The 57,671-nt window shown below is 44.9% G+C and carries 40 protein-coding genes and 3 pseudogenes (1 of these 43 only partly in view); 24 read left to right on the forward strand and 19 right to left on the reverse strand.

The window, feature by feature from the left end:
* Positions 1-96: 96 nt before the first annotated feature.
* A pseudogene (locus tag AB5443_RS16225) lies at positions 97-237 on the forward strand (DUF5009 domain-containing protein); the annotation flags it as partial.
* Positions 238-383: 146 nt separating this feature from the next.
* Here the strand turns inward: AB5443_RS16225 and AB5443_RS16230 are convergent.
* Positions 384-2,063: a SulP family inorganic anion transporter gene (locus tag AB5443_RS16230; protein WP_195407719.1), complete on the reverse strand. Its 1,680-nt coding sequence runs from the start codon at positions 2,061-2,063 to the stop codon at positions 384-386.
* 247 nt (positions 2,064-2,310) lie between these two features.
* Here AB5443_RS16230 and rbr point away from each other — a divergent pair, with 247 nt between their 5' ends.
* On the forward strand, positions 2,311-2,889 hold the full coding sequence (gene rbr, locus AB5443_RS16235; protein ID WP_022138411.1) for a rubrerythrin: 579 nt from the start codon (positions 2,311-2,313) through the stop codon (positions 2,887-2,889).
* A 69-nt stretch (positions 2,890-2,958) separates the two neighbouring features.
* On the opposite strand, the gene nadB is transcribed toward rbr, so the two are convergent.
* Complete coding sequence (gene nadB, locus AB5443_RS16240) at positions 2,959-4,530, reverse strand: L-aspartate oxidase (protein ID WP_277130012.1); 1,572 nt, start codon at positions 4,528-4,530, stop codon at positions 2,959-2,961.
* A 106-nt stretch (positions 4,531-4,636) separates the two neighbouring features.
* Here nadB and AB5443_RS16245 point away from each other — a divergent pair, with 106 nt between their 5' ends.
* Entirely contained in the window at positions 4,637-5,053 is a 417-nt protein-coding gene (locus AB5443_RS16245; protein ID WP_195662049.1) for a PH domain-containing protein, read from the forward strand.
* A gap of 28 nt (positions 5,054-5,081) precedes the next feature.
* Positions 5,082-6,425 carry a dihydrolipoyl dehydrogenase gene (lpdA, locus tag AB5443_RS16250; protein WP_277130011.1) on the forward strand — a complete coding sequence of 448 codons (1,344 nt, stop codon included), beginning with the start codon at positions 5,082-5,084 and terminating at the stop codon, positions 6,423-6,425.
* Positions 6,426-6,611: 186 nt separating this feature from the next.
* Here lpdA and AB5443_RS16255 read toward each other — a convergent pair whose 3' ends face one another.
* The 6 genes from AB5443_RS16255 to AB5443_RS16280 form a co-directional block, all read right to left on the reverse strand.
* Positions 6,612-9,218: a M60 family metallopeptidase gene (locus AB5443_RS16255; RefSeq protein WP_022138407.1), complete on the reverse strand. Its 2,607-nt coding sequence runs from the start codon at positions 9,216-9,218 to the stop codon at positions 6,612-6,614.
* A gap of 68 nt (positions 9,219-9,286) precedes the next feature.
* A complete protein-coding gene (locus AB5443_RS16260) occupies positions 9,287-11,815 on the reverse strand; it encodes a TlpA family protein disulfide reductase (RefSeq protein ID WP_368119623.1) in 2,529 nt (842 codons plus the stop codon).
* Between the two features lie 38 nt (positions 11,816-11,853).
* The gene (locus AB5443_RS16265; RefSeq protein ID WP_195662045.1) at positions 11,854-13,329 is read right to left on the reverse strand and encodes a RagB/SusD family nutrient uptake outer membrane protein; all 1,476 of its coding nucleotides are present in this window, start codon (positions 13,327-13,329) and stop codon (positions 11,854-11,856) included.
* 11 nt (positions 13,330-13,340) lie between these two features.
* Entirely contained in the window at positions 13,341-16,817 is a 3,477-nt protein-coding gene (locus AB5443_RS16270) for a SusC/RagA family TonB-linked outer membrane protein (RefSeq protein WP_368113694.1), read from the reverse strand.
* A 31-nt stretch (positions 16,818-16,848) separates the two neighbouring features.
* A complete protein-coding gene (locus tag AB5443_RS16275) occupies positions 16,849-18,009 on the reverse strand; it encodes a FecR family protein (protein WP_368113695.1) in 1,161 nt (386 codons plus the stop codon).
* 76 nt (positions 18,010-18,085) lie between these two features.
* Positions 18,086-18,649, reverse strand: coding sequence for an RNA polymerase sigma-70 factor (locus AB5443_RS16280; protein WP_022138402.1), 564 nt, complete (start codon positions 18,647-18,649; stop codon positions 18,086-18,088).
* Between the two features lie 88 nt (positions 18,650-18,737).
* Between AB5443_RS16280 and AB5443_RS16285 the strand changes: the two are divergent.
* Positions 18,738-18,881: pseudogene (locus tag AB5443_RS16285) on the forward strand (peptidase M15); the annotation flags it as partial.
* A 67-nt stretch (positions 18,882-18,948) separates the two neighbouring features.
* On the opposite strand, the gene AB5443_RS16290 reads toward AB5443_RS16285, so the two are convergent.
* The 8 genes from AB5443_RS16290 to AB5443_RS16325 all read right to left on the reverse strand — a co-directional run bounded on the left by AB5443_RS16290 (position 18,949) and on the right by AB5443_RS16325 (position 30,904).
* Positions 18,949-20,133: a thioredoxin family protein gene (locus AB5443_RS16290; RefSeq protein ID WP_195407726.1), complete on the reverse strand. Its 1,185-nt coding sequence runs from the start codon at positions 20,131-20,133 to the stop codon at positions 18,949-18,951.
* Complete coding sequence (locus AB5443_RS16295) at positions 20,130-21,770, reverse strand: PKD-like family lipoprotein (protein WP_022138400.1); 1,641 nt, start codon at positions 21,768-21,770, stop codon at positions 20,130-20,132. Before AB5443_RS16295 ends, AB5443_RS16290 begins: the two co-directional genes overlap by 4 nt.
* Positions 21,771-21,783: 13 nt before the next feature.
* Positions 21,784-22,635, reverse strand: coding sequence for a DUF4843 domain-containing protein (locus AB5443_RS16300; RefSeq protein WP_217938293.1), 852 nt, complete (start codon positions 22,633-22,635; stop codon positions 21,784-21,786).
* A 22-nt stretch (positions 22,636-22,657) separates the two neighbouring features.
* Positions 22,658-24,274: a RagB/SusD family nutrient uptake outer membrane protein gene (locus AB5443_RS16305; RefSeq protein WP_368113697.1), complete on the reverse strand. Its 1,617-nt coding sequence runs from the start codon at positions 24,272-24,274 to the stop codon at positions 22,658-22,660.
* Positions 24,275-24,286: 12 nt separating this feature from the next.
* Positions 24,287-27,604 (reverse strand): SusC/RagA family TonB-linked outer membrane protein, encoded by a 3,318-nt coding sequence (locus tag AB5443_RS16310; protein ID WP_277129994.1) that lies wholly within the window; start codon positions 27,602-27,604, stop codon positions 24,287-24,289.
* Positions 27,605-27,637: 33 nt separating this feature from the next.
* On the reverse strand, positions 27,638-28,783 hold the full coding sequence (locus tag AB5443_RS16315) for a FecR family protein (protein WP_277129992.1): 1,146 nt from the start codon (positions 28,781-28,783) through the stop codon (positions 27,638-27,640).
* A gap of 77 nt (positions 28,784-28,860) precedes the next feature.
* The gene (locus AB5443_RS16320; RefSeq protein WP_022138395.1) at positions 28,861-29,424 is read right to left on the reverse strand and encodes an RNA polymerase sigma-70 factor; all 564 of its coding nucleotides are present in this window, start codon (positions 29,422-29,424) and stop codon (positions 28,861-28,863) included.
* A 106-nt stretch (positions 29,425-29,530) separates the two neighbouring features.
* Positions 29,531-30,904 (reverse strand): hypothetical protein, encoded by a 1,374-nt coding sequence (locus tag AB5443_RS16325; protein ID WP_277130526.1) that lies wholly within the window; start codon positions 30,902-30,904, stop codon positions 29,531-29,533.
* A gap of 259 nt (positions 30,905-31,163) precedes the next feature.
* Here AB5443_RS16325 and dacB point away from each other — a divergent pair, with 259 nt between their 5' ends.
* The gene (dacB, locus tag AB5443_RS16330; RefSeq protein WP_368113699.1) at positions 31,164-32,570 is read left to right on the forward strand and encodes a D-alanyl-D-alanine carboxypeptidase/D-alanyl-D-alanine-endopeptidase; all 1,407 of its coding nucleotides are present in this window, start codon (positions 31,164-31,166) and stop codon (positions 32,568-32,570) included.
* Between the two features lie 140 nt (positions 32,571-32,710).
* On the opposite strand, the gene AB5443_RS16335 is transcribed toward dacB, so the two are convergent.
* Positions 32,711-34,210 (reverse strand): acetyl-CoA hydrolase/transferase family protein, encoded by a 1,500-nt coding sequence (locus AB5443_RS16335; protein WP_368113701.1) that lies wholly within the window; start codon positions 34,208-34,210, stop codon positions 32,711-32,713.
* Between the two features lie 95 nt (positions 34,211-34,305).
* Positions 34,306-34,761, reverse strand: a complete 456-nt coding sequence (locus AB5443_RS16340) for a ferrichrome ABC transporter substrate-binding protein (RefSeq protein ID WP_368113703.1) — start codon at positions 34,759-34,761, stop codon at positions 34,306-34,308.
* A gap of 336 nt (positions 34,762-35,097) precedes the next feature.
* Here AB5443_RS16340 and miaB point away from each other — a divergent pair, with 336 nt between their 5' ends.
* Entirely contained in the window at positions 35,098-36,471 is a 1,374-nt protein-coding gene (miaB, locus tag AB5443_RS16345; protein ID WP_368113704.1) for a tRNA (N6-isopentenyl adenosine(37)-C2)-methylthiotransferase MiaB, read from the forward strand.
* A gap of 188 nt (positions 36,472-36,659) precedes the next feature.
* Here miaB and AB5443_RS16350 read toward each other — a convergent pair whose 3' ends face one another.
* The gene (locus AB5443_RS16350; protein ID WP_022138389.1) at positions 36,660-37,373 is read right to left on the reverse strand and encodes a helix-turn-helix domain-containing protein; all 714 of its coding nucleotides are present in this window, start codon (positions 37,371-37,373) and stop codon (positions 36,660-36,662) included.
* A gap of 442 nt (positions 37,374-37,815) precedes the next feature.
* Here AB5443_RS16350 and AB5443_RS16355 point away from each other — a divergent pair, with 442 nt between their 5' ends.
* The 17 genes and pseudogenes from AB5443_RS16355 to AB5443_RS16435 form a co-directional block, all read left to right on the forward strand.
* A complete protein-coding gene (locus tag AB5443_RS16355; RefSeq protein ID WP_044657212.1) occupies positions 37,816-38,136 on the forward strand; it encodes a hypothetical protein in 321 nt (106 codons plus the stop codon).
* Positions 38,124-39,014, forward strand: coding sequence for a DUF4373 domain-containing protein (locus tag AB5443_RS16360; RefSeq protein ID WP_022138387.1), 891 nt, complete (start codon positions 38,124-38,126; stop codon positions 39,012-39,014). The genes AB5443_RS16355 and AB5443_RS16360 overlap by 13 nt, the downstream gene beginning before the upstream one ends.
* Positions 39,015-39,135: 121 nt before the next feature.
* Positions 39,136-39,645, forward strand: coding sequence for an HU family DNA-binding protein (locus AB5443_RS16365; RefSeq protein WP_073347018.1), 510 nt, complete (start codon positions 39,136-39,138; stop codon positions 39,643-39,645).
* Positions 39,646-39,728: 83 nt separating this feature from the next.
* Positions 39,729-40,266 (forward strand): annotated as a pseudogene (locus tag AB5443_RS16370) (N-acetylmuramoyl-L-alanine amidase).
* Positions 40,263-40,358, forward strand: coding sequence for a smalltalk protein (locus tag AB5443_RS16375; protein WP_005681936.1), 96 nt, complete (start codon positions 40,263-40,265; stop codon positions 40,356-40,358). Before AB5443_RS16370 ends, AB5443_RS16375 begins: the two are co-directional and overlap by 4 nt.
* Before the next feature lie 140 nt (positions 40,359-40,498).
* Complete coding sequence (locus tag AB5443_RS16380) at positions 40,499-43,606, forward strand: hypothetical protein (protein WP_277129938.1); 3,108 nt, start codon at positions 40,499-40,501, stop codon at positions 43,604-43,606.
* A gap of 5 nt (positions 43,607-43,611) precedes the next feature.
* The gene (locus AB5443_RS16385; protein ID WP_277129936.1) at positions 43,612-48,081 is read left to right on the forward strand and encodes a DUF6443 domain-containing protein; all 4,470 of its coding nucleotides are present in this window, start codon (positions 43,612-43,614) and stop codon (positions 48,079-48,081) included.
* Positions 48,082-48,087: 6 nt separating this feature from the next.
* The gene (locus tag AB5443_RS16390) at positions 48,088-48,768 is read left to right on the forward strand and encodes a hypothetical protein (protein WP_277129933.1); all 681 of its coding nucleotides are present in this window, start codon (positions 48,088-48,090) and stop codon (positions 48,766-48,768) included.
* Positions 48,769-49,129: 361 nt separating this feature from the next.
* Entirely contained in the window at positions 49,130-52,030 is a 2,901-nt protein-coding gene (locus AB5443_RS16395) for a TonB-dependent receptor plug domain-containing protein (protein WP_277129930.1), read from the forward strand.
* A 121-nt stretch (positions 52,031-52,151) separates the two neighbouring features.
* Complete coding sequence (locus AB5443_RS16400; protein ID WP_277129927.1) at positions 52,152-53,051, forward strand: methyltransferase domain-containing protein; 900 nt, start codon at positions 52,152-52,154, stop codon at positions 53,049-53,051.
* Positions 53,052-53,054: 3 nt separating this feature from the next.
* A complete protein-coding gene (locus AB5443_RS16405; protein WP_044653530.1) occupies positions 53,055-53,936 on the forward strand; it encodes an ABC transporter permease in 882 nt (293 codons plus the stop codon).
* A gap of 20 nt (positions 53,937-53,956) precedes the next feature.
* Positions 53,957-54,211 carry a DUF3098 domain-containing protein gene (locus tag AB5443_RS16410; RefSeq protein WP_277129925.1) on the forward strand — a complete coding sequence of 85 codons (255 nt, stop codon included), beginning with the start codon at positions 53,957-53,959 and terminating at the stop codon, positions 54,209-54,211.
* 9 nt (positions 54,212-54,220) lie between these two features.
* Positions 54,221-55,012, forward strand: coding sequence for an undecaprenyl-diphosphate phosphatase (locus AB5443_RS16415; protein WP_022139148.1), 792 nt, complete (start codon positions 54,221-54,223; stop codon positions 55,010-55,012).
* Positions 55,012-55,734 carry a tRNA pseudouridine(55) synthase TruB gene (gene truB, locus AB5443_RS16420; RefSeq protein ID WP_022139149.1) on the forward strand — a complete coding sequence of 241 codons (723 nt, stop codon included), beginning with the start codon at positions 55,012-55,014 and terminating at the stop codon, positions 55,732-55,734. Before AB5443_RS16415 ends, truB begins: the two co-directional genes overlap by 1 nt.
* A gap of 17 nt (positions 55,735-55,751) precedes the next feature.
* Positions 55,752-56,810, forward strand: a complete 1,059-nt coding sequence (queA, locus tag AB5443_RS16425) for a tRNA preQ1(34) S-adenosylmethionine ribosyltransferase-isomerase QueA (protein ID WP_022139150.1) — start codon at positions 55,752-55,754, stop codon at positions 56,808-56,810.
* The gene (folK, locus tag AB5443_RS16430; RefSeq protein WP_277129907.1) at positions 56,810-57,301 is read left to right on the forward strand and encodes a 2-amino-4-hydroxy-6-hydroxymethyldihydropteridine diphosphokinase; all 492 of its coding nucleotides are present in this window, start codon (positions 56,810-56,812) and stop codon (positions 57,299-57,301) included. Before queA ends, folK begins: the two co-directional genes overlap by 1 nt.
* A 103-nt stretch (positions 57,302-57,404) precedes the next feature.
* Positions 57,405-57,671: the beginning of a sigma-70 family RNA polymerase sigma factor gene (locus tag AB5443_RS16435; RefSeq protein ID WP_022139152.1), read on the forward strand. 276 nt of this gene lie beyond the right edge of the window; 267 of the gene's 543 nt are visible here — the first part of the coding sequence; its start codon is at positions 57,405-57,407; its stop codon lies beyond the right edge, outside the window.

A 57,671-nucleotide genomic window follows, 5' to 3' on the forward strand; every position in this document is an offset into this window, starting at 1 on the left:
TCTTCTTTTCTGCTCCGATAATTGGCCGGTGATGTTCCCAAATGTAAGCGTGCGGGAATTTCGCCGAGTGCGGTGCTCGATGCGGTGGGCAGTTATTGCGTTGCCGCTTCGGTCAGTTACGGGCTCGAACAATATCTGGGTGGCTATTACTCCGTATGGCTTACCTTCGCCAATTTTCTGATTGTCTTTCTCCTGTTGAGGGCGATGTATAAGTGCGGATTATTTTTAAAGGTCTGATGAAATGGTGATTGGTTAAGTAGGCTATATATAGCGTGCGTGTTGGATCTATATGTCCAACACGCAGTTCATATATGCCGTACACGTTGGATCTATATGTCCAATATGTACGGCATATATCTATTGTAAATAGCTGATAAACAGTGCTATTCTATGATGTTTTTCGCCCTTTCCAACGCTACATTGATATTCGGACAAATATTATCTTTACCCAATAGCTCATAAAAACCGGATTTCTCCAGTACTTGGTGTACCTTGTCGTTTACTCCGGAAAGGATGACAGTCGTCTTTTCTTTCTGTGACATTTCACAAAGTACGGTCAAGTTATGAATACCTGTGGAGTCAATAAACGGAACTTTCCGCATACGGATGATACGTACCTTCGGACGGTCACCCAGTTGCGCCATGGTTTCTTCAAACTTGGTAGCGATACCGAAGAAATAAGGGCCGTTGATTTCGTACACCTCTACCCCTTTAGGGACAATGAGATTTTCTTCGTGTACGGCAATGTCTGATTCCTTGTTCGGGTCAATCTCGTCGGTAATCACCGAAATCTCGGTAGTTTCCATTACACGTTTCATAAAGAGCACGCAGGCAATGACTAATCCTACTTCGATGGCAACGGTCAAATCGAAGATAACCGTAAGGAAGAAAGTGATAAGCAGGACGGTGACGTCTGATTTCGGGTTTTTCAATAAAGCCTTGAATACACGCCAGCCACTCATATTATAGGATACAATGACTAGCACCCCGGCAAGACATGCCATCGGGATATATTGTGCCAACGGCATCAGGAAAAGCAGAATCAGAAGCAGTACGATTGCATGGATAATTCCGGCTATCGGCGTCTTGCCACCGTTGTTGATATTCGTCATGGTACGGGCGATGGCTCCGGTAGCGGGAATACCGCCGAACAAGGGAGCTACGATATTTGCCGCGCCTTGTGCAATAAGTTCCGTGTTGGAGTCGTGACGGTCGCCAATCACACCATCGGCTACGGTAGCGGACAGTAATGATTCGATAGCGCCCAACACGGCAATAGTGATAGCCACCGGAAACAATTCCCTGATAGCTTCCCAGTCCAAAGCAGGCACGACAGCATCGGGCAGTTCGGATTTAATCGTAAAACGGTCGCCTATCGTCTGGATGCAGTCGATTCCACCGAAAGTTTTCATCAGATAAACGGCAGCGGTGACAACGACAATCGCTATCAGTGAACCGGGAATTTTCTTTGAAAACTTCGGGGTAATGGCGATGATAATAATGCTGACAATACTTACAATGGTGTTCCACCAGTTGATGGTGTCGAAATGACGGAAATAAATCATCCACTTCCCGACAAAATCTCCCGGAACTTTCTCGTCTCCGAAAGACAAGCCGAAGATATCAGCAATCTGGGTAGTGAAAATGGTGACGGCGATACCGCTGGTAAATCCGACAATAATAGGATAAGGGATGAACTTGATGACTGCCCCGAGTTTGAATACTCCTAATAGTACAAGAAGCACACCTGCCATAAGCGTTGCTACAATCAGTCCGGCTTCGCCATACTGCTGTATGATGCCGTAGATGATGACGATGAACGCTCCGGTCGGCCCGCCGATCTGGACTTTGCTGCCCCCCATCAGGGAGATGATAAATCCGGCAATGATAGCGGTGATAATACCTTTCTCGGGTGATACCCCCGAAGCGATACCGAAAGCGATAGCCAATGGAAGTGCCACGATACCTACGATGATACCGGCCATCAGATCCGCCATAAACGTTTCTTTCGAATAATTCTTTAGACAAGAAACCAGTTTGGGTTTAAATTCAAATAGCTTCATTTTTATAAGTTGTTATACGTGTTATCCGTCTTTTTTGCAAAGTAGAGGTTGCAAAATTATATAAAATAATCGAAATAAGTATGTTATCCAGCATATTATTTGTCTGTTGATAGATTTCATCAATGATCCGATAGTTTTTATTCATAAAGAAAAGGTGGTTTATTGTGAACAATTCGCTTATATTTGCGTTGTAAATAGTACGACAAGTTACGTTTGGTATCACCAATTTTAAAAATATATATAGATTATGGCTAAGAGCATTAAAGGAACTCAGACAGAGAAGAATCTGCTGACTTCATTCGCAGGAGAATCACAGGCAAGAATGCGTTACACTTATTTCGCAAGTGTGGCTAAAAAAGAAGGTTACGAACAAATTTCCGCCATTTTCACTGAAACGGCCGATCAGGAAAAAGAACATGCAAAACGTATGTTCAAGTTCCTCGAAGGCGGTATGGTAGAAATTACTGCAAGCTATCCCGCTGGTGTAATCGGCACTACACTCGAAAATCTTCGCGCTGCCGCAGCAGGTGAACATGAAGAATGGTCACTGGATTATCCTCATTTCGCAGATGTGGCAGAACAGGAAGGTTTCCCGATGATCGCTGCTATGTACCGCAATATCTCCATCGCTGAAAAAGGCCACGAAGAAAGATATCTGGCTTTCGTGAACAACATCGAAAATATGACTGTATTCGCTAAGGAAGGCGAAGTGGTATGGCAATGCCGTAACTGCGGTTATATTGAAATCGGTAAGGAAGCTCCTGAAGTTTGTCCGGCATGTCTGCATCCGCAAGCATACTTCGAGGTGAAGAAAGAAAACTATTAATCCACGTCCACGGATTAATCAGATAAAGAAAATGCCGCTTGCAATCATTTGCAGGCGGCATTTCCTTTTTTATTTCTTTGCGTGCGGATAATCAATCGTATAATGCAATCCGCGGCTTTCCTTGCGTTCCATTGCCTGACGCATAATCAGATAGCCTACATTGACCATATTACGCAATTCGCAGATTTCTTTGGAAGCGACACTGCGTTTGAACAGGCTTTCAGTCTCTTCGTAGATAATATCCAGTCTGTCCCAGGCACGTTTCAGACGGAGGTCGCTGCGGACAATACCCACATAGCTACTCATAATCTGATTTACTTCCTTCATACTCTGTGTAATAAGTATCATTTCTTCCGGAGAACGAGTCCCTTCGTCATTCCATTCGGGAATATCTTCGTTGTAGGTATATTGTTCAACGGTTTCCAGACAGTGCTTGGCGGCGGCATCGGCATAGACCACTGCTTCAATCAATGAGTTCGAAGCCAGGCGGTTACCACCGTGCAGTCCGGTGCAGGAGCACTCTCCTACTGCGTAAAGGCGTTCGATGGACGACTGTCCGTTCAGGTCTACGAGGATACCGCCACAGAGATAGTGGGCAGCCGGAGCTACCGGGATATATTCTTTGGTGATGTCAATACCCAGACTTAGGCATTTCTCGTAGATATTCGGGAAATGTTTCTTTGTTTCTTCCGGGTCTTTGTGGGTAACGTCCAGATATACATGGTCGTCTCCACGGTTCTTCATCTCATTGTCGATGGCACGTGCTACGATGTCACGCGGAGCGAGTGAAAGACGCGGGTCGTATTTCTGCATGAACTCCTTGCCGTCCATGGTGCGGAGTACGCCGCCGTAACCGCGCATCGCTTCCGTTATCAGGAAAGAAGGGCGGTCGCCCGGATGATACAGTGCGGTAGGGTGGAACTGGACAAACTCCATATCCTTCACCGTACCTTTGGCACGGTAAACCATGGCGATACCGTCTCCTGTAGCCACTAACGGATTGGTAGTCGTCTGATAGACAGCCCCTACTCCGCCGGTGGCCATCAGAGTCACTTTAGCGAGATAGGTATCTACCTTTCCGGTTTTCGGGTCGAGGATATAAGCACCATAACATTTGATGTCCGGTGTCTGACGGGTAACGGTTACCCCCAGATGATGTTGTGTAAGGATTTCAACGGCAAACTGGTTTTCAATCACCGTGATATTGGGATGCCGTTGTACGGCTTTAATCAGGCTGTCCTGGATTTCCGCTCCCGTATTGTCTTTGTGATGAAGGATGCGGAACTCAGAGTGTCCCCCTTCGCGGTGCAGGTCAAATTCGCCTTTCTCATTCTTGTCGAAGTCTACGCCCCACTTAATCAGTTCTTCAATCTGTGCGGGAGCTTCGCGCACTACCTTTTCCACTGCGGCACGGTCACTGATCCAGTCTCCGGCAATCATCGTGTCTTCAATGTGTTTGTCGAAATTGTCTACCAGCAGGTTGGTGACGGACGCCACTCCCCCTTGTGCGAAGTACGTATTGGCCTCTTCCAGCCCGCTTTTACAGATAAGAGCAACTTTACCTTTGTGCGCCACTTTCAGCGCAAAACTCATACCGGCAATTCCGGAGCCGATGACGAGGAAATCGAATTTTCTTACCATAGTTTTGTTATTTCTCACCGCAAAGCTACAAAATAAGTTACTTCGTTGTACTTTTCGTTGTCACTAATTCATAAAATTGCTACCTTGCAGGCAAAAATCTGACAAAATGAATCGAATTTTCCATGCCCGTATTGCCTGGTACCAGTATTTCCTGCTGGTGGTGCTTACCGTGAATGTCGCCGGCGCCCTGTGGTGTAAATATATCTTGCCGGCAGTATTGCTGATACTTATGCTGATTATTGTAATCGAACAGATTATCCATACGGTCTATACGATTACTCCCGATGGAATTCTGGAAATATCCACCGGACGCTTTATCCGTAAGAAAGTAATTCCTGTTTCCGGGATTACTGCTATAAAAAAGTGCCATTCCATGAAGTTCGGCCGCTTCTCGGTGACCGAATATGTGTTGATAGAATACGGAAAAGGTAAATTTGTATCTGTGATGCCTGTCAAAGAACGGGAATTTGTCGGACTGCTCGAAAAGAGAATCAAGGCAATATCCCTCGAAGAGAACAAATAACAACGAAAATACTAACTGATTACATACTATGAAACATCAAGTAATTATTATTGGCGGCGGCCCTGCAGGATATACAGCCGCCGAAGCTGCCGGCAAAGCCGGTTTGAGCGTATTGCTTATCGAGAAAAACAATTTGGGTGGCGTATGCCTGAACGAAGGGTGTATTCCGACAAAGACATTGTTGTATTCGGCAAAGACTTATGATAGCGCCAGACATGCATCGAAATATGCCGTGAATATATCCGAAGTCTCCTTTGACTTATCTAAGATTATAGCCCGCAAAAGTAAAGTAGTGCGCAAACTGGTATTGGGAGTAAAAGCCAAACTGACTTCCAACAATGTCGTGATCGTGTCGGGAGAAGCGCAAATCATAGATAAAAATACAGTCCGCTGCGGTGAAGAAACTTATGAAGGCGAAAACCTGATACTCTGCACCGGTTCGGAAACTTTTATTCCGCCTATTCCGGGAGTAGAAACGGTGAATTACTGGACACACCGGGATGCGTTGGATAATAAGGAACTGCCTGCCTCTCTGGCGATTGTCGGCGGTGGAGTGATAGGGATGGAATTCGCTTCTTTCTTCAATAGTTTGGGAGTGCAGGTGACGGTAATCGAAATGCTGGATGAGATTCTGGGTGGAATGGATAAGGAACTTTCAGCCCAGTTGCGTGCGGATTATGCCAAACGGGGTATTAGATTCCTGCTTGGTACGAAAGTTGTTGGCCTGTCGCAAACGGAAGAGGGAGCTGTCGTCTCTTATGAGAATGCGGAAGGAAGTGCCAGTGTTGTTACGGAGAAGTTGCTGATGAGTGTCGGCCGTCGTCCGGTAACGAAAGGTTTCGGACTCGAAAACCTGAATTTGGAAAGGACAGAGCGTGGCACTATCAAAGTGAACGGGAAAATGCAGACTTCCATCCCCAATGTCTACGTTTGCGGTGACCTGACAGGTTTCTCCCTGCTGGCTCATACAGCCGTCCGCGAAGCGGAAGTTGCCGTACATTCTATTCTCGGAAAGGAAGACGCAATGAGTTATCGTGCCATTCCGGGCGTTGTCTATACCAATCCGGAGATTGCGGGAGTGGGCGAAACGGAAGAGTCGGCCTCAGCAAAAGGTATTGATTATAAGGTAATAAAGCTCCCGATGGCTTATTCCGGCCGTTTTGTGGCGGAGAATGAAGGAGTGAACGGCGTCTGCAAGGTTTTGCTGGACGAACAGGAACGGGTGATTGGTGCACATGTGTTGGGCAATCCGGCTTCGGAGATAATAACCCTCGCGGGAACTGCCATTGAGCTCGGATTGACGGCGACGCAATGGAAGAAGATTGTTTTCCCTCATCCTACGGTGGGTGAGATATTCCGGGAAGCGTTATAGGAACAGGATGACTGAACTGTTGTTTCTGAAAATGGGATTTTTACTAAACGGAGGCGCAGTGAGCGATGGCGCAGTTGTCTGAAACATAATTTTAATTGATTTTTAGATATGGGAAAGGACTGCTTCGAATAATGAGGCAGTCCTTTCAGTTTTATATAAGGAAATGATATTTTCTTATCAAGTAACTTATTCCTTTTTCATTTCAATCCTCTTTCCATCCGCCTGTACGGCATAGAATTTAGTTGTTCCGTCAATAACAACTGTTGAAGGAATTGAGTAAGAAAGGAAGTTGAAGAAATATAGCAGTTCTCCGTTTTCATTATCTTTCCGTATTTCGAATGCTACGGCTTGTGTACCATTATTTACAGTAATATTGTTTCCCGACAGGCTATAAGTCGGAGTGCCTGTAATCTTCACGTTGTCTTTGAATTGTGAATAATGTCCGACATCGCCTACTTGATAACTCTCAATGCCGACATCACCGTTCTTGCGGTCTTCCAGATAACAGATAGGCGGTACTTTCTTAGGGAAGGTTGCCATATACTCTTTAGTTTGGTTTATCAATGGTTGGCTAACCATATACATAGTTTTCCCATATTGTTCATATTCTGGAATAAAGACCTCTCTGAAGAATCCCCACCTTTCAAAAAACTCCGTCATATCCATATTGGCCACTGTGCAAACCGCTTTGGCATATTGCATTTGTGCAGTTCCGGGGGCAGTGGCAGCAAGAGGATTGGCACGTAAATATTTGAAAAGTTTAGGGAAGAAATCCGGCATATTACCTAGACGGTGGAAATAGTTCCATAGTTGCCACTGCATGCGCATATGAAGTTCAGTATCTTCATTCTGGTGAGTTGCAGTCCCTAATAATGCCCAAGGTTGCTTCTGAAGATAAGACTCTGCCAGTTTGCTTATTTCCAATCCGCGTGAACAGTACTTGCCGAGCTTGTACAATACATAATTGGAAAATATATTATTACTTGACTCCGTGCAGCTTGGCCAGTTGATAGCACCTTGGTGAATATGCCCTATCTCATGAGCAGGGCCCCAAACGTTATCTTTTTTATCCATAACATTCTCTTTCAGTAGAATATCCCCCAATTTTGTATATACAAAAGCTATACGGTCTTCCGAGGCCCACATATAAGCTCCTTCGGGTGAGATAGCAAATATATGATTATTGAAGAAGTTGGGACGTACATCTTCGATTCCCATGAGTTCCTGTTCCCAGCCGATAATATCGTTCCAGAGGTGGATAGCTGATAATATTTTATTTTTCACTACTTCCTGCAGTTTCTCACGATGGAAGTAGAGGATAATCTTATCTCCGCGTATCCCGAAATATTTGTCGGTTGCCTTGGAGAGCAGTTCTGCGTATTTCATGTCCGTTTTATGTTCTGCGAGGTCGAAAAAACCGGAGACTTTTCCACTGCCTATCGGGATATGTATTTTGATAGGTTCGGGGTGAGAAGTAAGGTCACAGTTATACATGACAAACAGTTGCCCCCTGTTTTTCATCTTTAGTTTGTTGATTCCGGACTTGAGGATATAATAATCTCCCGAAGCGGCAGTCTGCGGATATTCATGATCTTCTAGAAAGCTGGTTTTCTCTTCTCCTATACATTGTATAGAAATGTCGTGTCCGTGAGTGTCTCCGACAAGGACAACTACTTCATCATCCTTTTCCACTGCGATTCCCGTCAGGTTGTCAAGGTTGCTGTAACGTTTGGTCATCAGTTTTTCCGCCCATTTGGCAGGTTCGCTGTACGCTTCGTATTCACGAATCCGGAAATCTTTTTCCCATTCACTGTACGCATTATGTTGTATGGCACGGGCAAGGTCGATAAAAAAGTTATCTCCCAATGCCTGAATATCCTGTTCGGTGACGCCTTCTTTCACTTCCGTGCAGGTGATGTCCTTGAATACTTTCAGCAATTTGTCCTCTTGCGTGTTGTTGGTATTTCCCTGGAAAAAATGCATCTCATCGCAGCTTGCAAAACCACCTCTACCGTTATGGACAACGAATTTGACAGCCGTCGCCTTTATTGCTTCATTGAAAGTCACTTTTGAAGGATTGTTTTGCTCTTTGAAGTCGTAACTTCCTTGCAGAGTATAATCACTTTCTTGGGGATTATTGGTGATAGCAGTGTAAATGTCTACTTTCCCGAAGTTTCCGTTTCCACTGCGGGTATAGTAGATGAGATAGTTGATTGGTTCATCTTCTGTGAAAAAGTACTCTAGTATGACAGGAAATTTAGTATTTCCTGTTCCAAAAGGACTGTGGTAATTGGAAGATTCTTCATAGCTTGTTCCAGTAGTAAATTTGCCATCCATGGATTTATCAATGTCGTATCCCGGTTGGTATTGGTTGGCTTTCCCGCTGGCAGGATGTATCTGTATGTCTCCTTCCACTGTGATGTCATACAGTCCGAACTGGCGTACTGTAATTACATAATCTTGAACGGAAGAAGTTACCTTTATCTGTGCGGTACGTGCCTCATCGGCGGTATTTTCTTCTATGTTGATACTGATGAATGGTTCACCGGTAACCAAAGCCTTTTCGGCTTTCAACCATTTTTCTGTCGATTCTACCTGCCACTTTGATTCAGTGAGTGTGGTGTTGACAGGGATTTCAATCGTATTGACGCCTTTATCCACGACTTTTTCTATATCTTCGGCAGCAATTTCAAAAATGGAGAATGTTTTTTCTTCGTTGTCTTTACAGGATACTAGCAGACAGGCGGTAATGAAGCCGAATATGATGGGTAATATAATTTGTTTTGTTTTCATAATTATTGGATTATTAGATTGACAAATGGCAATATGCCATTATGTCAATCAATATATAAAGATAAATATTATAACAATGCTTTTATCATTGCCGACAGTTCTTCCACTGTCTCTTCATTGGAACCGGAGAAACCGACAGGTTTGAACCGTATATTTCCTTCCTTGTCTATAATGAACTTAGCCGGGATTCCTTTGGCCTTATAGCTCTCTATAACAGGAAATTTATTAGTGTTCGGGTCTTTCACGTCAAATACTACATTGAAAGTAAATCCTTTATCATTCATATATTTACGTACGGTTTCCAGAGGATTCTTTTTACTTTCGAGTGTATTGATGAAAAGGAATACCACCTCTTTATTGTCTGCAAAACGGTTGATTGTCTCCTGCATGGCGGGGAAAGATGCTTTGCAGGGACCGCACCATGTAGCCCAAAAGTCAAGTACTACCACCTTCCCTTTCAGGCTTGCCAGTGAGACTTCCTTTCCGTCCATATTGTGAAGCGTAAAGAGCGGAGCAGGTTCGTTCACCATATTCTGCACGAGCTTTTCCTGTAAAGCATTGTGGAATTCCGATTTCAATTCATCCAAATATTGCTCGAATCCTTTTTCCTTACCGTTTTTCCGGGTATATGCCTGCTTCAGCCAGTCTATTTGTTGCGGAGTAGCTTTTCCCATGCGGACAAAGGTTTCCAGTATAGGGGTTGCTTCACTGAATTTCTTTTCAAAGACGAGCGTTGTGGCGTAGCAATTATTGATAGTATAATCCTGCTTATTACTGGATTCGTATATTTGTTTGGCGTAAGGAACCGCTTCTTGTATACGATTGTCTTTTACCAATGCTTCTACATAAGCAGTGAGAATTTGATTGAGTTTGTGCTTCTCCTCTTTGGGAAGCGTATCTTCATCTTTTCCTTCGGTGGTCATCTTGATAGCTCTATTCAGCAATTCTGCTGCCATTTCAAAACTGCCATTCTCTAAACGATTGAATCCGGAGATAGCCAATACATCACGTTTGAATGGCGAATCCGGAATATTAGCCATATAACCTTCGGCTTTTTCCCGATTGCCTTCCGCATAAAATGCCTCTATGGTAAATGACATCATCATATTCACCATCGGGTAAGCAAAGTCCGCTTTTTCTTTCTTCACTTGTGCCATGAACTTCTTCAGCATTTCTTCTTTTTGTGCTGCGGTATCAGCGTTTCTTAGTGCCATCATAGCGGCTGTCGCTTCTTCTTTTGTCAGTGTGCCGGATTCCTCTTTATTCAACAATTTCAGTAGTTGCTGATATAGTTTGGGATCTGAAGGACGTTTGGCGAAAGCATCCACAATCTTTCCCTGTTGGTCGATAATGACGATGCGGGGAACGGAACGGATTCCGTAATGTTTCGCTATTTCAGACTTGAATCCGTTGGGTACGTTGAGTTGCAAAGTCGCTCCGTTTTTGTCTTTCACAAGTTCTTTCCACGCTTTGAGCAACTGTTCTCCGGTGTCGAGTGACAAAGTGAAGAACTGAATGTTCTCCCCTTTCATCTTCTCCGCCAGTTTCTCCATATAGGGCATTTCAGCTTTGCAAGGGATGCAGCCGCTGAACCAGAAATCGAGCACTGACACTTTTCCTGCATAGTCGGCGGAAGAGTAAGTCTTTCCGTCAATGTCATTGGCGGTAAATACAGGTGCCGTATTTCCACGGGTGATGTTGCTGTATCGTGCTTTTATTTCGTTATACTGTTTTTCCAGTTGGGCCAGTTCCTGAAGGAATGTTTTGCTATGCGTAGGTACGGATGATTTTGCGACAGACAGATATGTCGGAAAATCATCGGAATAACCTGCTTTCAAGATTTGTCTCAGATAACGAATCAGGAAAGCGGTTTTCACTTCATTATTGGATATTCTTGCTGTATATTGGGCGAGAAAGTTTGTCGGGTCGGGTTGCCATTCGCCCTTCTTTTCTAATATTTCCATTGATTCGCGCATCACAGTAAACCATTTGGGATAATATAGCAATGCAGCATCTTCATATCGGTTCTTTCTTACGTCATCGTAATAATTTGCCGGTAAATTCACTTCCTTTTTCATAAACATGCGCATCAGGTCCGGTCCCTTCAGCAGTTGATTGAGAAATGAATATTGATAATAGTACCCGTGTATGTGCTTGAATTCATCAGGTAAATCCGATGCTTTCAGTGCGTCAATTGACTCTGCAAGCATTTTATGCTGGAATTCCAGCCACTCGGTGGAGTATGTGGCTATATTTTCAGGGATTTTGAAAATGGAAGAATGCTGTTGAATGAACTGATTGATTGCGGCATTGTCCCCTTCGAAAGATATTTCCCCGTTTTTCTCCTTGATACGGCTTGTTGAACCGGGAGTGACGAATACAGTTGCCATATTGCTATTGGAGCCCATATAATAGTAATAGGCAGGTTCATCCAGTTGTAGGGTTATCGTCTCCCCCGGCTTCACTTCCTGATAGCCGTAGAGCGTATCACTTTCGCTCTGGAAATAGATTTTCTTTCCGTTGGTTTCTGCTTTGAAAGTGATATGTGCTGCTTTATTGTCGGAAGATAAAGCGAACCCCTCTGTATATGTGAACATACAGAGAAGTGTTGCTATGAATAGAGTGAATGTTTTCATTATTTGCTGTTTTGTATTAAGTTACTGTTTTGCATGGCAGATACAGGGAACGGGAATGTCAACAGGTGCGAATCTGGTTTGAGAGTATATGTCTTTCCGTCCACTTCCCGTGTCAATGTCTCGTTGAATTCCGTACAGAAACGGCGCATGTCAAAGAAACTGTTGCTGGTGAACAATAGTTCGCGTTTACGCTCTTCACGAACAATTCTCATGGCATCGTCTGCATCAGTAGCGGTGAGATCGGTATAATATTTGGTGATAATCCGGTTTTTGCGCACGTCGTTTACGTACTCCATGGCGTTCTCCTTGTCACCTTTGCGGGCATAACATTCTGCTGCCATCAGATATGCTTCGGAAAGCTTGATTCCGGCAGGATTCCAGTGGTAGAATGCGCCGAAATTCAACATAATACTTCCGGGTTCGGCAGTGGGTCTGGTGGGGGTTGATCCTAAATTGAAGGTATATCGTAAGTCGCTCTTTGGTATATATAGGTCCATGACCGGCTTGCGTACCATACTGGGAGAAGGGTCAAACTGAGTTTGTCCATTCTGGGAAAAAAGATTTTCAGGATCTTCATACGGATGGGTGAAATACATTGCCTGGACGGACATACGGAACATGGAAAACATGGGCATTCCATATTCTATCATCGTTTCCGGCAATTTGAGAGTTTGTACCGCATAATTGACCGCTGCCTGATATTCCGTATTCATGTTCCATAATTTGTGGCGTCCTTCACTTTCCGCTTCCTTGATACAGTCCAGTGAAGCTTGAAGTGCTTCATCGAATTCTCTTTTAAAGAGATGTACTTTGGCTTTCAGTGCATAACCGAACGACTTGTCGGGACGGAATGTATTCAAGGCTATGTGCGGAAGATCGGGCAAAGCTTCTTCAATGTCGCGTTGAATCAGGGCATAAGCGTCAGCTACAGTAGATTGCACTCCTTCTGCTTCCATATCAAAGTCTTCGCGAAGGATGATTCCCCGGTCTTGGGCTGCTGTTTCCGGATTGTAGGGTTTTGCGAATGTATTGATGAGGTAGAAATAAGAATAAGCACGCATAATCTTAGCCTGTGCCATGCCATAGCGCTTTTCGTCATCACTTCCTTCAGATTTGTTGATATTCTGGATAATAATATTGAAATTTGATATCTTTCTATAACATACGGTGTACATATCGTTACTTCCGGTGGCTGTCATGTAGGAAGCGCGGTCAAAATCTTCATTCCAGTAGAATGCGGCTGAAGTGAGCGGTGAGGAATAATTCTCAAGTAGCTCCATATTATAAGAAGTGGCCTCCCCACATAGATACCATTCTGCCTGAATGGGATATCCGTAAATGTCTTCGATTAATCCTAGATAGTCGCTGGTCTGGTTGAGCACGGACTCTCCTTTAGGGACGATGTCCAGATAGTTGTCACAGGCACTTAGGCTGACTGCTGCGGCTATACAGCCTATAATAATATTTTGTTTCATACTGAGTCGTTTTAGAAATTGATGTTGATACCTAATATGTAACTGGTCGCTTTTTCGTCATTCCGTGTACCGGAATTAGCATTGAAAGCTTCGGGATCGATATTCCGTTTGTTGGCAGCCCAGTAACAAGGGTTGTTCACTTGAGCACGCAGGCTGATTCCCTTGAATCCTGCTTTACTTATCCATTCTTGGGGTAGTGTGTAGCTCACTCCGATATTACGTATCTTTATGAATGCGGCACTTGCTGTATTATAGTCAGCATATTTCCATTGGTATCCACGGTCGGTACTTATTCCGTAAGCAGTCATTGACGGGATATCCGTATTGGTATGTTCCGGTGTCCAGCGGTTGACGATGTCTTCATGAATGGCCCCTTTGTAGGTTTCAGGGCGAAGTCCGTTGTAGAGGGGAGTGGCGTCCACCCGTAATGAATGTCCTGCATAGTAGACAATCTTAGTGAAGAAGTTGAGTTGCTTCCAGCGCAGACTGATGTCAAGTGCTCCGTTCCATTTCGGATCGAGCTGTCCTACACATGTCAGGGCGTCAATTTCGTCCACAGGTTTCAGAGAGACCACGTTTCCTTCAGCGTCATATACCGAGGGATTTCCTTCGTCTGTCAGTCCTGCGTAGCGGTAGGCATAAAGCGAGTTGTAGGTATCTCCTTGGAGATAGAAACTACCCGGGCTAGTCAGCATACTCTTGGCGGAAGTAGGGATATAACCTACTTTTTTTATCTTGTTACTGTTGTAGGCGGCGGTAAAGGTAGTATTGAATGACCAGTCCCGGCTGTTAAGCCAATCATACGAAAGAGAAAGCTCTATACCTCTGTTTCGCATGGCTCCGTTGTTTACTCTTGCCGTTTGGAAGCCTGTAGAAGGATCAAGATTGGTATTGGCAAGCAAGTCCGAACTATAACGCTGATAAAAGTCAAAGCTACCGCTTAGTCTTCTGAGAAGAGAAAAGTCCAGTCCGAGATTGAAAGTTGAAGTCTTTTCCCAGCGGAGCAATTTGTTAGGTGGAGAGATGATAGTCGTCAGGTTGGCCTGGCTGTAAGGAGAGACAGAGTAATTGCCTAATAAATAGGGTGATGTATTTTGGTCTACGTTACCTGTGATACCGTAGGTAGCACGAAGCTTGAGCATATCTACCCAAGTGATATCCTTCATGAATTCTTCATTGGAAATGTTCCAGCTGGCACCTACCGACCATAACGGGCGATAGCGGTATTTGGGATCAGTGCCAAAAAGATCGGCCTGTTCTATACGGACGCTACCATTGAGGGCATAGCGTGTATCGTATGAATAACCGGCATTGAAGTAGGCAGAGACATAACGGTGATGTGAGTCACCTACATGTAGTTGCTCTTGCTTTTGAAAAGGACTGTTGCTTAGTTGTCCTATGACACCTTCGTTCAATACCGCCCAGTCTACTTGCTTGTAAATCAGCTTCTGTCCGTTGTAGCCATAGCGCTCGCTTATTGTCTTGCGATATTTGTCTTCACGGATTTCTCCACCTAGCAAGGCGGTAATCTCATGTTTGTCGTTGATAGTCGTTTGATAGTCAAATTGTGCACGTAGGTTCATATACGACCAGCGTGCGTGAGACTCTTCCATTCTTCCGCCTTCGGGGATATAGTAGGTAAATCCGCCTTGCGGATTGGTGGCTGCATATCCATTAATCATGTTTCTCATATAGTATGAGTCTTCTTCATCTTGACGTTCAGTATTTTGATCCCGTCTCTCATACTGGAATTTCACACCGAAGTTCAATCCTTTGAGCAGTTTGAAATCGGCATGTGTGAAGAGTTTCCAATAGATGTCGTCGGTATCTTGCATATTCTTGGTCGATTCTTCCACGGCGTTGTATCCCATAGGTTTCAGACCATCTGTCTGGCTCACTCTCTGGGAGTTGTAGTAGTTGTGCGGGTAGATATAGGCATAACTGCCGTCTTCGTTGTAGAGAGTTTCGTATGGCATAGGTACCGTTGTCCCTTGATAGCCTGCTTGCGAATAACTGCTGTTGCCGATACCCACATTTGTCCCTACGGTGAGTTTAAACCACTTGGTCAGGTCGAGTTCGTTTTTCATGTAGAAAGTGAACTTGTCATAGCTGTTATTCTTGTTGTAGGTGCTTTCGTTTTCGTAACGGGCAGAAAAGAAGAAGTTGGATTTGTCGCCCGCTTTGGAAAGAGAGAGATTATAGTCCTGTACGAAGTTCATTTGTTGCAGTTCGTCACGATAAGCTTTTCTATAATCATTCTTCCGCAAAAGGTCGAGTGAGTTGTTCAACTGGCTTTCTGTGATTTCTCCTTTGGCGAGACGATAATAGAGACGGTCTACTGTTGATATGTAACTGGGGGCTTTCATATCGTTCAGCGATTCGAAATAATCCAACGGATTATCTTGGTAATTAGGATTATTGGTCAGATAGTCTCTTTCGTAATCAATGATGTCACTGGTAGATGCATAATGGCGGTAGTCGAGTGATGGCAACGGATTCAGATAAAAGTTGGCAGACACATTGATGTTCGGTTTCTTGCCCGTTCCGCGTTTGGTGGATACGACAATGACACCGTTCGAAGCCCGTACACCATATAGAGAGGTGGCTGCGGCATCTTTCAGCACGGTTATTGTTTCAATGTCTTCTGGATTAAGTTCGTTAATGCTTACTCCGGTGACAGGTTGTCCGTCCAATACCAATAGTGGAGTAGAGTTGATGGAAAATGAAGAAGTACCGCGAATACTCATTTTTCCGTTATAGTTGCTCAGTCCGGGAGTGGCACCTTCCAGTTTACTGCCCAAATCCGGTGCTTGGATTTTGTCGAGATAGTTGCTCTTCACAATCGTGGCTGCTCCGGTTGCCCGTTCGCGTGAGATCGTCTGGAAACCGGTGACGATTACTGCATCCAGTTGTTTCACATCCTCTACCATGACTACTTGCAGCAGTTGTTCGCCACTGTAAACTACGTCATGCGATTTCATTCCTACAGAGGTAAAGTGAAGTACAGTACCGTATGGCAGTGGTTTGGAGAATGTGAAGCGTCCGTCAATATCGGTAACGGCTGCCTGACTTTTGTCTTGCGCAATAATGGTAACGCCCGGAATCACATTCTTGTCACTGTCAATTACGCGTCCGCTCAATAGTGTTTTGGTTGTCGCCTCCTTGGGGATGGCGGTAATGACAATCGTTCTTCCTTTAATAGAGTATTGTAGTCCGGTTCCTGTCAGAAGCGTTTTCATTACGTTGTTGATTTCGGCTTCCTGTAGAGATACGGACACATTGACCCCTTTCAACAGAGAGGCGTTATAGAAAAACTGGTAGCCATACTGCTTACTCAGTTTCTCCAACACGTTTTCCAACGGTTTTTTACTTACCGTAACAGTGATCTTCTCCGGTTGGCTTGTTTGGGCATATGCCAACGGGGCGGTACAGGACAGGATGAGGGAAATTGCCAACATGAGTCCTTTGGAAATAAGCTTTTCTGTCATAACTATGTGAGATTTATAATATTAGATGCTATTATTCATTCTTTTTCTCTATGGCGTCTATTTTCCTGTCCTGATGGATTTTGAAGTCAAGTTCATTTGTCAGGTGCAGGATATTGAGTATTTCTACGAGCGGCTGTTTGCGTGATAGTATGCCGCTGTAACGTATATCTTGTATATCTTCGCTTACATTGATGTCTACATTATACCAGCGTGAAAGTTCCGCCATGATAGTACCGATAGGTTCATTGCGGAAAACGAATTTGTCCTCTGTCCAGCCGGTGATGGCTGATATATTGGCTTGTGTAATGTTGTATTCGCCTGTCGTCTTTTGGTAGGTGAACTGTTCGCCGGGGGATAGTGTGGCAAGCACTTTTTGTCCTTCACGCACATTGACCGAGCCTTCGACAAGGGTGATACGTATATTCTTTTCCGCTTCATAGGCTCTGATATTAAAGGTCGTTCCCGTTACTTGTACATTCAGTGTGCCTAACAATACGTTGAACGGACTCTGAGGATTGGATTTTACTCTGAAATATCCTTCTCCCTGCAGTCTGACCTGGCGTAAATGCTTCTTGAAGTGGGTGGGAAAGGATAGTTCTGAAGCGGCATTGACTTGAACGACTGTCCCGTCTTCCAGTGTCAGTTGATAACTCCCGCCTGTGGGGACAGACAGTTTATTGAATTGGTTGTCAGGATTCAGTTTTATGGAGATGTTCTGCTTGCCGTCCAGTGTACTTCCAAGCAGTTGGTTACCTTTGACGGTCAGGTTGTTCTCCGGCAGAACCACCGGCTCGTTGTTTTGTGCGATGATGGATGTGTTCGAAGTAACGGGGGCGGTAGTTGCCCATTCGGGGATAACTTCTTTCTTGTTTTCTGTCCACAACCATAGTGTGGCTGTACTTACAATTAAAAGGAAAGAGGCGGCGATACTGCTTATCACACGGATGTTGAGTTTCCTTGGGGGGAGAATGATGTGTTTGTTTACCTGTTGTAGTGCCTCGTCTATGTTGATAGAATCGTGGAAAGCAATCTCCTCAGGGAGTTGTTCCTGTTTCCGTAACTCTTCATATAGTACGGGTGACTCTTTTTTCCATTCTTCGGCAAGTGAGGAAGTCGAAGTTTTTCCTGTACAAATTTCTCCAGCCAATTCCTCGGCTATCTGAATGCTTTCTTTGATTTTATCTTCTGTCATATATATAAATGGAATCTATGGCGTTTATAAGTAAAACGACATACTTAACAAGTAGTATGATATAAAAATTGATTTTTTATAAAATAAGCAGTAGAAATCTTAATTCCTCCAGTTCTGTGCGCAGGCGGGCATAGGCGTGCATCTTGTGTGATTTCACTGTGGGGACTGACAATGAAAGCATGTCGGCTATCTCCTGATTGGATTTATTCTGGAGTGAAAGGATGATGATTTCCTGCTCGCGTGGAGTGAGGAGCTTGATTTTTTTTCGCACGATGAACGAGACTTCTTCCCGGATAATGTTTTCCTGAATAAATTCTTCGCTCTGCATCGTCTCCAGTTGGCTTTCGGCATAGCGGTTTTTCACGTCTTCATGTTTCAGATAGTCGAGACAACGGTTGGCTATGGAACGGTAGAAGAAAGCTTTGATGGCAATGATAGAAGTGAAATGCTCATGTTGTTCCCAAAAGGCAATGAAAACGTCCTGAACAATATCACGCGCTTCTTCTGTACCCAGATGATAGCGGCAGGCAAAGGAAAGGAACAGCGTATAGTATTTTTTGAAAAAGATATCGAATTCTTTCTTACTGCTTGTTCCCTGCATTCTTATATTGTCAATATTGTTATTTGGGAGTGTTACCATCTGGCTATGTTATGTACGCAAAAGTACGTATTTTCTTTTACTACCAAAATTTTTCGGGGAAAAACTCTATATTTCTGTCTATGACTTGACAACTATCAATGTGTTTGCAGGTTATCTGAAGATGAAGAATGGCCACAAAGCAGCATTTGCCATAATGAACCGGAACGTGCTTTCGGTTACTAAGGCAAGGGCGTTTCAGGATAAATTTTGTGAGATGATTATCGGGCGGTAGATTCATATTTCTGTTTGGTGGACTGCTAATGTCCACCAAACAGGAAAGGAATATGTAATGGAAGTTGTTATTTCATCTTTTCCGCTTCCTCTTTCAGTGCTTTTTCCGTTTCACTGTCTCCTTTGGCAGCGTATAATGCTGATTTCATTAATAGCCAGCTTCGCTTCATGGCAGGAGTAGAGAGATAAGGTTTCAGTTTTTCCGCCCATGCCAACCCGCGGTTGATGATAACCGGATCTTTGCATTCAGATAGATAATTGAGATTGACCCAAGTAAAATAAAACCGCTTGTCATCTGAAAAAGCCGGATCTTTTTCTGTTCCGTCCAGTGCGTCCATCACTCCTTTGTAGTCTCCTTTTTGTACCAGATCTACAAGATTGAGTTCCGCACGGTAAAAAGAAGCGTTCTTACCGTTATATTCTTTCAGCAGGGATACAAGCCTGTCAAACATTGGTTGTGGAAATTGCTCCGCGGGAATACGTTTTCTCCGGATAAATCTGGAAACAGCGTATTTGTAGACAGTTTCTATTTTCTCATTCACTTTCTCCTCTCCTATGGACTGGCGGTAACCGGGAGCATACTTCAGAAGGTACTCAAATCCGGTGGAGTATGGTTCGTTGACTTGACTTTCAATGATCTGCCAGTTGTCTTCCGAGTATCTGTTTTCATCGGACAGGCTACTTAAATATAAATGCAGGACGCTATCCCTTTCATGCATCATGGAAGCAGCGCCAAGACCGTTCAGATATCTAAGTACTGTCGGGGCATCTTGTTTGTTTTCGGTATAACGGGCGGAAAGTCCCGGCAAATTCTGATTGGGGTCAACGGCTTTTTGTGCTTCACCCACCAGCCACTGGACGTTGGGATGTGCCCCGCATACGCGGTACACTATTTCCTGATTTTCCGGATTGATAAAAAGTAAAGTGGGATAACCTGTGATCCGGAATGTTTTACTTAGTGTTTTTCCTTCCCCTTTTTCCATGTCCATTTTCAGGTTGATGAAATGTTTGTTGAAGAAAGCTCCTGCGGTATCGTTGGGAAATACCATTTTACTCAGCATCTTGCACGGACCGCACCAGGTAGTGTAGCAGTCTATGAAAAGCAGCTTTTTTTGCTGTCCGGCTTTTGCCAGCGCCTCATTGAAAGTTGATTCTTCAAATTGGATACCTTGCGCGTTACCGGCAGGAATAATAGTGCCTGATACTATTATTGTAGTAATGATACATTTTAAGAGTAAGTTTATTCTCATCATGGTTTGACTTCTTTATATTTAACGTCTATAATTTTTGCGTATCCGGTGTATTCCCATCCGGGCTTCAATGTCAAGTCCGTTCCCGGCGAACTTGTTTGGTAAAAGCGAAGAATCCCACCGTTATTGTCGGTAGATGTCGTATCATAAGAACCGACAATCAACTCATATTGGCGGGCTGTAAAGGCGGCTGCCGTTTCTTCATCCATTTTTGCGGTAAGCTGGGTCACTCCTCCGGGATTATCATACATGCAAAACTTGATTGTGGTTACTTCCTCATTCGGATTGAGTGTGATAGCCTCTTTACTTGCTCCTGTAGAAAGGTTGTAAGAATACACTTTGTTTTTATAGGCATAATATAAGGTTTGATATTGGGAGTGGGCACAGAACAAGGTTGCTTTGTCAAAGTCTGTTAGTTGTATGTCTTCCCAGCATCCCTCTTGTTTGAAATCGCTGTTGGATAGATTAATAGAATATATATGACGCTTATTCCCGTCTTGCATGATTGCGTAAACCGCCCCGTTGGAGAAAGCTGTATTTGCCATTGAAACCAGCTCCATAGAACCGGTGTTGAAGCTGAATAACTTTTCGGTACTGTCCGGGTCTTTCAGCGGATAGCAGGTCTGGCGTCTGGCCTGTTCTTCTCTTTCCCCATCCCAACCTATAAAGCGATGGTTGTCAATGTCATACAGCAAGGCGGCACCCCCGTCGCTTAATCCGGTGGTACTTCTTTGGGTGCTCACACCGACAAAGGGAGACACTCTATATTCTGGTGCTCCTCCCCGTTCGGAAGTATTGGCGGGATCTTCAAAAGCTGTACCGCTTTGCAGCAGGTCCCAGACAAATGCATTGCCTTCTTTGGAGACGGCGATGATAGCTGCATGATTTGTAAAGTCGTTGTTGGGTACACATGCGAAATTGACAATATGGTCTTCCGGTGATGAAGCGAACAGTGATGCTTTCATTTCATACGCATTCCCGTCAATGGTAAGGTATGTGTTATTGAGCAGATAGCTTTCCGTTTCGGCCATCAGCGTAATTTTATCTCCGATGGTTCCCCTCCTGTTAGAAAAGAATCCCAGGCTTCTGGCGTGGTACATTTCGGGAATGTCCGGATTTTTTGCTATATCGTAGGCGGGGATAATACGGTCTTTCGACAATTGGGAAAGCATGTCCAGCCGCACTCTCTCTTCGCTGCCTTCATTACAGAGAAGCATCCATCCTTCGGAGGTAGAGACTATAATGTTGATATCAAATCCTTTGACGCTCTTTATGCCGGTACGTTTATCAGTCACACTATAGCGGCAGGTATGTTTTCCGATTCCCAGATCAGCTATCCTGTAAAGGTCTTTTTTGTTTTCGGAACTCAGGATGACCCAGTCTCCGTCAGAGTTGACCCGTTCATACAGAAATTCGTAATTGGCATTGCCGTCTTCGATAGCTCCTTCCTTATTGGAAGTGATTACCGGTTTGATATCTATATATTCAGCATTGGCCACTACGGAAAGTGTTGTTGGCATATCAATTGTAATGATATCCTTTTCTCCATATGTATAGTTGCCTTTATCGTCCAGACAGGAGACAAATAAGAGCAGGGAGAGCAAACCGATTATATGGGTATGTTTCATTATCTTGTTCATAAACGTTGTGTTTTTATTGTTGTACATTCGAATAATCTACTTGATAAGGTTCCGGCAGTTGCATATACGAGCCGTCTTCATCCAGTACGGGAGATAATTCGGGATCGTCCGCCCTTCTCTGTAACTCTTTTTGTAGTTGGAGGGCATAGTAAGGCATACGTCCTGCGGTAATCTTGGAACCTGCTCCATTGATATAGCTCCAGTCGTCCAGTGAGAATCCGAAGAAATTGTTGATAAAGGTATACTTGACGGCATTCCATGCACCGAAATAGTTTACAGCTTTCAGCGTAGCCCAACTTCCCGGTTCGCTGTAAATCTCGTCAATGATGAATGTATAACGGCTGCCGTCCAGATAATCCGCCGTAGTGTTCGACCAAGTATTGACCGACTTATATTTCTCCAGGACGGTAAAGTTCTCATTCGGTTCCAGTTTTAATACGAGCTTTTCTTTTTGTGTCCTGAAACTGGCGTTCCTTAGAAAACGTACTCCTATTTTTGCCTGATTTTCACCGGCTTTGATAACTACCGTATCCAAGTCGATTTCATAATCTTCCCCTTCGGTCATGGTGGTGTTCTCCCGGTCGATAATTATCCTTACTTTCCGTTCGTAGTTTTCAACCTTTCCTAATAGTTGGATGGTTCCTTTAAAGATGACGTTGGTAAAGCTCTCTTTTGCCCCTACAAAAGAGTAGGATGTCTGCGTGGTGTATCCTACCGTTCCGCTGGAAGTAGCATAGTTTTGTACTTGGAAGTACACTTTACTTTCATTTGAATCATAGGTTACCACTTCTTCTTTTTGGCAGGCAGTAAATAAAAACAGGGCGGCCATGATAGTGGAGGTGAGCCATTTATAATTTAGTTTCATATTGTTACATGTCTTTAGGAGTTCAACGATTATCCAGTTCATTGGTTGGCAGAGGTGCTATAAAGCGCTTCTCTTTGGCTTCTTCGGTGACGTTTTCCTTATCATCATAAAAAGGAAGTCCCGGTATGATTTCAATCTGAATAGCTTGCCGTCCGTTGTAAGCGTTGTCAAATGCTTTGTTCAGGCGCTTGAAATAGAAGAAGACCTGTCCTTCACCGATAAATTCGCGGATATATTCTTTTGTCAGGAGATCCCGGAAATTGTTGCTTGACCGCACTGCGCCCCTGCTGTCGAATATTTGTTGCAGATAGTTCCATGCTGCTGTCATGTCGTAAACTTCCGATCCTTCCGTAGCCATGGCTTCCGCCGCGATATAATATGCTTCGCTCAATTTCATAAGTGAGCAGAATGTACCGTGGAATTTTTGTACTTGCAGAATCTGGTTTTCGTCACTGGTGCTTCCTGACATTTCATCTTTGGCTGTATCCGTGATTTCGCGGAATTTGACCAGCCGCTTGGAGCTGTTGCCGTCCAGTGTGCTTCCGTTTTCCCATTGTGACTGGTAACGGTAATCTCCGGGATTGTTGGCAAACAACTGTCCGTCTACATATCCGGCACGTGGTACCAACAGTTTGTTGCCCGTGTTTGAACCGCCGAATGTATAATCATAAATCAGCCCTCTGTCTTTGTTGTAATATCCGAAGAGGCACTCGGTAGAAAACATGAGGTCAGGGTTGACGGAATTGCCCAGCAGCGTTCCGGAATCTACTGCCGGAAAGAACCCTCTCACTTTAGGATCATCCGTCAGTTTGCGGGCTTCTGCCAGGGCATTGCCCATATCTCCACCCCATAAATAAGTACGGGCGGTGAGCAGGACAGTGGCGTAGTAGTTTAAGCGTAACTGGCGGTAACGCATGGAGTTGTCCATTGTTATCTGGTCGTATTCGGCTCTCGGGCCTTCGGTAAGCACCGGATCCGATTCGAGCAGTAGCGCTTCGGCTGCTTTCAGGTCGCGGATGATATAGTCTTTCAGTACAGTTTCAGTAGGAAGGATATCCAGAATTTTTGTTTCAGTACTTTCGTTGTAGGGAATACCTCTTCCTTCCGGATTACGGAAATATACCGGACCGAACAGGCGCAGCAGGTCGAAATGGATCATGGCTCTTGCCGCCAGCATCTCTCCTTTCAGCATCTTATATTCTCTTTCGGGAAGTACTCCGGCACCTTCACCATTCATGTCTTTCTCCAGATTATTCAGTATCACGTTGGTGTTCATGATGGTAGAGTAGCCTTCTCCCCAAATGCTGCTGAGGGCGGAAAGTACAGTTTCGTTGCTGTAATCCCAGTTGATTAATGCTTGTAGGTACTTGGAGTAACTGTCGTCACCGGTCAGGTTGACAGTGTAGCGTTGTGCCAGTACATCAATCATTTCATAAGACAGGTACTTTCCGTACAATGAATTTCCCGCCATGCGGTTGTAGATTCCGTTTACGGCAGCATAGAAACCATCCTTGGTGCTGAACTGCTGTTCTTCGCTTTGTTTATCCTTGGGTTTGTAATCCAACCAGTCCGTACATCCGCACAGGCAGCCTGTCAGTAGGAATATAGATAATGATATGATAATGTTTCTCAGTTTCATAATGGATACGTTTTATAGAGTTAATGAAAGATTGAAAGATACGCTACGTGAAAACGGATAAGAAGTACCGCGTTCCTGCTTGATACTGGAAATGCGGAATATGTCATTCATGTAAGCATTCAGCCTCAGTGAACTGACTCCCACTTTACGGGCAATTTCCGGCTTGAATTCGTATCCTACACGCAATGATTCCAGTGTCAGTGTATTGTCCTTTTGCACGAAGCGTGAAGACATTGGAGTAGATTGTGAGTCGGCGATATTCTTGAACTTGGCAATGTCTCCCGGTTTCTGCCATCTGTCATAGAGTGCCCGTTTGTCTTGATTATACTTTAGTTGGCTTGTCGTGATGTTCTCCACCTTGTTGTATAATACGGAATTGAAAGAGTATCCCCCCATGCGATACCGGAAATCGAAATTCATGGAGAATCCTTTCCATGAGAAACTGCTGCCGAGAACACCTTCTACTTTAGGGCGGCTACTGCCGATGATCACTTCATCGTCATATGAAAAGTCGTAGGTGAGTTCGCCGTTCTTTTTGATAAAGATTTCGCGTCCGGTTGCCGGGTCGATACCGGCGGAACGGACTGCCCAGATGGCGTCAGGGTCGGCTCCGTCAAAGTAACGCTTGGTAGATTTGTTTTGCCCGTTCTGATCTCCTTCCCTGCCTGATGTGTTAAAGGATTCCAGCCGGTTGCCTATCCCGTTGAGTTCGCTTGAACCGTGGCGGAGCGTTCCCCTGACTGACCACCAGAAGCGTTTGTCCATCTGCCGGATGATGTAATAGGTGGCTTGCGCGTTGAAACCTTTGGTCGTTTGTTTACCGAAGTTCTTATAGATGACATTGCCGGTTGCTCCGGTAGAGGCAGGCATGTCGATACCGATTAGCAGCGGGTCGGTGGTCTTGTAATAATAATCGCCGGTCAAAGTCAGGCGGTCGTTCAGTATTGTGATGTCGAAACCGATGTTCCGGTCGATAGTGGTCTGCCATTCCAAATCCGGATTGCCTAACTGTGCGAGTGACGTAGTCATTCCGAAATAATTGAATGAATTGAAGTTATAACGGAAAGTGGTGATAGTAGACGATGAAGAGAAGTTCTGGTTGCCGGGATTACCGATAGAGGCACGGATTTTGAACATGGAGATGCCGTCGATGTTCTCAGAAACAAATTTCTCATTGTGCAAGTTCCATGCCAGGCCGACTGCCCAGGTTCCGATGTAATGCTTGTCTGTCCCGAATACGGATGAACCGTTGACACGGTAGCTGAAATCAAGCAGGTAGCGGTTGTTGAAGGCATAGTTGCCGATAGCGTAGGCGCTTACCGAACGGGAAGTGTTTTCGTAATAACTGGGGCTTCCGTTGTCCGGATAACCATTGGCAAATGAAGGCAGTGTGAAGTCTCCTACCGGAAATCCGACGGCTGCGTATCCATGTGATTTAGAGTCGAGTTGGGACAGGTATCCTCCGGCGGCGATGTTGACAAGATGTGCCTTGTTGAAAGTCTTGCCGTAGGTTACCGTCAGTTCTCCTTCATACTTGTTGCTTTCCGTTTCGCCATAATTGTATGAACCGCGCTTGGTAAAATCCACCTTCGAGTAATCGCTGTCGAGAGGTGAGGTAAAAGCTTCCGTATTGCTGTTGGTATGGGTAATTCCGAAACGCGCACGTATTTTCATTGCCGCTATCGGAGTATACTCCATGATGAACTTGTCGGAGATGGAGAGGGATTTCCCTTTATTATAACTGTTTTGTGCTGCGTTGTACAGAGGGTTGCCTGCTTCTACATAGTCATTATATTCAAGCCATCTTTCCACCTCTCCGTCTTCATTATATTTCATGTAGTATGGGTTTGCGCCCGCATATTCGGAGAAGCCGACGATCGGGTTGCTGGAAGCCGTGTTGTCCATAGAGAACTTGTTGACAAACTGTAGTTTGTTGAGGCGGTAAGTCAGGTCGATGTTCCCGCTGAGGTTGTCGCGTTTGGATTCTTTCATAACACCGGTGATGCCGTTGTATGAAAGTCCCAGTCCGAACTGGAATGCGCCTTCTCCGCCTTCCGCATATAGTGAGTGGCGGTGGTTGATGCCGGTGCGTAGTGGTTCTGCAAGCCAGTAAGTATCTACTCCCCGTGCTACGTCTGCCAGTTTATTATTGTATAACTGATCCAGTTCGATTTGTTGGCTGGGGGTCGATGAGGTATATCTTCCGACCATTTGTTCGAACCGGAGCTTTTCCGAAGCATTCATCAGATTATAGCTTGAGAGGTCTGCCCATGATATATTTGCCGAACCGTTGTAGGTAAGGTGAAGTTTTCCGGATTTGGGCCTGATTGTTTCCACTACTACAACACCGTTCGATGCTTTGGAACCATAGATGGCGGTAGAGGCGGCGTCTTTCAGTATTGTAATGGAAGCAACCCGGTTCATGTCGAGGTTGTAGATAGCTTCTAATGAGGATTCGAAGCCGTCAAGGATAAACAGCGGCTGGTTAGGGTCTTCTGCCAGTTCGTCGCGGGTACTGATCAGACTGGATTTTCCACGGATTTCAATGTCCGGCATCCGGTTCGGGTCGGAGCCGAATTCTCCGCTTTCCAATACATTGAATGCCGGATCCAATGTCTTCAAACTGGAAATGACATTCTGCGTACCGACAGCTTTCAACTCGTCGGCAGTGAATGTGGAAGCCGAGCCGGTAAAACTTTCCCGCTTTTTGTTTACCACACCGGTGACGACAACTGCTTCCAGTTCGTTGACATCCTCTACCATCACTATTTTCAAGGTACTTTCTCCGCCATACACGATGTGTTGCGGCTTCATGCCTATGGAAGTGAAGTTCAGCAGTGTGCCGTGTTTCAGCGGACTGGCGAATGCAAAATTACCGTCGATGTCGCTGACAGCTCCCTGTGTCTTGTCGCCTGTGAAAATGTTTACTCCCGGAATAGCTCTCCCTTCTTTATCCACCACACGCCCGCTGAGCAGTTTCTTTTCTTTTGCGGTATTCCGGGAAGGGATTGTGGTAATGACGATCGTTTTCTCCTTGATACTATATTGCAGTCCGGTTCCTGCCAGTAGCACGTCCATCGTTTGATTTATTCCGGCCTTTTGTATGGAGACGGATACACGGATTCCCTTCACCAATGAATTGTTGTAGAATAACTGGTAGTTGTATTCCTTGCTCAGTTTCTTCAATACCTCTTCCAATGGTTTCTGCTTGACCGTGATTGTGATTCTCTCCTTCTGCCCGCTTTGCGCGTATGCCTTGAATGGAGTCGCGAGGGATAATGTGAAAGCTATCAGCATCACTAATCCTTGTAAAATAAACCTTTCTCTCATGCTTTTCGTTTTTTTATAAGTTAGACTTGGGTGTTAATTCTTTTTTTCTACATCTATTTTTTTATCGGCTTGTATGTCGAATTCAAGTTCGTCGGTCATGCGGAGAGCATCCAGTATTTTGACAAGAGGCTGTTTGCGCGACAGTATGCCTGTGTAGCGTGCGTTTTTTATTTTTTCGTCAACGCTGATGTTTACATTGTACCAGCGTGATATTTTATGCATGATATTCTCAATTGTTTCATTATAGAAAATGAATTGGTCTTCTGTCCAGTCGGTAACAGTTGACAGGTCGGTGTCGGTCACCGTATATTCCTGTTCGTCTTTCCGGAAAGTGAACAGTTGTCCGGGAAGTAATTCTGCCAACAGTTGCTTCTCTTTATAGACGCTGATTATACCTTCAACAAGCGCAATGCTTATTTCGTTCTCCTCTTCATAAGCCTTGACATTGAAGGCAGTTCCAGTTACTTGTACGTCCAAAATTCCAAGGTGGACAATGAATGGGTTTTCTTTATCTGCTTTCACTTTCAGGTAAGCTTCTCCTGCCAGTTGGATCTGCCTTGCCTGCTTTGTGAAATGAGTGGGGAATAATAATTCGGAAGCGGCATTTATCTGTACAATAGTCCCGTCTTCCAGAGTCAGTACCTGTTCGGCTCCTGCCGGTACGACGAGCCTGTTGAGTTGCAAGTCTTGTTCCACGGTGATCGTAATATCTTTCTTGCCGTCGCTTGTGCTGCTGATAAGCTGATTGTCGACCACAGACAGGCGGTTTTCTTTTAATGTCACCGCCCTGTTGTCGCAGGTGATGATGGAAGAAGGTTCTTTTCCGGGGACGGTGGATGCCCATCGGACAGCTTCTCTTTCCTCTTTCTGCCATAGCCATAAAGAGGTCAGGGCAACAGCCAGTATGAGAGAGGCGGCTATGCCGGATGTGCGGATGAAGAGTTTCCGTGATGGGGAGATACGTTGGTGTATATTGCGCAGGGGGCCTTCCAGTTCGATGGAATCACGGAATTTTATCTCTTCGGCCAACTTCTGCTGTTGCTGTAATTCTTTATGCAACCCAGCAGAATTCTTCTTCCACTTCTTCACTAGGCGGGAAGTTGAGTCCTTGCCTGTGCAGATTTCCTTGCTGATTTCTTCTGCAATCTGTATGCTTTCTTTATACTTATTTATATCCATTGACGGTGAAAAATTAAGAGTTGTTATATCTTAAAAACACGCAACCTTGGAATGAGTATGAAGTAAAAGTTGTTTTTTTATAAAATAAGCAGTAGAAATCTTAATTCTTCCAGTTCTGCACGCAGGCGGGCGTATGCGTGCATTTTATGTGTTTTAACAGTAGGTACGGATAATGAGAGCAGATCTGCTATTTCCTGATTTGACTTATTTTGGAGAGAAAGCAGGATAACTTCCTGTTCACGCGGGGTAAGCTCTTTGATTTTCTTGTGTATCATGCAGGAGACTTCTTCCCGGATAACGCTTTCCAGGATGAATTCTTCACTTTGTATTTTTTTCAGCTGGCTCTCCGCATACCGGCTTTTCACCTCTTCATGTCTCAGATAGTTGAGGATACGATTGGAAATGGAGCGGTAGAAGAAAGCCTTGATTGTGAGAATGGAAGTGAAATTCATCCGCTGTTCCCAAAAGCTGACAAATACATCCTGGACAATGTCGCGCGCTTCCTCTTCGTTCAGACAATACCGGCAGGCAAAGGAGACGAAAACTGCGTAGTATTGATTAAAAAAGACATCAAGGTCTTTTCTATTGCGCACTCCTTTGTCTGCAATATTGTCTATATGTCTTTGCTCATTTGTTCTCATTGGAGAATATTTGAAACAAAAATACTTATTTCTTTATAAAGAAAGAACTTTTTGAATAAATTCTCCCGTTTTTTATGGATTTTTGCTGTTCTTCTTGTTTGCCGGCTCACAGTTCCACCTCAATGGCGGCAGGATAGATACGTCGGGGGTCGGAGAAAGCGGCGCAACTGTTTGCCATGTTTTTAAGGTCCGGCTTTATTCTCCCCTGAAAAACCTGTTTTCCGTTTACCGTGACAGTAATCTCTTTCTTCAGATTTATGAGTTCATCACAGAGGTAGATGATTACTTTTCCTTTGTCGGCAGGTGTATAATGTTTCTTGCACTTCATTTCAATGCCCCATCTCGGATCTTTTTGAACCGTTTCATAAGTGACATTGTCCACGTTCAATGTGATGTGGTTGCCTGTGACGGTCATTTCGTAGCGGGTACGGGCATTGATGTCGTCATTTGGACGTTCTTTGACGAAGAGGTTGTAGAATCCTTTACGGTGCAGCCCGTCCATCTCGAAATCTTCCCAATAGACGTATTTCGGATAAGGGTTGCGGGTGTATTGTTTCAGCCACGGAGTAGTCGGGCGATAGTCGATTGAATGTCCTTTGCCGGGAATCAGCTCTATCTGATGGGTGTATAGTCCGGGGTGCAGGGTTTGCAACTGTTCAAATTCTTCCTTCACGTATCCGGTAAGGATATTCCGGTAAAAGCCACGGTCATCGGCTCCTGTCCTCAGGGAGAATGCAATATGGGCGCAGTTTTCGGCGGGCGCATTCTTCAGGGGCTCTCCACCTGCCATGGGGCCTGCTCCGGCAAGGTAATCGGCATAGAAAGAAGCAAGGCGCTGGCTGCCATATCCGCCTTCGGAGATGCCGAAGATATACACTCTGTCCGGATTGATGTTCCCGGATACTAACGATTGGCGCAATAGTTTCTCCCAGGCATATTGCTTGGATTTCTGCCACCAGCGGTAGTAGTTTCCTTCGTTGGGGATTTGCGGAATGAAGTAGGCGGACGGTGCGTCGTCGAACATCCGGCATATTTTAAGTCCCGTGTCCCATTCTGCGGCTTTCGGCCCCGATCCGTGCGTATAGATAAATAGCGGATAGCCTTCATCGGGTTTCGTAGTGCCCTTGGTACCCCAGTAGTAGGGCATCACGGCTTTCGGTTCCAGTTCGGCGGGAAGGTTCCATTGGCTGCATGTCTTGTCGGACAGGGGTTGTAGCGGGATTAGTTTCTCTTCGTCCAGACGTTCGTTCGCTGTCCGCCATGCGTCCCATACGAGTTGGCGGTATTGTTCCACTTTCGCAAGGCTGAATTGTTTCTCTTTTTCGAAGGTGTGATTCTTGTCTGGTGATGTCAGGCAGGTGGAGAAATAGTCGAGAAGTGCGGTGTTGTCCTTGCCCGCATTGTTGGCGGTGACAGTGTTGCTTCCTGTTGCCAGACAGAAGAGCAGTCCGCATAAGGCGGCGTTGCGCATAACATTCATAGTTTTCATAGTGTCATTTTGCTTTTTATATATTGATTTTACTTTGGTTCAGCTGCCTTGTTGCCCCTACCGGCGGTTATTCAGTGGATGTTTGTCAACACACTGTCAGAAGTATTGGTGGCAGCAAAAGTATGGATTTACTTTGAAATGCAAAACTTTTCTAAACATTTTCTTTGTCGCTGCTTTGCCGCATCGTATGTTTTGGATAGCTTTGCAGGCAATTCTCTCCTAGCGTATATTAATGTATGAAGAATAATGTATGAAGAAGATTCTTTTATTACTCACGTTGTCCGTCTGCCTGCTGCCTTTGTGGGCGCAAAGAGATTTCTCGGAGATAGATTCGCTTATCAAGAAGATGCTTCCCGAAGCATCCGAAGTCGGCATATCCGTTTATGACCTGACGGCAAAGAAGCCGTTGTACAATTATCGTGCGGAGAAACTCTCCCGCCCTGCCTCTACCATGAAACTACTGACGGCTATTACCGCCCTTTCCCGTCCCGATGCGAACGAGCCTTTCCGTACGGAAGTATGGCACGATGGTGTGATAGAGCATGATACCCTTCAAGGCAATCTGTATGTAGTAGGCGGGTTCGACCCCGAATTTGACAGTCAGGCGATGGATTCGCTGGTAGCAGAGGTAATCGCTTTCCCTTTCTCCGTGATTAACGGGCAGGTATATGGCGATGTTTCGATGAAAGACTCCCTCTACTGGGGGCATGGATGGGCATGGGACGATACTCCTGCGGGTTATCAACCTTATTTGTCCCCGCTCATGTTCTGCAAGGGAACCGTAGAAATCTCTGTGGTTCCTTCCACCTTGCAAGGAGATACGGCAAGCGTTTCCTGCCGGCCTGTCTCTTCCTATTATACCCTGGCCAACCGGACAAAAACACGAACTTCCTCTGCCGGAAAGTTCTCTTTCACAAGAGACTGGCTGACAAACGGGAACAATCTCGTAGTTTCGGGCAATGTCGCCTCTATCAGGAAAGATAATATCAATATCTATGATTCTCCCGGCTTTTTTATGCACACTTTCCTCGAACGTCTCCACGCAAAAGGGATCATTGCCCCCCAATCTTATGCATTTACAGAATTACCGCGTGACAGCGTCCCTGTGGAACGAATGGCAGGATGGAATACATCGGTGCAGAAAGTCCTGAACCAATTGATGAAAGAGAGCGACAACCTCAATGCGGAAGCATTCCTCTGCCGCCTTGGCGCACAGGCCACAGGAAAGAAACAGGTGGCTGCCGAAGACGGAATCGTAGAAATCATGAAGTTAATCCGCCGCCTGGGGCACGACCCGAAGGACTATAAGATTGCGGACGGTTGCGGACTCTCCAATTATAATTACCTCTCTCCCGCCCTGTTGGTCGATTTCCTGAAATATGCGTATTCGCGGACGGGAATCTTTCAGAAACTTTATAAGTCTCTCCCCGTAGGCGGTGTGGACGGCACATTGAAAAACAGGATGAAGGGTGCGCCCGTCTTTCGGAATGTGCATGCCAAGACAGGCTCGTTCACTGCCATCAATGCGCTTGCAGGCTACCTGCGGATGAAGGACGGGCATGAAGTAGCCTTTGCCATTATGAACCAGAATGTGCTCTCGGCTGCTAAGGCAAGGGCATTCCAGGATAAGGTCTGCGAGGTGATTATCGGAAAATAACTTGGATGCTTCTGTCGATGGTTTGAGATTATATAAAAAGAAAATTGTATTCTCTAATATACAAAAACACATGGATTTTGTTTACCAGAGAATACAATTATAGTTGTATAGGGCAGGATTCTGTATATCCTGTGTTCTATTTACTTCACATATTCAGCCCAATTCGTATTCTTCATATCACCACTCTTGCCCAATTCAGCATGCATGCCGAGTGCGGCCTGGATAGCGTGCGGAGTTTGAGCCTTTCCGCCGGCCAGTTTGCAGTAATCCCAAAGCAGTTGTTTGTAGTCGGGATGCGCACAGTTTTCGATGATAGCCTGCGCACGTTCTTTCGGGCCCTTGCCACGTAGGTCGGCAACACCCTGTTCGGTGATGACGATGTTGACGTCGTGCTCCGTGTGGTCGTGGTGGGATACCATCGGCACGATAGCGCTGATTTTCCCTTCCTTGGCCACAGACGGACAAGTGAAGATAGAGATATAAGCATTGCGGGTGAAGTCGCCCGAGCCGCCGATGCCGTTCATCATCTTCGTGCCGCCGATATGAGTTGAGTTTACGTTACCGTACAGGTCGACTTCGATAGCCGTATTGATAGAGATAACACCGAGACGGCGAACTACTTCCGGATTGTTGGAGATTTCCGACGGACGGAGCACCAGCTTGTCGCGGAAGAAGTCCATATCATTGTAAATACCTTCCAGACAGTCGTTTGTCACAGTCAGCGAACAAGCACTGCCGAACTTGATACGTCCTTCGCGAATCAGTCCGATTACGGAATTTTGAATCACCTCAGTGTACATTTCAAATGCCGGAATCGTCTTGTCACGTCCCAACGCGCCAAGTACGGCATTGGCGATGTTTCCTACGCCCGATTGCAACGGAAGGAAAGTAGACGGGATGATGCCGCGCTTCATGTCCGCAGCGAGGAAGTCGGCAACGTTCTGTCCGATTTTGTCGGTCAACGGATCGGCATCGGCGAAAGAACGTGCTTCGTCGGGCCAGTTGGTTTCCACTACGCCTACGATTTTCTTCGGGTCTACCTGGATATAAGGCAGTCCGATGCGGTCGCTCGGTTTGTAGATAGGTATTTCGCGGCGGTAAGGCGGGTCGAGCGGTTCGTACACGTCATGCAGTCCCATGCAGGATTTGCTGTGCGCGCTGTTCAGTTCCACGATAATCTGGTCGGCAAGACGGCAGATAGTCGGGGAGATACCGCCGGCGGCAGTCAGGTAAATCTTTCCGTCGGGAGTTACTTCGCAGGCTTCGATGATGGCTACGTTCACTTTGCCCATGAACCCGTAGCGCACTTCCTGTGCCATCTGTGAGAGGTGTATGTCGTTGTAGGCAATCTCTCCATTGTTCACGGCTTTACGGAAATCAGCGTTCGTGGTATAAGGGGCACGGTAGCGGATAGCTTTCGCGCGTGACAACACGCCGTCACAAGACTCTCCGGTAGAGGCGCCCGTAAAGATACTTACCTGAAATGGATTTCCTTTGGCATGTTCCGCTTCCGCAATCTTTGCGAGTTCCGCTGTAACAGCCTTGGCCGTTCCTGCGGGAGTAAACCCGCTCAGGCCGATGTTGTAGCCATGTTTGATAAGGCTTGCAGCTTCTGCTGCCGAGATACGATTAAGTGACATAAATAGTACAATTTCGTGTTAAAATACAGTTGATATCTAATAAGTTAATAATTTGCTTTATTGCCTGAAATAAACCTTCATGATTTCAATTCCCGTCAGTATTTCCGTTGAAGTATCTCTCCCCATATAATAGCCCGGCGCGCTTCTTCTGCCGAATGAATGGTGAAGTCCTCGTTGTTGTCTGATGATTCGTTGGGGGTATTGAAATGAGAACCCTGCCTGCTGTTCAGCTCATCCTGAGCGGCACTGTTTGCCAGTGATGCGGCAACGGATACCTCTTCTCTTTTCTTTTTCTGCTGCTGTTTCTGCTGCTGTTGCTTCGGTGCATGTCTGGAAGCCTGTTTCGAAGACTTTTTGGGAATCGGCAACTCTATTTTACCCCACGCTTCGGGCATGGGAACAACATCCGGCTCTATTTCGGTGGGTGATGGTATCGGGGGAACGGGGCGTTTGTCAGTAGCTTTTTTTGATTTACTATTCTTACTCACCTCTTTGAATATTCCCACAAGAATGACACCTGCTATCAAGAGAAATTTCAAGAAATCTTCCATTGTGTTTCACTTCTAATTAGTAATCCGCCAAAGTTACACATAAAATCCGGTTCGGGCTAACTTTTTATTATGAAAAAAGGGCAGCTTCACAGCTCCCCTTAATTTTTTTAACCTAAACCTTAACTATGAAAAAATCTAATGTTTCTTTCATTGCACAAATGTGAAAAATAAATTTAAAATTACCAAGGAAGCACCCGGAAAATGTTTACTTCATTAACATAAATTACAAGTTAGCATGCTAAACCATAAGATTTTGCGTAATTTTTGTGCCATTTTACCACTTATTGGAAGCGAAGCCGTATCTTTGCGCCCGAATCTTTAATTTATAATTTGAATATGAACGAATTAACGGGAGCGGACTTTAAATCCGCAACTGAAATGACCGAGGACAACAAAAAGTTGTTTATCGAAACCTACGGCTGCCAGATGAACGTGGCCGATAGCGAGGTGATTGCCTCAGTGATGCAAATGGCGGGATACTCCGTAGCCGGAACGCTTGAGGAAGCCGACGCCGTGTTTATGAACACCTGCTCCATCCGCGACAATGCGGAGCAGAAAATCCTGAACCGCCTGGAATTTTTCCACTCGCTGAAGAAAAAGAAGAAACACCTCATTGTAGGCGTACTGGGATGTATGGCCGAACGGGTGAAGGATGATTTGATTACGAATCATCATGTCGACCTCGTAGTAGGCCCGGATGCCTACCTCACCCTGCCCGACCTGATTGCCGCCGTAGAAACCGGCGAGAAGGCAATCAACGTGGAACTTTCCACCACCGAAACCTATCGGGACGTGATTCCCTCGCGCATCTGCGGCAACCACATCTCCGGATTCGTGTCCATCATGCGCGGTTGCAACAACTTCTGCACCTATTGCATCGTTCCCTACACCCGTGGACGCGAGCGTAGCCGTGATGTGGAAAGTATCCTCAACGAAGTGGCAGACCTCGTTGCGAAAGGCTATAAGGAAGTCACCCTGCTGGGGCAGAACGTCAACTCCTACCGTTTTGAGAAGCCGACAGGCGAAACCGTCACCTTCCCGATGCTTCTCCGTACCGTTGCCGAAACCGCTCCGGGCGTGCGCATCCGTTTCACCACCTCTCATCCGAAAGACATGAGTGACGAGACACTGGAAGTCATCGCGCAAGTTCCCAACGTGTGCAAGCATATTCACCTGCCCGTACAAAGCGGAAGTTCCCGCATCCTCAAACTGATGAACCGCAAATATACCCGCGAATGGTATCTCGAGCGTGTAGCCGCCATCAAGCGCATCATCCCCGACTGCGGACTGACAACGGACATCTTCTCCGGTTTTCATTCTGAAACGGAAGAAGACCACGCCCTCTCCCTCTCCCTGATGGAAACGTGCGGATACGATGCCGCCTTCATGTTCAAATACTCCGAGCGTCCGGGAACGTATGCTTCGAAACATCTCGAAGACAACGTGCCCGAAGAGGTGAAAGTACGCCGCCTGAATGAAATTATCGCCTTGCAGAACCGTCTGTCCGCCGAATCCAACCAGCGTTGCATCGGCAAGACGTATGAAGTCCTCGTGGAAGGGGTCTCCAAGCGTTCGCGCGACCAACTGTTCGGCCGTACTGAGCAGAACCGTGTCGTCGTGTTCGACAGGGGTACGCACCGTGTCGGTGACTTTGTTAACGTACGTATCACCGAAGCCAGTTCGGCTACGCTGAAAGGGGAAGAGGTGTAAATTCCATCGCAGAACTTCACTAAGAAACTTCACCACAGATTACACGGATTCACACAGATTTTTCATTTATTCCTGTCTCTTTATAAGTCTGTTTAAATTTGGCAGTGCCGGAAACCGGACTAACAAATCTGGGTGAATCTGTGTAATCTGTGGTGAAAAGTGTGAGCTGTGATAATCTGTGGTGAGCTTTACATCATCATGTGCCTGCGAATCGAGAACTTCACGATTGCCATCGCATTGATGGACGCGAACGGAATATCCATCGGCTCATGATGCGTATTGTAACTCACCAGTTTGATGCACCCTTCCTTCTCCGACCGGTTCGCATATTTCACCGCCAGATACTCGTCTCCGTCAATCATGAACGACACCAGATATATTTCCCCATAAATGACATTGTCGAAACTGCTGATTTCCTTGTATCCGATGATGTCCCCCGATTTCAGTATGGGATACATGCTGTCCCCGTTTACATACACCGCCCCGTCGCAGACGGAAATATTCGGAATCAATATCTTCCCCAGCGCATACTGCTGCTTGTTGACGAATAATGTTTTCAGATTTGCCGCCGCCGTGATGTCATATAACGTCACACTCCGGTCGTCTACCGGTTCCACTGTTTTAGGATTGTGTATAATCTCCACTTCTCCCTGTGCCAGTTCGCTTTCGCAGAATCTCGGCTGGTGCTTCGGACTTCCTTTTCCTAACAGCAGCCAGTTGTAATCCACCGTGTTTCCCAATTTGTTGAGTAGCAAGCGGAAATCTATGCTGTTTCGTGCACACCAGTTGGATACTGTGCCACGTGAAACACCTAAATATTCAGCTAATTCACTGTCGTTCTTGAAGTTCAGAGCCTGTTTGGCACGCTTCACGATTCCTGTAACATCCAGAAATGTATCCATTCTATTATCGTTTAATTTTGATGTAAAAATTCATAAACTCGCTAATCGCTCATTGATAATCTGTTATCTACTTTTTAAAAATTAATTTCTAAAACTATTTGTTTTCTTTATGAAAACTATTTTATCTTTGTAGCGAAGAAATCGGAAATATGTTTCAAAATTATAAATTTAAAATAGAAAAACCATGAGAAACCGCAAAAAGTTTACGAAAGGTTGCAAAAAACCTCATCCACCGCCTATCTAAGGAAGCCGTGCCGGATGGACGGAAGCAATATAGAGTCCGCTTGCAGCACCTATATATCCTGCGTGTAGCATCTATATATCCAATGTGCAGCCGATATATCTCCAATATACAGCAACTATATGTCCTGCGCGCAAGCCATATATCTCCAATATACAAACAGAAATTTAAATATGAAAACTATAAAAACGGAAAAGCAGTATGGAAACCTTGATGAACCAATCTCTGCACATCTGCGGATGTTGCAAGCGGGAGCTTCCGCAGGAAGCCTTCTATATGAACCAGCGTACGCGGACTACGGACAACTACTGCAAAGAATGCCGTAAGGCAAACGCACGCAGACATCGCAACCAGGATAAAAGTATATCATTTGAAAACAAACCCCTTTCCTATCCGGTGATAACCGAGGTGAAGGATTACGCTTTGCGTATGTTCCTCATCCGCCATGCCCGGCAGGTGGTGGCGGACAGTATCCGCCGGAAACAGGAAAAGGAAAAACTACGCGTACTATGGGAAGAATAAAACGGGGACTGGATTATTTCCCCATGAGCACCAGTTTCATGCACGACCGCATGGTGCGTCGTGTCATGAAACGTGAAGGCGACGCTGCTTTTGCCACGTTGGTAGAAACGCTGTCCTACATCTATGCCGGAAAAGGGTATTACATCTCTGTCAATGATGAGTTTTACGACGAACTGACGGACGGCCTTTACAGTACGGATATGGACGATGTGAAACGTATCATCGCCTTGTCCGTGGAATGCGGGCTGTTTGATGCCGGTCTTTACCGGCAGTATGGCATCCTGACTTCCGCCGACATTCAGCGGCAGTATCTCTTTATCACTAAGCGCCGTAGCAGTTCGTTGATAGAACCGGCTTACTGCCTGTTGGAAGCAGAGGAGCTTGCGTCCTACCAATCTTCTCAAAGCAGCAAAAACAGTGCGGATGATACTGATAACAAAACAGCCGATGATGTAACATCAACTGCTGATTCTGTAACATCAAGCACCAGTTCTGTAACAATGGAAGCCGAAATTGCGACATCGGGTACACAAAACAAAGAAAAACAAACAAAAACAAAGGAAAACAAATTAAACCACCTCTCTGACTCTCCTCAAGGAGAGAACGGAGGAGGAAAAAATTTGAAAAGAAGGAAGGTGATGACGCAGGAAGACATCGACAATCTGCAACCACCGTGCGACGGCATACAGCGTAACTTCGAGGGACTGCTGGATAACCTTCGCTCTTACAAGATTCCACCTTCCGAGCAATACGCCATTATCCTGAAAAGCAATTTCGGAGCTATCGGACACCCGGTGTGGAAGGGTTTCAGCAGCATCCGGGGGAGTAACGGGAAAATCAAATTGCCGGGACATTATCTTTTGAGCGTAATTAATTAATTTATGAACGCACTTTGAAAAAATGATTGGGTCAGTCTGAAAAATACCCGTATCTTTACAGTGTCATTAAGCTTGAGGACAAAACTAAACTAATTTATTAACACAAAAAACTATTACATTTATGCCAGTATTGTACAAACCCTTCCAGTCGGTTCTGGAAGACAAGAACAAAAAGAAACTATTTCATCCCCGTGTGATATACACGGCCAACGTGACAACCACCCAACTCGCCAAAGAGATAGCGGCTTACTCGTCTCTCTCCACAGGTGACGTGAAGAACACGCTTGATAACCTAGTGACAGTGGCTGCCCAGCACCTGCAAGCATCGGAAAGTGTAACGCTCGACGGCTTCGGAACTTTCCGCATGGTGATGAAGTCCAACGGCAAAGGTGTGGAGCTGCCGGAAAAAGTATCGGCTGCCCAAGCTTCCCTTACCGTCCGCTTCCTGCCCAATTACACCAAGAATCCTGACCGTACTACGGCTACCCGCTCTTTGGTGACAGGCGCCAAGTGTGTCCGTTTCGACCTTGCCGATACTTCGGCCTCGGGTGGCGGAAATGACGGTAAACCCGATGGTGGCGGTTCAGGCGGTGATGGCGGGGAAACCCCCGACCCGGATCCGGCAGCATAAACTGTCTGCATGGCGCGACACAAACACGAATGACTGACTAAACGGAGTTTTTAACTAGACTAGTAGACTAATTATCCATTGACATGCGAATTATCAACTTAATCGTGGTGCATTGCAGCGCCACGCGGGGGGATTCTACACTCTCACCGGAAGCTTTAGACTTGATGCACCGGCGTCGCGGGTTCAACGGAACAGGCTATCATTATTACATCCGCAAGGATGGAACGTTGCACCTCACCCGTCCCCTCGAACGCATCGGAGCCCACGTAAAAGGCTTCAACGCTCACTCGATAGGTATCTGCTATGAAGGTGGTCTGGACTGCCGGGGACGCCCGGCAGACACCCGGACTCCGGCACAGCGTTCCACGCTCCGGCTGCTCGTCGGGCAGTTGCAAGAGAGATTTCCCGGCTGCCGGGTATGCGGACACCGCGACCTGTCGCCGGACTTGAACGGAAACGGTGAGATAGAACCGGAAGAGTGGATAAAACAGTGCCCGTGCTTCGATGTGGCGAAGGAATTCAAGGAGTTCGGAGAATTCCCGGCACAGACGGAGAGCACGGAAGAACACAGAGTAACACAACAAATTAAAGAAACGGAAAGGAGGTAAATTATGGCAATGAAGAAATCAGTATGGGATATGATCCTGAAAGTGGTTATCGCAGTGGCTTCGGCTTTGGCTGGCGTTTTGGGCGCTAATGCGATGAATTTGTAAAAATGTGCCCCGCCCTGCGATGCGGACGACATGAATCTATGAGGATTGTGGCATTATGTCAATGATATGGTGTCACAATCATTCTTATACATCTTATAAATTAAACTACGACATTCAATATAATATTTTAATCCATTGATATGATGAGAAAACTTGTCTTTTTTTTATTCATATGTGCATATGCAACATCATTTGCGCAATATACTCATAATTTTGAGTATCCGACTCCGAAGGCTACCGCGCCCGGCATAGGGAGTCTGATGAAACAGGTTGACTATCCCGTAAGTCTGTATACGGGATTGGTAAATATAGAAATTCCCCTTTATGAAATAATAGAGGGGGATATAAGATTCCCGATTTCACTTCAATATCATGCGTCAGGACTTAAAGTGTTCGATTTCGACGGACAGGTAGGGGCAGGATGGTCCTTAAGTTCCGATTTCTGTATCTCGAGAAGAGTTGAAGGACTGCAAGATGATGGTATAGACGGCTATTTCAGTGCATTTTCCGGTGATCGTTACAGTTGGTTGAACTTACTAAATGGTAAGGCCGACGGTTCGTCGGATATATACTATTACAAGTTGCTGGATAAGTCCGGAAAATTTTATTTTTCTAAGAATACCTTTGAAGAATGGAAAGGACAGATTGTTACCAATCCCTATGAACCGATACGTATAGAAGCTATCAGAAACAGTTCGATAGATGCATTCCATATCACCAATGATGACGGTACGAGATATGATTTTTCTGAGCGTCGGGGAGATTCATGGCATCTTCAGAGAATAATTTCGCCCAATGGAAAGCATTCTATTTCATTCAGTTACAACAAAGAACCTTTGCGGTATGAGTTGGTCCAACAGCTTGATTATATCGGTGTAGACGAAATGGTGCGCAGACAGTATCCCCAACCGCTTTTCCCACACCAGGGGAGTGACTATTCTTATCCTTATGTGACTTTGTTCCAGAAAGATTCATACTCAATAATATCTCACGAGGACCCGCGTATAATAGATAGTAATCCGACATTGGAAAAGATTAATATGGGACCGATTCCTTTTCCTGTGTCGCCAAACGGACCAGTGAGAACCGTTTCTACAATTCATACTGTCAATACAATAGAGTCTTCCTATGTCAAAGTCGAATTTGTCGGTACAAAAACTATTTCTTCTATTATCGTTACCAATAAACTTAATGGGGAAACCTTGAGAAGAATTAACCTCTATTATAGCAACAATAGGACAACCACACTCGACAAAGTGGAAATCATCGGAGCGGACGGACAGAAGGAAGTCTATCAGATGACTTATAATGAAACGCGCCTTTTTAATACAAACAAAGGGACCAATACGGGGCTTGACCATTGGGGATATTATAATGGGTATGATACTTCATACGGAAATACCACTTTGATACCCATGTCCCTTCTTAAAACAAGAGAATATTTGGCTCGTGCCTATGCCAATCCCATACTGCAGGGGCGTGCAAAGGCAGTTTCCGATGAATGGGTACTCGACCCTGTGAAGATTCTTATAAAGAATCTGCCGTACAGGACCGGCGAGCGAAAGGCGGTTCCTGAATTTATGCAACATGCCATGCTTACTTCCATCACATATCCGACAGGACGTAAAAGCAGCTTCTTTTATGAAGCCCATCAGTATCTTCATAAATATAGTGAAGAAAAGAGATATAATTTCGGATACGGACATGATGAATGGGCACAGGACGACTATGATGACGGTGAAACAATACTTCCTGATGAGGTCAAGTATGCGGGTGGCCTGCGTATTAAGAAAATAGAAGAGTATGACCCAGTCACGGGCACAACCTTGAGGAAAGAATATAAGTATGGCAAGAAAGAAGATGGTGTGGGATATATCAAACACCAGGTAGATATTGAAGATTATGGCTATGAGCTGTATAAAATAGGGACAATAGTGCTGAATTTGGCTGGCGACTCAGTGCGACTACCTTTTATTACCAAAATGAGAATGTATACAAAATTCTCCGTCCCCAACCTGTTTTTCGGTAATGGTTCTACTACCGTATATGATTATGTCACCGAATATACGGTAAACAACGCAACTGGGGAAAAACAGAAGAGCGTTTATCACTACGATGCTGAGAAAAAGTCTGATGCATACCGGGTAGGCTATACAAAAATGCTGTTTGACCCGCAAACAGGTTGGAAATACGGACAATTGCTGGACAAGACCGATTATAAATATTCAGATGGAAAGTACCATAAAGTAATGTACAAGAAAAACGAATATGAGACATTCGGATATCAGGGGACTCCGGATATCAGGATTTGGAGGAATGTTATTTGGGGGACGGACTATCGATCGCCCAACCCATATGAAGATGTAGACAACATTGAAATGGAATATCCCTATACGAAGCGTGAAATCGGACAGATGGAAAGCGGGCGCAAGTATCTTACAAGAGAGACCGTCACGACTTATACAAATTCGGGCGACAGTATAAACACTGAGACTAAATACAACTATTGGAACTATATTGTTCAGGATGAACCATTTATCATCAGCACACCGCTTCTCACCCACAAAGAGGTTTCGGCAGGCAGTGGGATATGGAGTATCGAAAAGTACAAGTATCCTTTCACGTCAAGTTTCAAACCGGTTGATGAGGAGAATGCGAGGTTGAAGTTGATAGAGAATAATCAGATACACACGCTACTGGAAAAAGAATTAGTGAAGGGAAATGCCCGTACTATCCAAAGAAACATATATCTGGTCGGTGCGGAAAACGGCTTGCCGCTTCCTGCATCGGTAACTACCAATACGGGGCTTGGAAATGCGGAAGAAGAACGGGTGAAAATCTTGAAATATGATGTTTACGGAAACCCTGTCCATATACAGAAAGACGGAAACAGTGCTGTTTATTTGTGGTCTTACGGTGGTCAGTATCTCGTGGCGGAAATAATAGGAGCAACCTACGAGGAGGTTAGACAAGGCTTGTCCTCTGTAGGATTCTCCTCTATACAATCTTTGTCCGAAAGCCGGACGGCGGACAAATCGAAGCTCGATAAATTAAGAGATTCGGCATATCTTGAGAAAGCCGCTATCACGACTTACGAATATGAGCCGATGGTAGGGATGACCAGTGTGACAAATCCGCAGGGAGTCACCGTCTATTACGAGTATGATTCGTTCGACAGGTTGAATGCTGTGAAAGATCATGATAAAAACAAAGTGAACAGTTACTATTATAATTACCAAAACCAATAAATGACATGAAACGACGAATCTTATTTTTGTTATTGATGTTTTGTTCCATAGAAGCATTTTGCCAGTTGCCTCCTTCCAATGTAATCGATTTGGGCAGGCATGGCTCTGAAGAAGAATTCACATTGACAAAGACGGTAGATACGAAGTATCTTCCTAATACAATTTTTGGAGAAGCGGCCGATGTATGGTACAAACTGGAGGTGCTTTGGCCCATGAGCCTCAATATTCATACGCACGGTTCCCGCTTTCAGACTTTTGCCGTCTATATTCTGGATAAAAATCTGGAGAAGGTGGCAGATAATAGTGGTGCCGATCATTCCATGGAGTATGACTATCCTTATATCTCGTTAGACTGGTATGCAGAACCCGGAACGTACTACATCGTCAACGAGGGATATATCGACAAGAATTATTCCTATTCGGAGTATCCTCTTACGATGACTTTGCAAGGAATGCCGGACGGAGATACATTCAAAGATCTCGGCACGTGGGGCAGCTCCTTCCAAGAGAGTTTTAAACAAGATACGAGACGTGGGTGTGATTCGTTTTATAGAGGTAGCGGAGAATCGGTGAATGACATGACCTATCAAATATCCTTTGAGTATCCGATGTCGATGATTGTCTCCCATTGCGGCACAACCCAATCCCCGGGGTTCATTGCCATATTGAATGAGAACGGGAAAATACTCTATCGCAGCGACCGTGACGATGAGGATTGTGGTTGCGATCTCAATTACGGAGAGTATCATGCTTACATCAAAACTGATATTCTGCCCCCCGGTACCTATCGTATTGTATCCGAAGGTATGGACTGGGAAGGTCCTATTGTCACCAACATCCAGACATTTGAAACTCCGGAAGGCGACATGAAAGACAATGCTTTTTATGTCGGTTGGCATTACATGGATTTCGAATACTCGGATGTCTGCGACACACGTGAGTTTACGAATCAATACCAAGGAACATCGGGAAACGATGTGTTTTATCAGTTCGGACTTGAAGTTCCGATGGATATTATCCTCTCCCATTGCGGTTCGGAAGTGGATGAAACGTTTATCTATTTGCTCGACAGTGAAGGCAACTGCATCGCCTCAAGTGAAGACTATTCCGGAGATGAGGATTGCAGCAATCCGCAGACGGCGTTCATCTGTAAAAAAGAACTTCCGGAAGGTACGTATTATGTAGTTTCGGAAGGTTACAGCGAAGACGGAAAGATTACCACTCATATCCGGGGTGTATGCTCTCAGCTGAATACGGATGGATATTCGGGGAATTTTATTTTCAGCCGTAGTTTTATGAATGCGGTAGGAAGTAAATACCTGGACAAGATTGACTATTTCGACGGGTTCGGACGTTTGGAGGAATCCGTTCAAAAGCAGTATTCCCCTTCCGGAAGCGATCTAATCACTCTTCAGGAGTACGACGGCTTTAACCGCCCGTCCAACCTTTGGCTACCTGCCGTATTTGCAGGGAATAACGGACAGCCGGTTTTTTCTGCCAGTCTGAAGAATGCCGTCATCACCCAGTATGGAGATTCAAAGCCGTTTTCGATGACTGTCTACGAGTCCTCTCCGCTAAACAGGGAGTTGGAACGCTACGCCCCCGGTGTGGACTGGCATACAGGCTCTCATGGTGTAAAGACGGGTTATTTAACCAATGTCCGGGGTAATGATACATTGAACTGTATTAACTTTGAATTGAAAGTTTCCAATGACACGTTACCTTATATTGTAAACAAGCCAAACTATCCTTCTTCCGAACTTTATGTTACCCGCATTCAGGATGAGGATGGAAATGCTTCTTTCGAGTTCAAGGATAAGCTCGGACAGGTGCTGCTCAATCGCAGGGTGGAATATCAAGCTGGCGGTAAGAACTTATTTGATACCTATTATCTCTATGACGATTATGGCAATTGTGTGATTGTGCTTCCTCCCGAAGCTTCGGCAGCGATTGCAGCAAGCGGTTCGCTCAGTTTCACGGGATCTGACAGCCCGGTCTTACGTGATTATGCCTATATGTATCAATATGATTCGCGTAACCGCTGTATCGCCAAGAAACTTCCGGGTTGCGACTGGTGCCTCTATATCTATGACAAGGCAAACCGTCTTATCTTCTCGCAGGATGGAAACCAACGGCAAAAGAACGAGTGGCTTTTCAATATTCCCGATGCCTTGGGACGTGTCGTACTGACAGGTACTTGCAGCAACGACTTTGCTTATTCTTCCTCTCCTTTGGCAGAGTCTGTAGTCAAAGGAGAATGGAATAACGGGACAAGCGCAACCAAAGGATATCAGGTGTCCGGCGTCACGCTTGACAATCCTGTTGTATTGAGTGCCAGCTATTACGATGATTATTCTTTCACAGGATATAACGGTATTCCAACCTTGACCAATTCATCTGTGGAGTATGAACCGGATTATGAAATGGAAGGCTTCGGCAAGCGTTATATGACAAGCAGTAAAGGTCTGTTGACAGGAACGCTGACTGCTAGATTGGATGATTTCTCCGCATCACCCGAGTTTCTTTACAGTGTCATGTATTACGACCATCACGGTAGAATTGTACAGGCTAAATCGGGCAATCATTTATCGGGTGGGCTGGAAAAGGAATATTTCCGTTACAATTTTGCGGGACAGCTTTTGAAACGCAAACATATCCATTCTGTCGAAGACAAACCTTCCCAAAGTGAGGTTTATGATTATGTATACGACCATGCGGGACGCCTTTTGAAGACCGTACATCAGTTGAACGATGGTCCTAGTGTTATGCTCGTTGACAATGAGTACGATGAACTGGGACGTTTGAAATGCAACAGGCGTAATGGCAATTCGAATCTGAAGACGGATTATGCCTACAATGTCCGCTCGTGGACGAAAGAGATAAGCGGTCCGTTGTTCAACCAGAGGGTATATTATACGGACGGTGTCGGTGTTCCTTGCTACAACGGAAATATCAGCAGCATGACATGGAAGACAGGAGACTCTTCGGCTGATAAAGGTTATAAGTATTCCTATGACGGGCTGTCACGTTTGACGGATGCCGTATATGGAGAAGGAACGTCATTGTCCGCTAATGCGGACCGGTTCAATGAACAAGTGACCGGTTATGATAAGAACGGGAATATCACAGGCTTGCTGCGCTACGGACAAACCGGTGCTTCTACTTATGGCTTGATAGACAACTTGAACCTGGCGTATGAGGGTAACCAATTGAAATCGGTCTATGACAATGCAACCAATTCGGTTTATGGCAACGGAATGGAGTTTAAAGATGGAGTAAACGCCACCATTGAGTATAAATACGATGGTAATGGCAATTTAACGAAAGATTTGAATAAGAATATTGTTGATATTCAATATAATTGTTTAAATTTACCGAGTCGAATCGAGTTTGAAAACGGGAATAGCATTTCTTTCTTGTATGCTGCGGACGGAACAAAGCTCCGCATCACGCATGTGATAGGAAAGGATATTACCATAACAGACTATTGCGGCAATGTGATCTATGAAAATGGTGTTCCTAAATTGTTGTTGACTGAGACTGGCTATGTTTCTTTGAATGATAATAAGTATCATTACTTCATCCAAGACCATCAGGGAAACAACCGTATGGTTGCCGATGAAGACGGTACGTTGGAGGAAGTGAACGACTATTATCCGTTTGGAGGGCTGATGGCTTCTTCTGTCGGTTCTGTTCAGCCTTATAAGTATAATGGTAAAGAGCTGGATAGGAAAGGCGGTCTGGATTGGTATGATTATGGGGCGAGGATGTATGATGCAGCGTTGGGCAGATGGCATACGGTGGATCCGATGGCGGAGAAATACTATTCGTTAAGTCCGTATGCATATTGCGCAGGGAATCCATTGAAATATGTTGATCTGAAAGGGGATAGTATAAGTATTGCAGATCTTTATACAAGAGATAAACAGGGGGAACTTATCAATCCCAATCAAGTAGAGGTTTTTGAGTTTTTAATAAATACAAAAGAAGGAAAAGCATTATTGGGAAATTATGCTGCGAAAGGACAAACAATAGCAGGAGTCTCATTTGACAAAGACGGGAAGTTTCACAGGCAAGGAATTAATATATCATTTGGAGCAAATGTACGTGACTCTAGTGTTTCGGGCACTACTACTTTTTCTTTAGATGATAAAAATCTGAATATCCAAGTAGCAGTAGGAAGTTCTTCTGATAAACCTGATTTATTGGATACCTTTGTTCATGAAATAGCGATTCATGCTGATCAGAATGCTGTTGATTTTATTGATGATAAAAAGATGAATAATTCAAACGCTTATCCAGCATTAAGAAAAATGAACGCTAAAAGAGGATATACACAACATTGGCAGGAAAGAAATGTAAATAGGGCTATGGAAAGAATAGGAGTACCTGTAATGCAGCAATATTACAAGTCGAAAGGAGTTTCAAAACCAAAAAGTGCTATTTTAAAGTCTGTTTATGGATTTATAAATTAATTGAATATGAAATATTGTATAATAGTAATGCTGCTGATTGAGTTGCAATCATGCAGAATTGATAATACTGATGGTTCTGAAATCAAAGTATTTAATGATACCTTTGGTGATTTGATTGAGGAAATAGGAGCTTTGGATCTATTGGAAATCCCACCACTACCAATGTTGTTTTTTGATAATAACGATGCTATGGGATATGATACGGTTGTGTATAATAAAACGGTTGCTGAGATTGAAAAAGAAAATAGGAGAATGAAAGATACTACTTTGGTCATTGCTGTTTTTGATACTCTATTCACTTGTTATAACTTGGATCTAAATATAGAGAATATCGAAAAACAATTACCAGAATTGAGTTATATAGATGCGCTCAATGCTCTGAAAGATTCTTCTATTGTAAGTCAACCGCTAAATTTATCTGAATTGGAGAGTAAAAAGAATATCAAGTTAAAATACTATTCAGAGTTTCCTAAAGGATTTAAAATTTGGAAAAGAGAGAACTATGATTTTCTTTTTTCAGGAGTATTGAGAATGTCTAGAATATACTTTGATAAGAAAAAGCAAGTTGGACTTTTTTATTGTTCTTATGCTTGTGGACGGCTTTGTGGTGAAGAAGCAATTATTTGTATTCGAAAAATTAGCAATAGATGGAGTATAGAGAAAACAATATTACTGAGTGTATCATAATCTCCCACCGTTTTTCCGTATATGTTATGTGGAAGAACGAGTGTTAGGATTTATAATTCGATTATAATTATTAATCCCGTTAGTTTGTAAATGGCTAACGGGATTTTTGCTAAAACTAACGATATTCTTTATTGTACATTTTTATTGTTTGCCAAAATCTTTATTGGACAGCAATAATAAATGTGGATTTAGCAGCATGATAAATGTATTCTATCTGAAGGTATATGTAGAATATAACACCAATCAATATGAAGATAAAAGATGGCAATAAAGATATAAATATCTTGTCTGAAGATAGGATATTTACAAATAAATTCAGTAGCTTTGTAAATACATCAATGCAACAAACTTTTAATGAGATATGAAAGAACACAACGTAAAAGACTTGACTAACCGCTACTATTTACATACTATGTGTGTATCGACAGCGAAAAAGATTGGAATAGCTTTATTGCTATCAACTGCTTTACCTGTTTCTATGCTTTATGCAGAGAATAAAAGGGAAAATTCTACTCATCTTACACAAAGCTCTACTATTGGCCAAACGAATTTTTCGCAAGATACGCTGAAGGCATCGTACATCTCGCAACAGATTGACGGCACTGAACTGATGAAAGTCAAAGACGCTAATTTTGTGAATTCCCTGATAGGAAGGTTGACGGGTGCAACTATCAACCCCGGTGCTTCCGGTGTGGGAGGTTCGGCGAGGATGGTGCTACGTGGATACCGTTCCATCTTGAAATCAAATAATGTGTTGTTCACTCTGGATGGTGTGCCTTTGCCACGGTTGGAGGCAAGACAGCCTTATAATATCTACTGGGGCAGCGGGCAGACTGGCGATGGCATAGCAGCTTTCTGTCCGGATGATATAGAAAACATATCAGTATTGAGTACTGTGGCAGCTTCTACTTTATACGGTAGCCGTTCCGCTAGTGGTGTGGTGATGATTAACACGAAAAAGGCTCATGCCGGAAAGCTAAGGGTGGAAGTGGGAAACAGTACCACTTTCAGCTCACCGTTAGTCATGCCTGAATTCCAGCAGACTTACGATTGGCGATGGGGTGAGAAGCTGAGTCATCCCCAATCGTGGAATCCTGCGGATTTTTTTCGTACCGGACATACCATCAACAATTCTCTGGCCCTTTCTATCGGGAATGAATATAATCAGACCCGTGTTTCGGCTGTCACAATGAATGGTGCCGGCATTATTCCCAATAATGATGTAGACCGTTATAACTTTTCGTTGCGCAACACCTCTTCCTTATTACGTAACAGGCTGAAACTTGACGTTAACCTGAGATACATCCATACTGCTGAACAGAATATGCAGTCACAAGGTATGTATGACAATCCGTTGGTTCCGGTTTATCTGCTTCCTGATGTATTGCTGGAGCGAATCCCCGTCTATCCGGGCAGTAGCGATAAATATAGTTATAAAGATCTTTTTGAGGTTTACGTTCCGGAGTTGGATGGCAATGTACAATATTGGCCTTTGGGAGAAATGGGACTGGGTATGCAGAATCCGTATTGGACAATAAACCGTAATATGTATAATCGGAAGAAGAAACGTTTGATAGGCGGCATAGGGGCTAAGTTTGATTTGAATTCCTGGCTCAATGTGTCAGGGCGGATCCAGTATGACCGGGATAAGGAGTTTGGGACTCAAAAACTCTATGCATCTACTGTATTTGCCGGCCGGTTGGGCACGTACTATGAGAATGAGAATAAAAACACGCAGATTTATTCTGAATTCTTGCTCAATGCCCGCAAGGCGATGGGCGATTTCTCGATCGATGCTACTTTGGGCAGTTCGGTCTGTGATACAAAGTTTGATTATTCCAACAGTGGAGGAGAGTTGGGAACGCTGAATCTTTTTGAACTGTCCGCATTAAGTAAAAGGGAAGGGGCGTACTCCATGCATCTGCAGCGGGATTATCATGACCGGACTACCTCGTTATTTATGCTTGCGCAACTGGGATATAAAAATCGCCTGTTTCTGGACTTGGGCGGACGGATGGAGTGGCTTAAGTTCTGGGATGACGATGATTCGCGCTCTTCTACTGATGTTTTCTATCCTTCGGCAGGAGTGTCTGTGGTGCCGACCGGGTGGCTGTCCGCCAATCCCGACAGGATTCTTTCATTTCTAAAACTCAATTATACTTATAGTGAAACAGGCAATAGTTTTACCGATTATATTTTCCTGAACAAGGAAAGGGTAGGTCTGGAGCCGAGATTGGTTGATAACAATCTTGAACCTGAACGTACGAAATCCCACGAAATAGGGCTGAATGCAGGTTTCCTTGATGATAAGATTAGTTTGGCGTTTACAATGTATAAGACATCGACTTCCGATCTGCCGTTTGGGGGATATGTTCCTGTTCCTTATCCTTCTGCAGATTCTCCTACAGATCTCTATTTAATGGATACCGGATGTAGAATTGATAATAAAGGTTTCGAACTCAGCTTGGGGACAAATATGAATATCGGGCAGGTGAAGTGGAACGGGCGTTGGACTTATTCCATCAATAAGAATGAAATCAAGCAGATTAGGGAAGTTCGGAAGAATTCGGTAACGGGTGAAGATGTGGTGTTGGACGAAGTTAAAATGGCCGAAGGCGGCAGTTGGTATATCCCGCTGAAGAAGGGTGGCTCGATTGGTGATATATATGTTACCGATTTACAGAGAGATGCGCAAGGAAATGTCATTGTGGATAAGGCTTCGCAGAACGTTATTCCTGCCCGGGATTATATCTATGCGGGTAATGCCGACCCTAAATATACGATGGGGCTGGCGAACAGCTTCTCCTGGAAAGGCTTGGAGGTTGATTTTGTGATTCATGCCCGTTTCGGAGGTGTAGGTTTGTCGATGACTCAAGCGGTTATGGATCAATTTGGTGTATCCCAGGTTACAGCTATAGCCCGGGATAATGGCGGTGTCTGGGTGAGCGGTGAGAACATTCCGGCTAAGAACTATTACCAAAAGGTGGGAGGAGCGCGTACAGGCACGGTGTATACATATGACGCCACTAACATTCGCCTTGCCGAAATGTCGATAGCCTATCATATTCCCGTCAACCGGTGGGTGAAGTGGATACAAGACGTGCGGGTGGCGTTAGTGGGGCGTAACTTGCTTATGTTGTATAATAAAGCTCCGTTTGATCCGGAATCTACGGCAAGCACCGGAACCTGGTATCAGGGTATTGACTTCTTCCGTCAACCCAGTTGCAGGAATATGGGCTTTTCCGTTAACCTGACTTTTTAATCTTCTATTAAAAGTCCTTAACAAAAGCCCGTTACATCACTTTTTATTTGTTTCTTTGCACCAAATTCGGGTATAGTGTTGTCTTGTGATTCGGGACAACACTTAATTTTGTTTGGAATTAATGGAAAAACTCAGTATAAATGCTTGTCCGGTGTGTGGCAGTACGCACTTGAAACGCGTCATGACTTGTACGGATTTTTATGCTTCGGGCGAACAGTTTGAACTGTATTCGTGTGAGGACTGCGGATTTACATTCACGCAAGGCGTTCCCGTAGAAGCAGAGATAGGCAAGTATTATGAGACTCCCGACTACATCTCCCACACGGATACGCGCAAGGGCGCGATGAATAGCATTTACCATTATGTACGTTCCTATATGCTGGGCCGCAAAGCGCGCCTGGTGGTAAGAGAGTCGCATCGTAAGACGGGGCGTTTGCTCGATATAGGTACGGGAACCGGTTATTTCGCACATACGATGGTGCACCGTGGCTGGAAAGTGGAAGCGGTGGAGAAGAGTCCGCAGGCACGTGAGTTCGCGAAAACGAATTTCGGCCTGGATGTGAAACCCGAATCGGCGTTGAAGGAGTTTGCTCCCGCCAGCTTTGATGTTATCACCCTTTGGCATGTGATGGAGCACTTGGAGCACCTCAACGAAACTTGGGAAATACTTCGTGAATTGCTGACGGAAAAAGGTGTGCTGATTGTGGCTGTGCCCAACTGTTCTTCTTATGACGCGCAACGTTATGGAGAATATTGGGCGGCTTATGACGTTCCCCGCCATCTCTGGCATTTCACACCCGGCACTATACAGCAGTTGGCTTCCCGTCACGGGTTTATTATGGCGGCACGTCATCCGATGCCGTTCGATGCGTTCTACGTATCCATGTTGAGCGAGAAGCACCGTGGCAGTTCGAGCAGCTTTCTGAAAGGAATGTATGCCGGAACACTTGCTTGGTTCAGCGCTTTGGGACGGAAAGAGCGGAGCAGTTCTATGATTTACGTATTCCGGAAAAAGAGATAACGTATGGGAAGTAAAAACAAATATAAGTCAGGTTCAGTATTCGACATGCAGTTCATCACGTCGAGTATCAGTACGACACTGGTGTTGTTGTTGCTCGGACTGGTTGTCTTTTTCGTGCTGACGGCGCATAATCTTTCCGTGTATGTCCGCGAGAATATCAGTTTCTCCATTCTTATCAGTGACGATATGAAGGAAGCCGATATTTTGAAACTTCAGAAGAAGCTGAATCAGGAACCTTTCGTGAAGCAATCCGAATATATCTCTAAAAAACAGGCTCTGAAGGAACAGACGGAAGCGATGGGAACCGATCCCGAGGAGTTTCTGGGTTATAATCCATTTACTGCGTCCCTCGAAATCAAGCTCCATTCCGACTATGCCAATTCCGACAGCATTGCGAAAATAGAGAAACTGGTGAAGAAGAATTCCAATATACAGGATGTGCTTTACAGGAAAGAGCTGATTGATGCCGTGAATGATAATATACGGAATATCAGCCTGGTGCTGCTTGCTTTGGCGGTGGTGCTCACTTTTATTTCTTTTGCCTTGATAAACAATACGATAAGACTTGCCATCTATTCCAAACGGTTCCTCATCCATACCATGAAACTGGTGGGGGCGAGTTGGAGTTTTATACGGGGGCCGTTTCTTCGGAAGAACGTATGGAGCGGCATACTGGCAGCCATGATTGCCGATGCCATATTGATGGGGACTGCCTATTGGGCGGTGACGTATGAACAGGAACTGCTTCAGGTTATCACGCCCGAAGTCATGTTGATAGTATGCGCAAGCGTATTAGTGTTTGGAATTGTAATAACATGGCTATGTGCCTACTTCTCAATGAATAAGTACTTGAGAATGAAAGCGAACAGCCTATACTATATTTAATTCAAAAGAAGAAAAAACTTATGTCAGACAAGCAGAAATTTGCCTTTGATAAAGTGAACTTTATCTTGCTCGCAATAGGAATGGCGATTGTTATTATCGGCTTCCTGTTGATGTCGGGACCCTCGTCGTCCGAAACGGTTTTCGAACCGGATATTTTCAGTGTACGCAGAATAAAGGTGGCGCCCGTCGTTTGCCTGTTTGGTTTTTTGTCAATGATATACGCGGTGTTGCGTAAACCTAAAATGACTGAATTGCCTAAAATTAAAAGAGAATAAAAAGATATTATGAGTTGGTTAGAAGCATTAATCCTTGGACTGATTCAGGGATTGACTGAGTATTTGCCCGTAAGCAGCAGTGGTCATCTGGCCATTGGGTCAGCATTGTTCGGGATACAGGGTGAAGAGAATTTGGCATTCACGATTGTGGTGCACGTGGCTACGGTATGCAGTACACTGGTGATTTTATGGAAAGAGATAGACTGGATTTTCCGCGGGCTGTTCAAGTTTCAGATGAACGACGAGACGCGCTATGTCATCAATATATTGATCTCAATGATACCTATTGGTATTGTGGGAGTGTTCTTTAAGGATTATGTAGAAGCGATTTTCGGTTCGGGATTGCTGATTGTGGGTTGTATGTTGCTGTTGACTGCCGCACTGCTGACTTTCTCTTATTACTATAAGCCGCGTCAGAAAGAAAAAATCTCGATGAAGGACGCTCTGATTATCGGTATCGCGCAGGCTTGCGCAGTCATGCCGGGGTTGTCCCGTTCGGGTTCTACCATTGCTACGGGGCTTCTGCTGGGCGATAACAAGGCGAAACTGGCACAATTCTCCTTCCTGATGGTTATTCCGCCAATCTTGGGAGAAGCGTTGCTCGACGGAATGAAGATGATGAAAGGTGAGGATGTGGTAGGTGATATTCCTGCGTTGTCGCTGATTGTCGGTTTTCTGGCTGCTTTCGTGGCGGGTTGTCTGGCTTGTAAGTGGATGATTAATGTGGTGAAGAAAGGAAAGCTGATCTATTTCGCTATCTATTGCGCGATAGCAGGATTAGTAACGATTATATTGAGCTGATGAATTTTAAAAAAGGAGAAGTATTGTTTTTTAATAAACCTCTTGGTTGGACTTCATTTAAGGTAGTAGGGCACGCCCGTTATCATATTTGTCGCCGGATAGGGGTGAAAAAACTGAAAGTCGGTCATGCCGGCACGTTGGATCCCCTTGCGACAGGGGTAATGATTGTATGCACAGGCAAGGCAACGAAGAGAATAGAGGAGTTTCAATATCATACGAAGGAGTACGTCGCTACGCTACGGTTGGGGGCTACCACGCCGTCGTATGATTTGGAGCATGAGATAGATGCTACCTACCCTACTGAGCATATCACACGGGAGATGGTGGAAGAAGTGTTGACGCACTTTATCGGTACGATAGAACAGGTACCGCCTGCATTCTCCGCCTGTATGGTGGATGGAAAGCGTGCTTACGAACTGGCAAGAAAAGGAGAGGAAGTAGAACTAAAGGCGAAACAGCTTGTTATCGACGAGATTGAATTGCTGGAGTGCAGTCTGGATGTTCCCGAGCCGATGATTCGGATTCGTGTCGTATGCAGCAAGGGGACGTATATCCGAGCCTTGGCGCGCGACATTGGTGAAGCGCTCCATAGCGGAGCCCATCTGACAGGCCTGATTCGTACCCGTGTAGGTGACGTCCGGTTGGAAGACTGCCTGAATCCCGAACACTTTAAAGAGTGGATTGACGGACAGGAAATAGAAAATGAAGAAGAAAATAATTAACGTAATAAGGAATAGATATGAAATTATCACAATTCAAATTTAAGTTACCCGAAGATAAGATTGCTCTGCATCCTATGAAATATAGGGATGAGTCTCGTTTGATGGTATTGCATCGTAAAACAGGTAAGATTGAACACAGGATGTTCAAGGAAGTTCTGGACTACTTTGATGACAAGGATGTGTTTATATTCAACGATACGAAGGTATTCCCTGCGCGTTTGTACGGTAACAAGGAGAAGACGGGTGCCCGTATCGAGGTATTCTTGTTGCGTGAATTGAATGAAGAACTTCGCTTGTGGGACGTATTAGTGGATCCGGCGCGTAAGATTCGTATCGGTAACAAGCTGTATTTCGGGCCGGACGATTCAATGGTGGCCGAAGTTATTGATAATACGACTTCCCGTGGACGTACACTGCGTTTCCTTTATGACGGGCCTCACGACGAGTTCAAAAAAGCTTTGTATGAATTGGGTGAAACTCCGCTGCCACATACGATTATTAACCGTCCCGTAGAGCCGGAAGATGCAGAACGTTTCCAGTCTATCTTCGCGAAGAATGAAGGTGCGGTGACAGCTCCGACTGCCAGCCTGCACTTCAGCCGTGAATTGATGAAGCGTTTGGAAATCAAGGGAGTGGACTTTGCATATATCACTCTGCACGCAGGTCTGGGTAATTTCCGCGACATTGACGTGGAAGACTTGACGAAGCACAAGATGGATTCGGAACAGATGTTTGTGGATGCGGATGCAGTGAAAGCTGTTAATCGTGCCAAAGATAACGGAAAGAATGTGTGTGCGGTGGGTACGACGGTGATGCGTGCCATCGAAAGCGCAGTCAGCACCGACGGGCATTTGAAGGAATTTGAAGGATGGACGAACAAGTTTATCTTCCCGCCGTATGAATTTACTGTGGCCAATTCAATGATTTCCAACTTCCATATGCCGCTTTCTACATTGTTGATGATTGTAGCTGCTTTTGGGGGCTATGAGCAGGTAATGGATGCTTATCACGTAGCATTGAAGGAAGGATACCGTTTCGGTACATACGGAGATGCAATGCTGATTCTGGACAAATAATGGCAAAAGTTTATGTAGGGCTCGGCACAAACCTGGGAGATAAAGAACAAAATCTTCGGGATGCCGTGCAAAAAATAGAAGAGCAGGTAGGGAAAGTCATTTCCCTGTCTGCTTTTTACGTTACCGCCCCTTGGGGATTTACTTCTGAGAATAGTTTTCTGAATGCTGCCGCTTGCGTGGATACGGATTTGTCCCCTTTGGCGGTATTGCAGGAGACACAGGCGATTGAACGAGAATTGGGGCGTACCAAAAAGTCCGTTGACGGAGTGTATAGTGACCGTCTGATTGATATTGACCTCTTGTTTTATGAAGATTTAGTGCTTTCTGTAACCTCTCCGACAGGTGCAGAACTGAATCTCCCCCACCCTTTAATGACAGAACGTGATTTTGTAATGCTGCCGTTGGCAGAGATTGCGCCGGAGTTGGTACACCCGGTATTTGGGAAAACTATGAAAGAGATTAGCAGCGGAATAAAGAAGCGGCTGGATTGATATGGCAAGTGCTATAATGATATAAATTAATTATAAAGGTTATACTTTTCTTTTTATTTATTATTTTTGCCGCCGGTTTGTTACTAATTTGAAACAAAAAAGAATGAAGGTAAAGCAGGGCAACAAAGAATTGTTAGAAAAAGAGTTCGAAGAATTCTTTCAAGCAAATTATTCCCGTTTTTATTATTATGCCCTGCGATATATTCCTGATTCTGAGACTTGTAAGGATTTGGTTGGCGATTCGTTCCAATTTATGTGGGAGCGGATTGAAACTTTCCGGATGGATACGGCACTCACCTATATGTACACTCATCTGCATCATCTCTGCATAGATTATCTCCGGCGTCAGGAAAAGCAGGAAGATAATAAG

This window comes from Bacteroides sp. RTP21281st1_H5_RTP21281_210402 (assembly GCF_040918965.1).
Classification (GTDB): Bacteria; Bacteroidota; Bacteroidia; order Bacteroidales; family Bacteroidaceae; genus Bacteroides; species Bacteroides congonensis.

Excerpts from the sequence above, each read along its gene's own strand:
- AB5443_RS16360 (WP_022138387.1), top strand. The coding sequence starts at position 38,124 with ATGGGAAGAATAAAACGGGGACTGGATTATTTCCCCATGAGCACCAGT.
- AB5443_RS16415 (WP_022139148.1), top strand. The coding sequence starts at position 54,221 with ATGAGTTGGTTAGAAGCATTAATCCTTGGACTGATTCAGGGATTGACT.
- AB5443_RS16375 (WP_005681936.1), top strand. The coding sequence starts at position 40,263 with ATGAAGAAATCAGTATGGGATATGATCCTGAAAGTGGTTATCGCAGTG.
- AB5443_RS16365 (WP_073347018.1), top strand. The coding sequence starts at position 39,136 with ATGCCAGTATTGTACAAACCCTTCCAGTCGGTTCTGGAAGACAAGAAC.
- AB5443_RS16270 (WP_368113694.1), bottom strand. The coding sequence starts at position 16,817 with ATGACAGAAAAGCTTATTTCCAAAGGACTCATGTTGGCAATTTCCCTC.
- rbr (WP_022138411.1), top strand. The coding sequence starts at position 2,311 with ATGGCTAAGAGCATTAAAGGAACTCAGACAGAGAAGAATCTGCTGACT.
- AB5443_RS16315 (WP_277129992.1), bottom strand. The coding sequence starts at position 28,783 with ATGGATATAAATAAGTATAAAGAAAGCATACAGATTGCAGAAGAAATC.
- AB5443_RS16310 (WP_277129994.1), bottom strand. The coding sequence starts at position 27,604 with ATGAGAGAAAGGTTTATTTTACAAGGATTAGTGATGCTGATAGCTTTC.
- AB5443_RS16245 (WP_195662049.1), top strand. The coding sequence starts at position 4,637 with ATGAATCGAATTTTCCATGCCCGTATTGCCTGGTACCAGTATTTCCTG.
- AB5443_RS16340 (WP_368113703.1), bottom strand. The coding sequence starts at position 34,761 with ATGGAAGATTTCTTGAAATTTCTCTTGATAGCAGGTGTCATTCTTGTG.
- AB5443_RS16355 (WP_044657212.1), top strand. The coding sequence starts at position 37,816 with ATGGAAACCTTGATGAACCAATCTCTGCACATCTGCGGATGTTGCAAG.
- AB5443_RS16260 (WP_368119623.1), bottom strand. The coding sequence starts at position 11,815 with ATGTTCACATATACAGAGGGGTTCGCTTTATCTTCCGACAATAAAGCA.
- folK (WP_277129907.1), top strand. The coding sequence starts at position 56,810 with ATGGCAAAAGTTTATGTAGGGCTCGGCACAAACCTGGGAGATAAAGAA.
- AB5443_RS16380 (WP_277129938.1), top strand. The coding sequence starts at position 40,499 with ATGATGAGAAAACTTGTCTTTTTTTTATTCATATGTGCATATGCAACA.
- AB5443_RS16280 (WP_022138402.1), bottom strand. The coding sequence starts at position 18,649 with ATGGTAACACTCCCAAATAACAATATTGACAATATAAGAATGCAGGGA.
- AB5443_RS16405 (WP_044653530.1), top strand. The coding sequence starts at position 53,055 with ATGGGAAGTAAAAACAAATATAAGTCAGGTTCAGTATTCGACATGCAG.
- AB5443_RS16410 (WP_277129925.1), top strand. The coding sequence starts at position 53,957 with ATGTCAGACAAGCAGAAATTTGCCTTTGATAAAGTGAACTTTATCTTG.
- nadB (WP_277130012.1), bottom strand. The coding sequence starts at position 4,530 with ATGGTAAGAAAATTCGATTTCCTCGTCATCGGCTCCGGAATTGCCGGT.
- AB5443_RS16350 (WP_022138389.1), bottom strand. The coding sequence starts at position 37,373 with ATGGATACATTTCTGGATGTTACAGGAATCGTGAAGCGTGCCAAACAG.
- AB5443_RS16305 (WP_368113697.1), bottom strand. The coding sequence starts at position 24,274 with ATGAAACTGAGAAACATTATCATATCATTATCTATATTCCTACTGACA.
- AB5443_RS16300 (WP_217938293.1), bottom strand. The coding sequence starts at position 22,635 with ATGAAACTAAATTATAAATGGCTCACCTCCACTATCATGGCCGCCCTG.
- AB5443_RS16295 (WP_022138400.1), bottom strand. The coding sequence starts at position 21,770 with ATGAACAAGATAATGAAACATACCCATATAATCGGTTTGCTCTCCCTG.
- AB5443_RS16255 (WP_022138407.1), bottom strand. The coding sequence starts at position 9,218 with ATGAAAACAAAACAAATTATATTACCCATCATATTCGGCTTCATTACC.
- miaB (WP_368113704.1), top strand. The coding sequence starts at position 35,098 with ATGAACGAATTAACGGGAGCGGACTTTAAATCCGCAACTGAAATGACC.
- AB5443_RS16290 (WP_195407726.1), bottom strand. The coding sequence starts at position 20,133 with ATGATGAGAATAAACTTACTCTTAAAATGTATCATTACTACAATAATA.
- queA (WP_022139150.1), top strand. The coding sequence starts at position 55,752 with ATGAAATTATCACAATTCAAATTTAAGTTACCCGAAGATAAGATTGCT.
- AB5443_RS16395 (WP_277129930.1), top strand. The coding sequence starts at position 49,130 with ATGAAAGAACACAACGTAAAAGACTTGACTAACCGCTACTATTTACAT.
- truB (WP_022139149.1), top strand. The coding sequence starts at position 55,012 with ATGAATTTTAAAAAAGGAGAAGTATTGTTTTTTAATAAACCTCTTGGT.
- AB5443_RS16385 (WP_277129936.1), top strand. The coding sequence starts at position 43,612 with ATGAAACGACGAATCTTATTTTTGTTATTGATGTTTTGTTCCATAGAA.
- AB5443_RS16335 (WP_368113701.1), bottom strand. The coding sequence starts at position 34,210 with ATGTCACTTAATCGTATCTCGGCAGCAGAAGCTGCAAGCCTTATCAAA.
- AB5443_RS16230 (WP_195407719.1), bottom strand. The coding sequence starts at position 2,063 with ATGAAGCTATTTGAATTTAAACCCAAACTGGTTTCTTGTCTAAAGAAT.
- AB5443_RS16400 (WP_277129927.1), top strand. The coding sequence starts at position 52,152 with ATGGAAAAACTCAGTATAAATGCTTGTCCGGTGTGTGGCAGTACGCAC.
- AB5443_RS16325 (WP_277130526.1), bottom strand. The coding sequence starts at position 30,904 with ATGAATGTTATGCGCAACGCCGCCTTATGCGGACTGCTCTTCTGTCTG.
- lpdA (WP_277130011.1), top strand. The coding sequence starts at position 5,082 with ATGAAACATCAAGTAATTATTATTGGCGGCGGCCCTGCAGGATATACA.
- AB5443_RS16390 (WP_277129933.1), top strand. The coding sequence starts at position 48,088 with ATGAAATATTGTATAATAGTAATGCTGCTGATTGAGTTGCAATCATGC.
- AB5443_RS16320 (WP_022138395.1), bottom strand. The coding sequence starts at position 29,424 with ATGAGAACAAATGAGCAAAGACATATAGACAATATTGCAGACAAAGGA.
- AB5443_RS16265 (WP_195662045.1), bottom strand. The coding sequence starts at position 13,329 with ATGAAACAAAATATTATTATAGGCTGTATAGCCGCAGCAGTCAGCCTA.
- dacB (WP_368113699.1), top strand. The coding sequence starts at position 31,164 with ATGAAGAAGATTCTTTTATTACTCACGTTGTCCGTCTGCCTGCTGCCT.
- AB5443_RS16275 (WP_368113695.1), bottom strand. The coding sequence starts at position 18,009 with ATGACAGAAGATAAAATCAAAGAAAGCATTCAGATAGCCGAGGAATTG.